Source organism: Brevundimonas sp. 374, from assembly GCF_900102995.1.
Classification (GTDB): domain Bacteria; phylum Pseudomonadota; class Alphaproteobacteria; order Caulobacterales; family Caulobacteraceae; genus Brevundimonas; species Brevundimonas vesicularis_C.
This window is the reverse complement of record NZ_FNKT01000002.1, coordinates 115,344-171,180: the sequence shown is the minus strand read 5'-3', so window position 1 is coordinate 171,180 and position 55,837 is coordinate 115,344. Positions and strand designations below refer to the sequence as shown.

The following is a 55,837-nucleotide window of genomic DNA, read 5'->3' as shown; positions in this document are numbered from 1 at the left end:
GTCTTGCAGGCGATCAGGGTGGGCTTGTCCTGACGCATGGCCCACTTCATCGCGCCCTTGATGGCGCTCATGTCGTGGCCGTCGATGGCCTTGACCGCCCAACCGGCGGCCTTGAAGCGAGCCTTCTGGTCGGTGGTGTCCGACAGGGAGACCTTGCCGTCGATGGTGATCTCGTTGTCGTCCCACAGGACGTGCAGCTTGTTCAGCTTGTAGCGGCCGGCAAGCGCGATCGCTTCCTGCGACACGCCTTCCATCAGGCAACCGTCGCCGGCGATGACCCAGGTGCGGTGATCGACCAGATCATCGCCATACTTCGCCGCCAGATGGCGCTCGGCCATGGCGAAACCGACCGAGGTGGCCAGGCCCTGGCCCAGCGGTCCGGTGGTGACCTCGACGCCCGGCATATGGCCGTATTCGGGGTGGCCTGCGGTCTTGGAGCCCCACTGACGGAAGTTGGACAGTTCTTCCTTCGTCGCGCCCTTGTAGCCGGTCAGGTGCAGCAGGGCGTAGATCAACATCGAGCCGTGGCCGGCCGACAGGATGAAGCGGTCGCGGTCGGCCCAGTCGGGGCGCGAGGCGTCGAACTTCAGGAACCGGGAAAACAGCACCGTGGCGACGTCGGCCATGCCCATGGGCATGCCGGGGTGGCCCGACTTGGCCTTCTCGACGCCGTCCATGGCGAGGACGCGGATGGCGTTCGCCATCTGCTCGGGCGTGGCCTTTGGTGCGGTTTTGGCGTCGGTCACTGTGGAGACCTCTGTTGGGAAGGCGGAAAAAGGGGGCGCGCCCCTTTACCCCGGCGCGTCCTCGGCTTCTATACGGAATCTAAAGGAGCGACCGATGGCAGACGCCACCACGGCCGCACGGGCGCGTATCGACCGCGCCCTGGCCGAACTGGAACGCAAGATCCTGGAGCTGAAGGCGCGGCCCGCCTCGGCGCCCGCGATCGCGGACGACGATCTGTTCGCGCCGCGTGCGGATAGCCAGCGCGTCGCCGAACTGGAGGCCGCCGGGCGCGAGGCGTCCGAGGCGCTGGGCCGCGCCGCCCATGCCGTGCGCGAGGCCCTGGCCGAAAGCGAGGCCGGCTGATGGCGACGGTGACGGTCGAGGTCAACGGACGCCCCTATGCGGTAGGCTGCGCCGACGGGCAGGAAGAGCGGGTCCGCATCCTGGCCAAACAGTTCGACAACCAGGTGCGCCAGGTCGCAGGCGACGTGGGCCATGTCGGCGATCTGCGGCTGTTTCTGATGTCCGCGCTGATCCTGGCCGACGAACTGCATGAGGCGCGGCTGAACGCCGGCAAGGCGGGGCCTTCGTCAGCGACAGCCCCGGCTCCGGCCTCGACGGACGGGGTCGCCGAGGCGCTGAACGCCGTCGCCGCGCGGATCGAAAAGATCGCCCAAAACCTGTAGTCGATTATTCCGCTGCGGATGCTGGCGTCGGGGCCGGCGAAGGCCTATCTTGATCGACGGCGGGTCTTGCTGCGGCTCACGTCGAAGACAACATATCCTTCTGACCTTAATTCACTCATAGGGATCTGTCCCTGTCCGGGCTCGAGGGCTTGGGCATACGGAGCCCACCTGGCTACCCAGGTCGAGAGGATTTAAACGTTCTTCACGGTTCGCGCGGCGCCGCCACCTTCCTCTCTTTGTGAGTGTGCTATCGCTCGCCGCGAGGCGGCTCTTTGCATGAGCACGCGTTCGTAGGGGCGGTTCGATGATCCAGAACAAGCACGAACTTCGATCGGCTGCCCGCGCCTTGCGCAAGCGTCTGGCCGAGACCGATCCGCTGGCCGCCAGCCGGGCGGCGGACCATGCCGATGCCCTTCCTGCCGCTCAGATCGTCGCGCTCTATCGCGCCATGGGGTCGGAGTTGGACACCGACGCCCTGGCCGCGGCGCTGGAGGCGGCGGGCCGCCGGTTGTGCCTGCCGGTCGTGGTCCAGCGCGACGCGCCGATGGAGTTCCGCGCCTGGTCGCCCTGCGAGCCGCTGGAGATGGACGCCGCCGGATGCCCCGCGCCGCTGCCGCTGGCCGAGGTCGTCATGCCGGACCTGATCCTGACGCCGCTGCTGGCCTTTGACGATCAGGGCGGCCGCCTGGGGCAAGGCGGGGGCTATTACGACCGGACGTTCGCCGCCCGACCCGACACCATCCGCATCGGTTTCGCCTATGCCGGCCAAAGGGTCGAACGGCTGGCGCTGGAGCCTCACGACATTCGACTGCATGGCGTTCTGACCGAGACCGGCTATACGGCTTTCAAATGAGACTGGCATTTTTCGGCGACGTCATCGGCAAGTCCGGCCGTGACGGCATCAGCGATCATCTTCCGGGCCTGAAGCGGGACCTGAAGCTCGACTTCGTGGTCGTGAATGCGGAGAACGCCGCGGGCGGCTTCGGCATTACCGAGAACACGGCGCGCGAACTGTTCATGGCGGGCGCCGACTGCCTGACGCTGGGCAACCACAGCTGGGACCAACGCGAGGCCCTGACCTATATCGTGCGCGAGCCGCGCCTGATCCGGCCGGCCAACTATCCGCGCCTGATGGATGCGCCAGGCGCCGGGGCCAATCTGTTCGAGACCCATTCGGGCCGGACGGTCCTGGTCATGAACGTGCTGGGCCGGGTGCATATGGACCCGATGGACGATCCGTTCGGAGCGGTGGAGCGCGAACTGGCGGCGGCGCCGCTGGGCGCGGTGGCGGACGCCGTTATCGTGGACATGCACGCAGAGGTCACGTCCGAGAAGATGGCGATGGGCCATTTCTGCGACGGGCGCGCGTCGCTGGTGGTCGGCACCCACACCCATGTTCCCACCGCCGACTGCCAGATCCTGCCCGGCGGCACGGCCTATCAGACCGACGCCGGGGGCTGCTGCGACTATGACAGCGTGATCGGCAACGAAAAGGAAGAGCCGCTGCGCCGCTTCACCACCCGGATTTCTGGCGGTCGCTACATGCCGGCCTCCGGACCAGCGACGGTATGCGGGGTCTTCGTTGAGACGGACGACCGGACGGGTCTGGCCAAGCGGGTCGAGCCGATCCGGGTCGGCGGACGGTTGTCTCAGGCGATCCCGGTCGTCTGACGCGCCCGGCGACGGTCGATCACCGTCTGGCGGACGGCCATCAGCTCGGCTGCACGACGTTGCGGCGTATGGGTCGCCAGCACATGGGCCTGGGCGGATCGCGCCAGCGCCAATCGTTCCTCGGGTGACGAGATCAGCCGGTCCATCGCCGCCGCCAATGTCTTCGGCGTCACTGCATCGACGTAGAGGGCGTGCGGCCCGCTGGCTTCACGCAGACCGCCGCGCCCGGACGAGATCAGGGCCGCGCCTGCCGCATGGGCCTCGATCGCCGTCAGGCCGAACGGCTCGTCCCAGACGGATGGCGTCAGGGCGATGGCGGCCGTCTGCATCCGCCGCCGCACCTCGCCCAAAGGCGCGGACTTCAGCACCTCGACCCGATCGCCATAGTTTTCCAGCGGCGCGACATGCCGGGTCGCCCAGCGGGCGTGGTCGTCCCAGTCGTTCAGCATCAGCACGGCGCGCCAGTCGGGATGGGCGTTAAACACGGCGGGCAGGGCGGCGCATAGGACATCGACGCCCTTTTCGGGCATGGCGCGCCCGGCGAAGGCGATCACCGGCTGTCGATCCTCGGGCGAGGCCAGCCAGGCGCCGGCGTCGATGGGGTTGGGCACCGCGAACGCACGGTCATGCAGATCAGGGAAGGTGCGCACGAAGGCGTCCCGCTCCGCCACGCTGACGAAGACCAGGCCGTCCAGCCGCTCATAACGCGTCCGATAACGCCATCGGTCGATGGAGTGGCGCGGCGGGCGCAGGGCGTTGTGGCGATAGAGCAGATGCGGCGTCTCGGGCAGGGCCCGCTGCACGGCCAGCGCCTGTTTCACCTGCTGATGATGTTCGATCACATCGGGCTGAAAGTCGCGCAGCCGCTCGATCAGGGTGCGCATGCGGGAACGCCCCGCCGGCAGGGCGTCCACGCTCGTTGAAACGCCGTCGTCCGCGCCCTGACAACAGAAGATGCGCGTCTCGCCACCCCGATCGACGCCCGCCATTGTCCGCACCACCGTCTCCATCGAGTTCGGCTGAGCTTCGGAAAACAGGCAGCCGGGAGGGAGCAGGATGGCGGTGCGCAACGGTCGGCATCCGGTGGAAAGGACGGCGCGACCTATAGAGGGTTCGTGGCGGAACGGCGACGGCGCCGCTCGGTCAGCCCCTGCGCCGCGCCCTCAGCCGCAATCGCATGGGGTCGCGGCTGCGCAGGGTGATCTGGTGGACCGGACGGGGTTCCACCGTGGTCAGGGCCTCGACATCGGCGACGCGCAGGATGGCCGCCAGGGCGATCATCGCCTCCTGCAGGGCGAAGGCGGCGCCGATGCAGACGCGGGGTCCGGCGCTGAAGGGAATGTAGGCGTAGCGGTCGATGGACTTGCGGTTCTCGGGCAGGAAGCGCTCGGGCTTGAAGGCGTCGGGGTCGTCCCACAGCAGCTGGTGGCGCTGGAGAATCCACGGGGAGATGATGACGGTGGCGCCGGCCTTGATCGACTGTCCGCCGATCTCGTCGTCGGCCAGGGCCTTGCGGGCCATGGTCGGGGCGGGCGGAAACAGGCGCATCGTCTCCTCCAGCACGGCGCGGGTCCAGGGCAGGGCCTCGGCCCATTTGGGATCGGAGACGTCGAAGGCGTCGGCCTCGGCCTGGAGCCGGGCCAGATACTCCGGCTGGCGCGACAGCAGATGCAGGGTCCAGCCCAGGGCGCGGGCCGTCGTCTCGTGCCCCGCCAGGATGAAGGTCAGGATGTTGGCTGCGACCTCTTCGTCGGTCAGGCCCGGACCACCGTTCTCATCCTTCGCCAACAGAAGCGCGCTGAGCAGGTCGTCGGGCGGCGCCTCGCCTGTTTCGACCCCACGCTCTATCCGGGCGCGGCGGGCTTCGACCAGCTTCGTGACGCGCTGCTCGAAAAAGCGGGCCGAGCGGAAACTGGCCAGCCGGCCCAAGCGCGGGGCCCAGTCCGGCGCGCCCAGCACGTCCAGCGGATCGATGCGCGCGCCATTGGCCAGAAACTGGTTCAGCGCCCGCTCGAAACCGCGCGCCTCGCCGCCCAGCTCGTCCGAGAACATGGTCGCCGACAGAATGTCGAAGGTCAGGCCAGACATTTCGCTGTCGATATCCAGCACGCGCCCGCGCGCCGACAGCGACCAGGCGGCCACGCGCGCATGAGAGACCTCGGCCATCCGGGCGTTCAGCGTCGCCATCTTGGCGGGGGTGAACAGGGGCGCGAGGATCCGTCGGGCGCGACGCCAGACCTCGCCCTCGGTCAGCAGCAGGCCCTCGGCCAGCATCGGCCCCAGCACACGCCGTTGCAGATCGCCCTTCACATAGTTGGCGGCATTCTCGGTCAGGACGTGCCGCACGCCCTCGGGATGGCTGACCACCAAGATTTCACCAAAGGCCGAAGATCCATGCAGTTGCGGCTCGGTGAAATGCCGCTCGGACCACATCTGGATCGGATCGCGCCAACTGATCCACAGGAACGGCAGCAGCGACAGCGGCTTGCCCGCGCGCCGGGGCGGTATGGCAGGACGGAAGATGGTGTCGGCGGTCGTCGCGTCCATCAGACGCTCCCTGTTCAAGTCGCCGGGTCAGCCAGGCGCATTGCTCCTGAAACGCGCGATCCGGCTCCTGCGTTCATGCGGGATCAATGCAACGTCAACGCGGCGGGCGCGCCCTGTCGATCGCGGCGAGCAACCGCGTCATATCTTCGGCGGCCAGGTCTTTAGCGCGCTGGCTGGACACGACGGGTTTCGACACCGTCGCTGCGGCAGGAGCGGCTTGAGCCGCTCTCTTCTTTTCGCGCCTTTCGAAAAGGAAGCGTTGAAGACCCCAGACGAGGTGAGGCGTCCACGGCTGGCCGCAGGCGGTGCTCTTGCCGGCCTTGTTCAGCAGGCCGGCGACCTCGTTGGGCCGGGTGAAGCCGCTCTTGAAACAGGCGCGGAGCATGGGGTCGAGCTCGTCCAGAAACGCCTCCTTGGAGCGATCACGAAAGGCGAAATGCTTCAGCTCGTCTCTGGTGATCTGCGAAGGCTTGGAAGACAGCCGCCCAGCCGACGCGGCCTTGGTGCGGGTGGGCCCTGCTGGCTTTCCGCCGCCGCGATGGGGTCCGTTGGCCAATCTCAATGCGCCGGAGGGGCGGTCGGCACCCAGGCCTTCATCTCGGCGATCTCGCGCGTCTGCGTGTCGACGACGCTCTGGGCCATGCGGCGGATTTCGGGGTCGCGGCTGTCGCGCAGGGCGACCTTGGCCATGGCGACGGCGCCTTCGTGGTGGGCGATCATCTTGGCGACATAGGCCTGATCGATCGTCTGACCCGAGGCGGCGGCCATCTTGCGGTGCATCTCGGCCTCGGAGGCGGCGAAGGCCCGATCTCCAGACGTGGCTTCGGGGGTAGGGCCGCCCATGGCGTGACCGGCATGACCCGCGGCCTGCATCTGTTCGGTCGTGCGCGCCGCCGCAGCCTGGTTGGCGGCGGAGGTGTCGCGCAGCGCCTGTTGCACCGGATCGCCGCCGCCGTCGCAGGCGCTCAGCAGGCCGAGCAGGGTGAGCGGCGCCAAAACGCGGATCATGCGGCGTCGCCCAGCCAACCCGGCATCCAGCCTTCGTGCCATTCACGCAGGTGGGCGATAGGGATGCTGAACAGTTCGCCTTTGTCGCCCTTGGAGGCGAAGGCGGCGCCGCCCGCATGGCCGACGACCGAAGCGTGCAGACCCGCCTCGCGCGCCTTGGCGATGATGGCGTCGGCGTCCGGCACGGCGACCAGGTAACGGGCCTGGTCCTCGGCGAACAGGAAGATGTGGGCGTGGGTCGCGCTGGAGGCGTCCAGGGTCACGCCGACGTCGGAGGCCAGCACCAGATCGGCGGCGGCGCCGATCAGGCCGCCGTCCGAGAGGTCGTGAACCACGGTCAGTTCGCCGGCCTCGATCCGGTCGCGCACGAAATCGCCGGTCTTCTTTTCGAGCTTCAGATCGACGGGCGGCGGGGCGCCGTCCTCGCGGCCCAGAACCTCGCGCAGATAGATGGAGGCGCCCAGTTCGCCGTGGGTCTGGCCGATCAGGACCAGGGCATCGCCCTCGGCCATGCCGCCGAAGCCGGTGACGACGTCGTAGTTGGGCAGCAGGCCCACGGCGCCCACGGTCGGGGTCGGCGGAATGGCGACGCCGTTGGTCTCGTTATACAGCGACACGTTTCCGCTCACGACCGGGAAGACCAGTTCGCGGCACGCCTCGGCCATGCCGTCGATGGCGCGCACGATCTGGCCCATGATCTCGGGGCGCTGCGGATTGCCGAAGTTCAGGTTGTCGGTGATGGCGATGGGGCGGCTGCCCACGGCGGTCAGGTTGCGCCAGGCCTCGGCCACCGCCTGTTTGCCGCCCTCGTAGGGGTCGTTCTGGACGTAGCGGGGGGTGCAGTCCGATGTGACGGCCAGACCCTTGTCCGTGCCATGCACGCGCACCACGCCGGCGTCGGCGCCGGTCGAGGAGTCCTGAAGCGTGTCGGCCATGACGTGGCGGTCGTACTGTTCCCAGATCCAGCGCTTGGAGGCCATGTCAGGGCAGGCGACGACCTTCATCACCGCATCGGCCCAGTTCTCGGGCGCAGGAATGTCCGAGTGGTTCAGCTTGGGCTGAAGCGCCGGCTGGACCCACGGGCGGTCATACAGGGGCGCGTCGTCGAAAAGCGGCGCCAGCGGTACGTCGCAGACGGTCTCGCCGTGATGCTTCAGCACCAGGTGGCCGGTGTCGGTGGTCACGCCGATGATGGCGAAGTCCAGGCCCCACTTCTGGAAGATGCGATAGCCGACGTCTTCATAGCCGGGCTTCAGCACCGCCAGCATCCGCTCCTGGCTTTCGGACAGCATCATCTCATAGGCCGTCATGCCGGTTTCGCGTTGGGGCACCTTATCGAGGTTCAGTTCGATGCCGACGCCGCCCTTGCCCGCCATTTCGACGGAGGAAGAGGTCAGGCCCGCCGCGCCCATGTCCTGAATGGCGGCGACGGCGCCGGACGCCATCAACTCCAGCGTCGCCTCGATCAGCAGTTTTTCGGCGAAGGGGTCGCCGACCTGAACCGTGGGACGTTTGGCCTCCGACTCGTCGTCGAACTCGGTCGAGGACATGGTGGCGCCGTGGATGCCGTCGCGACCGGTCTTGGACCCGAAATAGACGACGTCATGGCCCGCCTCCGGCGCGGCCGAATAATAGATTTCGTCGGCGCGGGCCAGGCCGACGCACATGGCGTTGACCAGGATGTTGCCGTTGTAACCCTTATGGAAGTTGGTCTCGCCCGCGACCGTGGGCACGCCGACGCAGTTGCCATAGCCGCCGATGCCGGAGACCACGCCCTTGACCAAGCGTTTGGTCTTTTCATGCGACGGATCGCCGAAGCGCAGGGCGTTCAGCAGGGCCACCGGCCGCGCGCCCATGGTGAAGACGTCGCGCATGATGCCGCCCACGCCCGTCGCGGCACCCTGATACGGTTCGATGTAGGACGGGTGGTTGTGGCTCTCCATCTTGAAGATGCAGGCATCGCCGTCGTCGATGTCGATCACGCCGGCATTCTCGCCCGGCCCGCAGATGACGCGCTCGCCGGTCGTCGGGAACTTGCCCAGGTGGATCTTGGACGATTTGTAGGAGCAGTGCTCGGACCACATGACCGAAAAGACGCCCAGCTCGACGTGGTTGGGCTCGCGCCCCAGTCGGTCGAGGACGACCTGATATTCATTGGGGGCCAGGCCGTATTCAGAGGCCAGTTCAGCCATCGACTTCTGGGGGGTCTTTTGCGGAGCGCTCATGGGCGGCGCTTCTAGCCGCAGATGGGCCGAATGTCAGCCCGCGCGGCGCAAGAACGGGGAACATCGTCCATTGCAGGTGGTTGATTTCGTCGACAGCCAAAGGAGCCGCCATGACCGACACGCCCATCGACCCCGCCGCCACCCCCGAAGATGACGACCTGCCCGAGATCGCCGCCGACGACGCCGGCGCCTCCGCCCTGGCCGAACGGGCTCAGAAACAGGCCGATGACGCCGAGGAGGACGAGGCGTGAGCAAGCCCCACACCGACCGCATCGTCCCGGCCTCGGGCCAGCAGATGGATCGTTCCAATGATCCTGAAACCACGGCGGAGATGGACGCCGCGGCGCCGCAAGCGGCTCTGGCCAGCCGTCGTCAGCGGCTGACCGGTTCGGCCGTCGGGGTCGGCAGCGTCGGCTTCGATGAAGCCGGCGCCTTCGACGTGGGCGCCGATGACCAGGCGCCTCAGGACGACGCGGTCACCGACAAACCCTGAGGCTTAGCGAGCGCGTTCGACGCCCGGTCGCAGGCGGAAGGTCAGCAGCAGGCCGCCGATCAGCAGGACAATCGCGCCGGCCAGGGCCGTGAAGGCGACGGTCGGCTTGTCCGCCTGTTCGGCGACGAACGCGCCCAGAAGACCCCAAGCCGTCGGCAGCGGATAGGCGAGGGTGCGCAGCACCGCCGTCACCGCCAAGGCGATGACTGTCACGGCTACGATGGCGACGATGGCCCACAGGTCAGGCGACAGGGCGGCGGGAAGAGCGTTGAACGCTGTCGCCGTCGTGATCAGGTTCAGCGGCGCAGCCACCGTCAGCCAGCCCGCCAGGGCCGCCAGCGGCCAGACCAGCAGGATGCGCTCACGATCGAACATCCTCAACGCGCGGATATGGCTGGATACGGCCAGCATCGGCAGCAACAGCGCGATCAGCGAGGCGAAAATCACGCCCACGCTGGCGGCCTTCAGGTTCAGGGCCGCCACGATGATCCAGAATCCAATGCCGAAGAAGGCGACGGCGGACGGCAGACCCATTCGACCCAGCAGCGGGCTTTCGCCCGTCTGCGGCAGGGCCTGACGGATCGCATAGGCCAGAATGCCGATATAGATCAGGCCCCAGATCGAGAAGGCGTAGCCCGCAACGCGCAGGGTGCTGTTGCCGTCTGCGGCGAACTCGGCCTGGTTCAGGCCCAGGCCGGCCAAGTTCTGCACCAGAGGTACGACGATCGCGAACAGGGCGGCTGCCAGGACGACCAGACGACGGGTGCGTTGGCGGGGCGTGGGACGGATGATGGAGGACATTCGATTTCCAATGCGACGCTTGTTTCCGCCTTTACGCCTCGCCACGCCAGAAGGTTCACCGCGAGCGGCAGAAAAGTGAAGCTTGCATTGGGTGCCGTCGGCGTCATTCTGCCCGACATGACGCTCAAAGCCTCCCTGCCGGCTCTGTTGATCGCATTGGTAATGGTCGCGGGCCAGGCGTCCGCGCAGACGACCGGAGCGCCGCTGCCCATTTCGGTCCAGACTGCCTGGTCACGTGTTCGAGCAGCCCTAACGCCTCAGCAGCAGGCCAATGAGGTGCGGGGCTTCCTGTCGGCGCTCGCTAACGAGAAGGGGCGGCCGACGACGCCGGCGCTGGATGCGCGCGATATCGCCTCAGGCCGCGCCGTGTCGCTGGACGATCCGGCCCTGCTGCAACGCCCTCAAGCGCACGAGGTCACGGTGACGGTGGACGGTCAGTTCCTGGTGTTCCGTCCGCTATCGCGCGCCAGTCTGGAGCCGTTTTTCGGCCGTTAGGAACAATTGGCGCGACCGTGTGGTTGTCAGATGCAATCCACACTTAGGAGCCCATCATGGCCGATATCGACAATACTCAGCCCTCGCTCGAAGACGAGGTCGCCGCCAACCGCGCCATCGAACAAGGCCTCGGCGTGGGCTCGCGCGAACTGGCCGCCCAGCGCGAAGCCGGCGAAAAGGCGTTCGATGATGAAGAAACGGAAGACGATCAGGCTAATGACCTGTCCGGCGGCCGCTCTCAAATCAAGGACGTCTGATCGATTCTAGGGCTCAACCTTGAAGTTGACTGAGAAGCGAACCATCCGGTCAGCCAATGTCAAACCAGCTGCCGACGCTTCATCCGATAGCTTGAGCCGTGCTCGCGGCAACGACCGCTCAACCGCCTTCCACAAATCATATCCTGCTGGCTGCTCGCTTTCAGGCTGACACTCGGTCAACTGGCCCGAGGCGGTGACAACGCAAGAGAGCACAACGTATCCCTCAAGCGGAGATCTGTCCCTGACGGGATTTGGGAAGGTCGGTCGTGGCATTGTTTGCCACTGAACTGTATTCGGCAGTCCGTCTTGACCATTGCCGTCAACTTCGGCTGCGCGGGTTTCGCGCGGATCAACCATCGGCCGGCCACAAGCCGTCAAGGTTTGTTCGATAGCAGTGCTCGATGGATCAAGCTCCATCACATAACGCGTGCGCGGTCCGCCGTTGTTTCCAGGCACAATAACCTGCAGCTTGCCGCCTTTCGCCAGATCGCGGGCGACCACGGCAGGAAGGCGACTGAACGCCATGCTGCGTTGCGTGCCCACAGTCCACACGGATGTATAGGGCTGTTCTTGATCGCCGGCCTGGATCCCGAGTTCCCGCGACGTTGAACCTCTCGTGGCCTCAGGCAATCCGGTGATCAGCACGTCGTACACATTATCAACGCAACGTGCTGCGATCGTCACGCCTGAGGTGAAGTCGATCGTGGCCAGCACCGCCTTGCGTTCAGGGGCAGAAGTGAGAGTCCAGTCTTCACTCTGAGGCGTGATCTCCTGCGCGAAGGCAGGGGTGGTGGTGGTGGCGACCGCCACGAGATAGGCGGAAAGTAAAAGAAGGCTTCGCATACGCTCAATGCGCACCAACTTGCGATTGCCGTCAAGCGGCAGCGTAGATGCTCTGGAAAAGGGTCGCGCCGTCGGCGGAGCCGAGTTCGGCTTCAAAGGCGCGGTCCGGGTGGGGCATCATGCCCAGGACATTGCCGCGCGCGTTCTGGATGCCGGCGATGTCGTTGACCGAGCCGTTGGGGTTGTCGACGTAGCGGAAGACCACCTGCCCCTCGCCCTCGATCCGGGCCAGGGTTTCGGCGTCGGCGAAGAAGTTTCCGTCGCCGTTGCCTTGGGTCATCGTCACTTCGCGCTGGCCCTGATAGCCGGCGGTGAAGCGCGTCTGGCCGTTGGCGACGGTCAATGCGATGGGTTTGCAGACGTATTTCAGACCCTTGTTGCGCAGCAGAGCCCCGGGCAGCATTCCGGCCTCGCACAGGATCTGGAAGCCATTGCAGATGCCGACCACGGCGACGCCGTCGTCCGCGGCCTTCTTGACCGCCTGCATCACCGGCGACTGGGCCGCCATGGCGCCGCAGCGCAGATAGTCGCCGTAGGAGAAGCCGCCAGGAATGACGATCAGGTCCAGGCCCTGCGGCAGTTCGGTCTCGGCGTGCCACACCATCGAGACCGGCTCGCCGGTGGAGCGTTCGACGGCGACCTTGCAGTCGCGATCACAGTTGGAACCGGGGAAGACGATGACGGCTGCGCTCATGGCGCGGGCCTTTAGCAGGGTTCTTTCGCCTTGTCAGGCCGTCGCGCGCGCCCGATCGGTCAGCCAGGCGATGAGGAAGATGACGAAGCCGCCCAGCGACAGGGCCATGCCGACCCAGCCGGTCGAGGCCCAGCCATAGCCGGCCGCGATCGCCATCCCGCCCAGCAGCGGGCCGATTGCGTTGGCCGTGTTGAATGCCGAATGATTGAGCGCCGCCGCCAGGGTCTGGGCGTCGCCGGCGACGTCCATCAGCCGCGTCTGGAGGATCGAACCCAGGCCGCCTCCGCCGCCGATCAGGAAGACCACGACCATCACGGCCCACAGGTGAGGCGCCGCCAGCGGATACAGGGCCAACGCCGCCGCGCTCCATAGCAACAGGCCGCCGGCCGCCTTGAACCCCAGGTGATCCGCCGCCCAGGCGCCGAGGATATTGCCCAGGAACATGCCGACGCCGAACACGGCGAAGACCCAGGGCAGAACAGCGGGGCTGGCGCCCGTCACCGCCTCAAGCGTCGAGGCCAGATAGGCGTAGACCGCGAACATGCCGCCAAAGCCGATGGCGCCGACGCCCAGCGTCAGCCAGACCTGGCTGCGCTTTAAGGCGCCCAGCTCGCGCCACGGGCTGGCGTCGGGATGGGCCGGATCGCGCGGCGCGAACAGGGCGACCAGGGCCATGGTCAGAACCGCCAGCACGCCGACGATGGCGAAGGTCCAGCGCCAGCCGTGGGCATGGCTGATGATGTTGACGACGGGCACGCCCAGAACGGTCCCGACCGTCAGTCCCATCAAAATGGTCGACACCGCGCGGGTGCGGAAATGCAGCGGCACGATCGAGGCCGCGACCAGGGCCGCCACGCCGAAATAGGCCCCGTGCGGCAGGCCGCTGAGGAAGCGGAAGACCAGCATCCAGTGATAGGTCGGGGCCAGGGCGCTGGCCATATTGCCGATGGCGAACAGGGCCATGAAGGCGATCAGCAGCAGCCAGCGGGGGTAGCGCGCGCCTAGCACGGCCAGGATCGGCGCGCCGACCACGACGCCGGCGGCATAGGCGCTGATGACATGGCCGGCGGTCGGCGCATCGACGCCAAGCCCGGCGGCGAAGTCCGGCAGGATGCTCATGGCCGCGAACTCGGTCACGCCGATGGCGAACCCGCCCATGGCCAGGGCGATAAGCACGAGGGCGACCGCCCCGCGCGAGCGGACGGGAAGGGGAGTGTCGAAGGCGGCGTCGGTCATGTTGCGCTGCACACTAATCAGCGTTCATGACGCCACAAGGGCGACGCCGCCCCGCAACGATCACGCTTTGTTTTCGTAGGTCGCCGTGATCGACGCCTTGGCCAGGGTGTGGAAATGCAGGTTGAAGCCGAACACGGCGCCGGAGTTGTCGGCCGTGACGTCCAGGCTTTCGACATCCACCGCAAAGACGGTGAAGATGTAACGGTGCGGGCCATGGCCGGGGGGCGGGGCGGCGCCGCCGAAACCGGGCTGACCATAGTCGGTGCGGCCCTGGATGGCGCTGTGGGGCAGATGCCCGCCCGGCGAACCGGCGCCGGACGGCAACTCGGTCACATCCGCCGGAATATTGGCCACCGTCCAGTGCCAGAAGCCCGAGCCGGTCGGCGCATCGGGATCAAAGCAGGTGATCGCATAGCTCTTGGTCCCCTCCGGCGCGCCGGACCATGACAGTTGGGGCGATTGGTTGCCCTTGGCGTGCACCTGGGCGTCCGGCAGCACGCCGCCGTCTTGGATGTCGGTGGAGGTGAGGGTGAAGGTCATGGGCGCTCCGTCAATCAAGCCGTCTGCTAAACTGGCGTCGATGCCGAAGGATGCAACCGTCTCCTTCCCGCGACATGGGAAATGAGACAGCAGAGTTTACGCCGCCTCGATGCGGTAGCTTTCAATCACCGTATTGGCGAGCAGCTGCTCGCACATTTTCTTGGCTTCGCCTTGCGGGTCTTCGGCGCCGGCGAGGTCGAACTCGATCAGCTTGCCGACGCGGGCGTTAGAGACGCCCGACCAACCCAGACCCTGCAATGCGCCTTCGACGGCCTTGCCCTGAACGTCCAGAACGCCCGGCTTGAGGAAGACGTGAACCTTGACCTTGCTTGAAGCGGTTGGGGTCATCAGTGCAGTCCTCCCTGGATCACCGTCGGCATGCCCTTCATGATGCCAAGGCGACGCGCGACTTCGGTATAGCTTTCAATGACATTGCCCAGGTCGCGGCGGAAACGGTCCTTGTCCAGCTTCTCGCCGGTCGAGGCGTCCCACAGGCGGCAGCTGTCGGGGCTGATCTCGTCGGCCAGCAGGACGCGGCTGAAGTCGTTTTCCCACACCCGGCCGAACTCGATCTTGAAGTCGACCAGGGTGATGCCGACGGCGCTGAACATGCCGGAAAGATAGTCGTTCACCCGCACCGTCATCGCCAGCATGTCGTCCAGCTCCTGGGTCGAGGCCCAGTTGAAGGCGGTGATGTGCTCTTCGGTGACCATCGGGTCGTTGAGCTCATCCTTCTTGTAATAGAACTCGATGATCGAGCGGGGCAGGGGCGTGCCTTCCTCGATGCCCAGGCGCTGGCTCATCGAGCCGGCGACGATGTTGCGGCACACGACTTCCAGCGGAATGATCTCGACTTCGCGGATCAGCTGCTCGCGCAGGTTCAGACGCTTGATGAAATGGTTGGTCACGCCGATGCCGTTCAGGCGCGACATGATGAACTCGCTGATCTGGTTGTTCACCACGCCCTTGCCTTCAAGAACGGCCTTCTTCTGCGCGTTGAAGGCTGTGGCATCGTCCTTGAAGTACTGGATCAGGGTGCCGGGCTCGGGTCCTTCGTACAGGATCTTGGCCTTGCCTTCGTAGATCTTCTTGCGCTTGCTGTTCATGGTCCGGTCCCGGCTTACGGGCGCCCTCCAGAAACAAAAATCGCGCGGCCATATGTGGAGGGGGAAGACCCGGTCCTGGCGGCGCGTTTCGGAATCGTTCGGGCAGTCAATCTCGTTCGGGGTCTCCTTAGCCGAAGGCGGCCCTCGATACAAATGAGGATGGCCGGCGCTGCAATCATTGGGGACAGGACGTCCATGCGACGGAAGTCAGGTTGCGTTCGCGGGCGGGCGGTCTATAGACGGCGCTTGCCCCGACGTTAGCGGGGTGGACGGAGCTTTGCTGAGCGAAATGACGACCTTCGACGATCGGGAAAAGGCCTTCGAAGCCAAATACGCCCTCGATCAGGAGCAGGAGTTCAAGGCCATCGCCCGGCGCAACCGGATGCTGGGCCTTTGGGCTGCGGAAAAGATGGGCCTGTCGAGCGAAAGCGCGGACCAGTACGCCGCCGCCGTGGTGCGCGCCGATTTCGAGCAGCCGGGAGACGAGGACGTGTTCCGCAAGGTCGCCGGCGACTTCAAGGCCTCGGGCCTGTCGGTGTCGGAGGGCGAGATTCGCTCCAAGATCGACGAGCTGGCCTCAATAGCCCGCGAGCAGATCCGCGCCGGCGAGTAATCGCTTCGGTCTTCGGACTGATCTGAGAATTCGAAAGGGCCGCACCCGGGGGAAAGTGCGGCCCTTTCTTCTTGCCGGGGACGTTGGGGGGATGTCTCACCCGGCGTACTGTGCGTCTCGCGCCCCTGAAGAACACCAGGGCCGAGATTTGGTTTCAGGCGTCGCCGCCCGAAACCAAATATTTTTTACGGCATCAGAACCGTGTCGACGACGTGGACGACGCCGTTCGATTGGCCCACGTCGGCCTGCGTGATCGTGGACTTGCCGCCCTTGGCGTCGGTGATGACCCAGGTGTTGTTCGGGCCGGCCGAAACCTTCAGTTCTTCACCCTGAACCGTCTTCAGCGTGGCGGTGCCGCCGTTGGCCTCGGCCTGGGCTGCGATATCGGCGGCCGTCAGACGACCGGCGACCACATGGTAGGTCAAGATCTTGGTCAGATCAGCCTTCATCGCCGGCTGCATCAGGCTGGTGCGCGTCGCCTCGGGGATCTTCTCGAATGCGGCGTTGTCAGGGGCGAAGACCGTGAACGGGCCCGCGCCCTGAAGGGTGTCGACCAAGCCGGCGGCCTTCACGGCGGCGACCAGGGTGGTCAGGTTGGAGGCTTTGGAGGCGTTGGCGACGATCGTCTCGTTCGGGCTCATGGCAGCGCCGCCCACCATCGGGTCGGTCGCGGGGGCCATGGCGGCACCGTCGGCCGGCGCCATGGCGGTCGATTCCGCCGGCGTCGTGGCGGCCGGCTCGTTGTTGCCGCAGGCGCCGAGCGCCATCAGCGCGCCGCCGGAGACGGCGACGAGCATAAGATTGCGAAGTTTGGTCATGTGTTTCGTTCCCTTTGGGCCGCTCTCAAGGCGGTAACGGGAACGTTACGCGCGACACCGCACAATGGATGCATGCCGCGCGACAAGACATCGCAGCTTCACCATTAAGTTTTTGCGCGCATTTCTATGCTGCTTCGCAGCAAGAGAACTATCGTTCGATCAGATCAGTTAACGAATTCCAGATGTTCGCCTTGCCTGCCAGTGGAATCGCATGAGCCGGGCTGGATGAAGGCAGGTCGATAAGGCCAACCCCTGCGACGTCGCCGATAATGCGCCGTCCCAACTTGGCCGCCAGCTTGCCGTTGAAGGCGACCGCTCTCAGCCGCGGCAAGCCGCCGATCAGGCCGCGCAGATCAGCCGCCTCCGGCGAGCGGATCGCGGCATCCAGACTGCCCGACCTTTCCGCCGACGCAATCACATCCCACAGGCCCACGCCGCGCGCCTTCAATCGATCCAGCCGCTGCTCATAGGGTTGTGCCGCCAGGTCTTCACCCAGCACCCCGCTAATCAGCGGCCAGAAGGCGTTGCGCGGATGGGCGTAGTACTGGGCCGCCTTCAACGAGGCGTCGCCAGGCAAACTGCCCAGGATCAACAACCGGGTTTCCGAATCGACGACGGGTGCGAACCCCAGCCGTCGATCACCCGTATGGTCCGTCACTTGACCGGCGGGTCGTCGCGCAGCCAGCCGGTGATCGAGCGGCGCTTGCCGCCGGCGTAGGCGGCGACTGGTGCGACAGAATGCTGGCGGGGCGTCTTGAACACCGTCCAGACATTGAAACCCGGCTTGAAGCCGCGCTCGACATCGCCGTTGGCGTCGTGAAACAGTAGTTGGCCGCCCCAATCCGCCCGCCAATCGCGCGACAGACCCAGCGTATAGGCCGCCCGCCGCTCGCCGACGCCTGTGTCGTCGTGCTGGGTCAGGAAGTCGCCGGGCCGGAACCAGGTGGCTTGCGCGTCGATCTTGGTCACGCTCGCTTCGCCGGTCACGGCCTTGGCGAATGTGGTGAAGGGCGTGTCGTTGAAAAACTGCACCAGGGCGTGCGTGGCATGGCCCTCGTCCTTGCCGGACAGCAAGGTCGTGATGATCGGATAGGCCAGATAAATGAAGGAAAAGCCGTCGCGACCCTCCGCCAGCGCGCGCTGTATCTGGGCCCCGATCGCATCGCGGCCCATGACCTGCATGTCTTGCGGCGACAGCAGCTTGCCGCCCTCCGGCGTCTTCAAGGACAGATGCCAAGACGTGTCGTGTTCGAGCGCAAGCTCCAGCCATTCGGCGCTCGCCTCATCCAGCAGATCGGGTACCTGCACCATGCCGTCGCGCGCATAGGCCGCCGCATAGTCGCGGGGATTGAGCCGGGGATTGAGCCGGATTGTCTTGTTCAACGCGCATTGACCGTGATTGTCACGACCATCGTCCTGCCGATTGAAGATGCGGATGGGGCAGATTGTGTTTGGGCGATACAGCGCAGGGTTTCTAGATCGCGCACGCTCATATGACGGTCGTCAGTTAAGTCGCAGCCGCCCAACTGCCTGCCCGCACTCACCACGCATCGCATGTCTGTCTTGATCGAGCGCGAACCCTTGTGACGCCGCAGGCAGACTTCAGCGCGAGCGTCATCAGACAGCAGAGCGGTAGGTGCATACACCGACCAGCCGATGTAGCTGATCTCAGGCGTGTTGGCCTGAATGAACAGAGCGAGCAGCGCGGCGATCATGCCTCATTGAACACCCGCTTGAACACCACGTCCACGTTCTTGGTGTGGTAGCCGAGGTCGAATAGGGCCTCGAGCTGGTCGGCGGGCAGGGTGACGCGGTCGTCGGCCTTCAGGAAATCCAGGAAGGCGCCTTCGCCGCGCCAGACCCTCATGGCGTTCTCCTGAACGGCGGCATAGGCGTCTTCGCGCGAAACGCCGGCCTGGGTCAGGGCCAGCATCACCCGCTGCGAGTGCACCAGGCCGCCCAGGCGGTCGATGTTCTTCTGCATGTTCTCGGGATAGACGTTCAGCCGCTCGACCACATTGGCCAGACGGTGCAGGGCGAAGTCCAGGTGGATGGTGGCGTCCGGGCCGATGCCGCGCTCGACCGAGGAGTGGCTGATGTCCCGCTCATGCCACAGGGCGACGTTCTCCATCGCGGGCGTCACGGCCGAACGGACCAGACGGGCCAGACCGGTCAGGTTCTCGGTCAGGATCGGGTTGCGCTTGTGCGGCATGGCCGACGAGCCCTTTTGACCCTTGTCGAAGAACTCCTCGGCTTCGAGGACTTCGGTGCGTTGCAGGTGGCGGATCTCGACGGCGAGACGTTCGACCGAACTGGCGACGACGCCCAGGGCGGCGAAGAACGCGGCGTGGCGGTCGCGCGGGATGACCTGGGTCGAGACCGGCTCGACCGTCAGGCCCATCTGGTCGGCGACATACTGTTCGACCGCCGGATCGACGTTGGCGAAGGTGCCGACGGCGCCCGAAATGGCGCAGGTGGCGATCTCTTCCTTGGCGGTGATCAGGCGGCGTTTGGCGCGCTGGAACTCGGCGTGATAGCCGGCCAGCTTCAGGCCGAAGGTGACGGGCTCGGCGTGGATGCCGTGCGAACGGCCCACGGTCGGGGTGTATTTATGCTCCTTGGCGCGTGTCTCCAGCGCGGCCAGAACCCTGTCGACGCCCTCGATCAGCAGGTCCGAAGAGCGCGCCAGCTGAACCGCGAAACAGGTGTCCAGCACGTCCGAAGAGGTCATGCCCTGGTGCAGAAAGCGCGCTTCCTCGCCGACGATCTCGGCGACGTGCGTCAGGAAGGCGATCACGTCGTGTTTGGTGGTGCGTTCGATCTCGTCGATGCGATCGGCGTCGAAGGTCGCATCCTTGCCCTTGGCCCAGATGGCGTCGGCCGATTCCTTGGGGATCACGCCCAACTCGGCCATCTTCGTGGCGGCGTGGGCCTCGATCTCGAACCAGATCTTGTACTTGGTTTCCTGGGACCAGATGGCGGCGGCGACGGGGCGGGAGTAGCGCGTGATCATGGGCGGGTCGTGTCGGTCGTGGGGGGCGTGGAGTCAAGGTTTGCGGGACGGCGCGGTTGACTTTGCCGGCGGTTGTCCCAGATTCAGCGCGCTTTCAGGAGGACGACCTCCCCCACATGGGACCAACGCCGGGACGACCCGACGCCATGCAGGGAGAATGTCATGGCCTGGATATTCCTTGTTTTCGCCGGCCTGCTCGAAGTCGTCTGGGCGTTTATGATGAAGGCGTCCGCCGGCTTCACGCGACCGTGGCCGACCGTGGGCATGATCGTCTTCATGATCGGTTCGTTCGGTCTGCTGTCGCTGGCGATGAAGACCCTGCCGCTGGGCACGGCCTACGCCATCTGGACCGGCATTGGCGCGGTCGGCGCCGTTGTGGTGGGCGCGGTCTTTCTGGGCGAGCCGCTGACGCCGCTCAGGATCGCGGGCGTCGCACTGGTCGCATCGGGCCTGGTTGTGCTGAAGCTGGCGGCGAGCCATTGATGGCGGCGACAGGAGACGCGTGATGGAACTGGTGATCGGCGACAAAGCCTATTCGACGTGGTCGCTGCGGCCGTGGCTGGTGCTGAAACATTGTGGCGCGGTCTTCGACGAAATCCTCGTGCCGCTGAACCAGCCCGACACCGATCAGCGCATCCGCGAGCATTCGCCGTCCGGTCTCGTCCCGGTGTTGAAGGTCGAAGGCGAGGTGATCTGGGATTCGATGGCCATCGCCGTCTGGGCGGCCGAACGCTATCCGCAAGCCCGCCTCTGGCCGTCGGATGCCCATGCGCGCTGGCTGGCGCGTTCGGCGGCGTGCGAGATGCATGGCGGCTTCACCGCCCTGCGCACGGCCTGTTCCACCGGCCCGGATCACTGGATGGTCGGCCCAAGTCGCGCGCCCGCACCGGACGATCCCGGACTCGCCAAGGATCTGCGCCGCATCGTCGACCTGTGGCGGACCCTGCGTGAGCGGTTCGGCGCAGGCGGGCCGTATCTTTTCGGCGACTGGTCCGTGCCGGACGCCTTCTTCACGCCGGTCGCCGCCCGCATCCGCCATTTCCAGCTGGACCTCGCCGCGCACGGAGATGACGGCACGGCCCGGGCCTATGCTGAGACCCTGCTGGCCCATCCCCACTTTCTTGAATGGGAAGCCGACGCGCTGGGCTTAACGCGCGACAACCATCCCGGCTGACGCAGCATTAAGCGGACGCTGTTATCTCGATGGGGATGACGAGCCCGATCCTGCCCAGCCCTCCGACCCAAGCCGCTGCTCGCGGCCTCAATCCGGTCATTGCCTATGGGCTTGCGGCCCTGGTCGGGGCAGCGTTCTGGGCCAGCCTGCTGTTCGCGGTCTTCTAGGAGGTCAGCGCGCGCCGGCGATGGGCGTGGTCTCGGCGATCAGAACCGGCTCGGCCTGCGGAGGCGGGGCGACGTAATCCAGCGCCATCGGCACGGCGCGCGCGCCCGACGCGACGGCGTCCAGCGTCTTCAGCGGGCCGCCGAACAAGCGCTGATAGATCCAGTAGCTGGCCATGACCTTTTCGACGTAGTCGCGCGCCTGGGGCACGTCGATCGTCTCGATCAGCAGCAGGGGATCGGCGTCCGCGCCCAACTTCCTGACCGCCGCCAGCATCGGCCCAGGCCCGGCGTTGTAGGAGGCCACGGCCCGCAGCAGATCGCCCTGGAAGGCCGGCAGGGCCAGCATCTTGTTGATGTAGGCCTGGCCCAGACGCATGTTGACCGCCGGAACCAGCAGCTTGGTCGGGTCCGAGACGAAGGTGCGATCGCCGGTCATCTCGGCCGCCGTCGTCGGCATGACCTGCATCAGCCCATAGGCGCCGACGCTGGAACGGGCGTTCGGATTGAAGTCGGTCTCCTTGCGCGCCAGGGCATAGACCAGCGCCCGCTCGATGACGAAGCCGCCTTCGGGCGTCAGATCCGGCATCGGATAGCGCGTCGCGTCGATGCGCGTGGCGTCGCCGTTGTTGACCGGCAGAATGGCGCGCGCCAGGGCGGTCCACATCTTGGCCGCATCGCCGACGGCGGTGCGCAGGCCGGACCGCAGCTCGGTCTCGGCGTCGGCGTTGCGCCCGACTTCATAGAAGGCGACGGTGCGTTTGGCGCGGGCATCGGCTTGGACGAAGGCTTCCAGGGCGGTCGGTTCGACGGCGGCGCTCTGGGGCACATAGGCCGCGCGGCGCAGGCGTGGCTCGGCCTCGTAGGGGCGGGGGCCCATGTTCTCGATCGTCGGCTCTTCTCCGAGCTGACGCAGGGCGATCTGGCCATAGAAGGTGGCCGGCCACTGGGCCGACAGGCGCAGATAGTCGGTGACGCGATCCTGGCGACCGGACTGGGCGGCGGCGCGCGCGGTCCAGAAGGCGGCGCCGGCGCGGACCCAGGCGTCCTCGGTTGGATCGTTGGCGACGCGTTCGAAGGCGGCGAAGGATTCGTGGAACTGGCCCAGACGCCATTCCGCCAGGCCGACCGTCCACCAGTCGCCGATCTGTCGCCCCAGGACCGACGCCCCGGTCAGGTCGTCGTTGTTGTAGGCGACGCGCGCCGCCTTGGCCGGATCGGTGACGCCGCCGTCGCCGGACACGGCGCTGACCAGACTGTTCCAGGTGCGGCCCAGCACGCCGCCGGGACGCACCGGCTCGGGCGCGCCGTCGGGGCGACGACGCAGCGCCAGCGTATAGACGCGGTCCGCGCACGGCAGATCCGAATAGGTCTCAAGCCAGGCCGTCAGCTCTTCGTAGGTGGCGACATGATCAGGATGGAACAGGCTTTCGAACTCGACCTGACCCAGCAGCACACGGTCCTGCGCCTGACGGGCCGCCGTGCGGGCCGTCTCGATGTCGCCGCGTCGCAGGGCGTCAAAGGCGGTGGTGTAGGAGATTCTGTCGGCCGAACTCAGCGCGATGGGACGTCCGGAACCGGCTCCGGCCTCGGCGGTTGACCCGTAGGGCGTCTCGGCGGTTGCGGCCGTCGTGGCGGCGCAGAACGCAAGGACAAGCGTCGACGCGAGGATCGCGCGGCGGAACAGAAACATAAGCGGCGGCCCCCTCGTTGGCGACGCGCGTAAGATACAGGCGCGTGTATGGCGATCGGTCGTCAGCATGCGAACATGCCGCGATTAGCTTTGTTCTTCAACCGAGTCCGTTTCAAGGCGAACGGCCAGCGAAAGCAGGTCGCTCCACACCTGCCGCTTGGCTTGCGGCTGACGCAGCAAAAAGGCGGGATGCAGGGTCGGCATGACGGGCGCCGACACCGCCCCTTCCAGCAGGCGCCATTCCTTCCAGACGCCGCGCAGCTTCATGATGCCTTCCTCGGCGCCGAGCACCGACTTGGCCGAGGCTGCGCCCAGCAGCAGCACGGCCCTGGGCTTCAGCAGGGCGAAGGCGCGCTCGACGAAGGGCGCGCATACCGCCTGTTCCTGCGGGCTGGGAGTGCGGTTGCCGGGCGGACGCCAGAAGACGGTGTTGGTGATGAAGACCTTGTCGGTCAGGCCTGCCGCCGCCAGCATCCGGTCCAGCAACTGCCCGGCCTTGCCGACGAAGGGCTGGCCCGCCCGATCCTCATCCCCGCCTGGACCTTCGCCGACGATCAGAACGGAGGCGTTGGGGTTGCCGCGTCCGAACACCGATTGCGTCGCGCCCATGCCGCGCAGCGGACAGCCCTCGAACGCCGCGACCGCCGCCGCCAGATCCTGAAGCGTCGCGGCGCCAGCGGCCAGCCGCCGCGCCTCGGCGAGGGCGTCATCGGCGTTGACGCCGGCCAGGGGCATGACGACCGAGGCCGTCGCCCTCTGCACCGCCTTGACGGCCGGCGGCGGGGCGACGTGGGTGTGATCGACGGGTGCATCGCCATAGCAGGCGTCGACCCCCGCATCCCGCCAGAAGGCGAGCAGGCTTTCGACTGCAGCGATGTCATGGGGTTGCGCGTTCATGTCTCGAACCACCGATAAGCCTTGACCGCCCTCGCGTCACCTTCCGATAAGCGGCATAACCACACAGATAACCGGGATTCAGGGGAAACCATGGCCGAAGACGCCATCGAAGGCGGCGCGGAAAACGCCCGTCAGGACGCCATCATCGACAATCTGCCGCCGCTGGAGGCGCTAAACGGCGTCGAGCGCGAGATCATGGAATATGATGTCGTGATCGTCGGCGGCGGTCCGGCCGGCCTGTCGGCGGCCATCCGCCTGAAGCAGCGCGCGGAAAAAGATGGCAAGGAGATCACCGTCGCCGTTCTGGAAAAGGCGGCCGAGGTCGGCGGTCATATCCTGTCGGGCGCGGTCATCGATCCCAAGGCGCTGAACGAACTGTTCCCCGACTGGAAGGAACGCGGCGCGCCGCTGGAGACGCCGGTCACCAAGGACAAGTTCCTGCTGCTGGGCCCGCAGGGGTCGGCGTCGCTGCCCATGCCGCTGATGCCGCCCTTCATGCACAATCACGGTTGCTACATCGCTTCGCTGGGCAACGTCACGCGCTGGCTGGGCGAGCAGGCCGAGGCCCTAGGCGTCGAGGTCTATCCCGGCATGGCCGCCAGCCACGTCGTCTGGGAAGAAGAGACGGGTCAGGTGAAGGGCGTCGTCGCCGGCGTCTTCGGCATCGACCGCGAGGGCAAGCCGACCGGCGACTTCCAGCCCGGCATCGAACTGCACGGCAAATATGTCTTCATCGCCGAGGGCGTGCGCGGCTCCCTGGCCAAGACCATCATCGCCAAGCACAAGCTTCAGGACGGCAAGTCGCCCCAGAAATACGGCATCGGCCTGAAAGAATTGTGGCAGGTGCCGGCCGACAAGCATCAGCCCGGCCTGGCCCAGCACACGACCGGCTGGCCGCTGGACGAACACACCGGCGGCGGCAGCTTCCTGTATCACTTCGGCGATCGCTACGTGGCCGTCGGCTATGTGGTTCACCTGAACTACAAGAACCCGTTCCTGTCGCCGTTCGACGAGTTCCAGCGCTTCAAGCACCACCCCGAGATCGCCCAGCACCTGGAGGGCGGAACACGCATCTCCTACGGCGCGCGCGCCATCACCGAGGGCGGCCTGCAGTCGATCCCGAAGCTGAGCTTCCCCGGCGGCGTGCTGATCGGTTGTTCGGCCGGCTTCGTGAACGTGCCCCGCATCAAGGGCAGCCACAACGCCATGAAGACCGGCATGCTGGCCGCCGACGCAGCGTATGAGGCGGTTCAGGCCGGGCGCGCGGGCGACGAACTGGTCGAATACCAGACCGCCTTCGAAAAGAGCTGGGTCTATAAGGAGCTGTCGGTCGTCCGTAACGCCAAACCCCTGCTGTCCAAGTTCGGCACGACGCTGGGCGGGGCGCTGGGCATGTTCGACATGTGGTGCCGCACCCTCTTGGGCGGCCTGTCGCCGATCCCGACGCTGAAGCACGAAAAGACCGACGCCGCCTCGACCGGCCTGGCCGCCGACCACAAGGCGATCGCCTATCCGAAGCCGGACGGCAAGCTGTCGTTCGACAAGCTGTCGTCGGTGTTCATCTCCAACACCAACCACGCCGAGGACCAGCCGGCCCACCTGAAGCTGCTGGATCCGTCGATCCCGATCCGGGTCAACCTGCCCAAATACGGCGAGCCGGCGCGGCTTTACTGCCCGGCCGGCGTGTACGAGGTGGTCTATGGCGACGAGGCGGCCAAGGCCGATCCGCGATTCGTCATCAACGCCCAGAACTGCGTCCACTGCAAAACCTGCGACATCAAGGATCCGTCGCAGAACATCGTCTGGACCACGCCCGAGGGCGGCGGCGGTCCCAACTATCCGAACATGTGACGGAACGGGGCAGGGGCGGCGTTCCGCCCTTGCCCGCCGCTGCAAAAGCGTGAAGGGTCCGGGCATGATCGCCTCCCGTTCTCGCCTGTTCGCCGCCTCCCTGACCGTCCTCGCCGTGGCGCTTGCCGGCCATGCCTCGGCTCAGGAAACGACCCCGCCCGCCCCGACGCCGGACACCCATCCGCCGGCCGTCATCCTGGAGCCGGGCCAGACGGCGCCGGGCCAGGCCACACCAAGTCAGGCGCCGACCGAGGCCGCGCCCGATCCTCACATCATCATCACCGACACGCCGGCCACGCCGGCGATCCCGGCCATCTGGGCGCCGATTCCGACAAACGCCGAGGGCCGCAGCGCCTATGGCCTGTATCTGGCGGGCAAGCTGGCCCTGATGCAGGGCGAGGGGGCGACCGGCTCGGACTATCTGGCCCAGGCGGAACGACTGACGCCGGAACAGCCGCGCGTGCGCGAACAGGCCTTCACCTCCGCCCTGCTGACCGGCGATCTGGATGTGGCGGCCGCCCTGGCCCCGACCGATGCGACGGCGTCTCCCGCGTTTGTCGAGGGCGGACGGCTGGTGCGTCTGGTGCAGGACTTCGTGCGCGGCGACGCCAGGGCGCCGAACGCCGAACTGGCCCGTCAGCCCATCGGCGCCCCGCACGCGCGCGCCGGTCTGCTGGTCGCGCCGTGGATCGCGGCGGCGGCGGACGACTGGACCCGGGCGCTTCAGCCGGTGCCGACCGCCGGCGATTCCCTGACCCTGGCCTTCGCCCGGATCAATCGCGCCGCCCTGTTGGAGAAGCGCCGCGACTATGCTGAGGCCGAGGTCGAGCTGAAGACCGCGTCCGAAGTCGCCGGCGTCGGCGCCCTGTTCAAACGCCCCTATGGCGAGTTTCTGGAACGGCGCGGACGCCGCGACGACGCTGTCGCCCTGTATGAAGCCGCCATGGCGGTCCAGCCCGTGGATCCGGGCGTGGCCCGCGCGCTGCAACGGCTAAAGGACGGCGCCCGCCCGCCCGCCTTGCCCGACTTCCGCGAAGGCGCCGCGCAGGGCCTAATCACCGCCGCCGCCCAGGCTTCGGCCGAGCGCGGCAACGAGTTCGCCGCCGTCTATCTGCGCCTCGCCCAGAACCTGCACGACGATGACGAAACGGAATATCAGCTGGCCCAGGTGCTCTCCCGCGCCGGTCTGAAATCCGCCGCCCGCAACGCCCTGTCGCGAGTCGGGACCGCCGATCCGCAGCTCTATGCCGCCGCCCGCGCTCAGCTGGCTGTGGCGCTGGAAGAGGACGGCCAGTCGCAGGACGCGCTCACCGAGCTGCGCCGCGCCGCCGCCGCCAGCCCCGATGATCGGCAGATCGCCTTGGTCCTGGCGGGTCAGCTGATGCAGCTGAAACAGCATGACGAGGCGCTTGCGTTGCTGGACGGGCCGCTTCTGAACACTGCCGATCAGGGCGCCAGCGTTCACTTCCTGCGCGGCGCCGCCTATGAGGCGCTGGGTCGTGTTCCCGAGGCCGAGGCCGAACTGTGGGCCGCGCTTCAGACCGCGCCGAACGACGCCGACATGCTGAACTACCTCGGCTATCTCTGGGTCGATAAGGGGCTGCGGGTTCAGGAAGGCGCCGAGATGATCGCTCGCGCCCACGCGCTGGAGCCCGACAACGGCAACATCCAGGATTCGCTGGGCTGGGCGCAGTTCAAACAGGGCCAGTACGAAACCGCCGTCAACACGCTGGAAGAGGCTGTCGACAAGGAACCGTCCAACGCCGAGATCAATGATCACCTCGGTGACGCCTACTGGAAGGTCGGCCGTCAACGCGAAGCCGTCTGGCTGTGGAACCGCGTCTTGGTTTTGGAGCCCGAACCCGAACGTCGGGCCGAGGTCGAACGCAAGATCGCCAATGGGCTGGACAGCGCGCCGAGCGCTAAGGGCGTCGCGCAATAGGTCATGCCTGCCCTGACCGCCCTGGCGCCGGCCAAGATCAATCTGTTCCTACACGTCGGCGCGGTGGATGCTGACGGCTATCATCCGCTGTCCAGCCTGGTCGCCTTCGCCGATGTCGGGGATCGCGTGTCGGTCGAGCCGGCGGATCGCCTGTCGCTGATTGTCGACGGGCCTTTCGGCGGCGGGCTGGGCCCGACGGACGACAATCTGATCCTGCGCGCGCTGCGCCGACTGGGCGAGGCCTGCGGCATCGGAGCGCCGAAACTGAAGGTCACGCTGGACAAGCGCCTGCCCATCGCGGCGGGGCTGGGCGGCGGATCGTCCGATGCGGGCGCGGTGCTGAAGCTGGCGCGCGACGTCCTGGCGCTCAATCTCGACGACCACGCGCTTGAGACGGTCGCGGGCGTCGTCGGCGCGGACGGACCGATGTGTCTGCGGATGCGCACGGCCTGGGTCGAGGGGAGGGGAGATGTGCTGACTGACGAACCCCGCCTGCCGCCGCTGCCGGCCGTGCTGTTCAACCCCGGCGTCCCCTCACCGACCGGCGCTGTCTACCGGGCCTACGACGCAGGGCCGGTGCGAGCGGCCGACAGACCCGCACCGCCCGAGGACTGGTCCATCGGCGCCGTGATCGACTGGCTGTCGGCGCAGCGCAACGATCTGGAAGCGCCCGCGCTGGCCCTGACGCCGGCGATCGACGCGGCCCTGTCGGCGGTGGCGGCGACCGACCAGATCGCGCTGACGCGAATGTCCGGTTCAGGCGCGACGGTGTTTGGCTTGTATCCGAGCAACGACGCGGCCCAATCTGCTGCGCGCGCATTGGCCGCCGCACATCCCAGGGCCTGGGTCAAAGCAACGCAACTGTCCGTACAGCAACGCTAAAGCTTTGTGGCCGAATACCGGCGGTCAGGCTGCGAAACCGGCGATTTCGCCCAGGTCTCGCCCAGATCATCACAAACGTTACGCATTGTTTCGCAATCTCGGAACCAGATCACGGCGTTCTGATTTGAGTCGGCAGTTCCGATGTCTGGAACGGGTCGCCTTCTCCCTCGTGGCGATCCTCAAACAGGAAAAAGGAAATCGCCATGCTTCGTGCAAAATTGCTTGCCGCCACGGCCGTCGTCAGCCTGATGGCTGCCCCTGCTTTCGCCCAGGACATGACCGCCCCGGCGACCACGACGACGCCCGCCCCGGCGACCATGCCGCAAACCGATCCGGCCATGCCAGCCACGCCGCAGACGCCGGCTCCGACGGCTGAGGCCGCCGCGACCACGACCACGACTGCGGAGGCGACCACGCCTGTCGCCGGCGAAACCGTTGTCGACAAGCTGAAGGCCAGCGGTCAGTTCACCACACTGCTGGCCGCGCTGGACGCCGCCCAGCTGACCGACACCCTGGCCAGCCGTCCGGCCATCTCGATCTTCGCCCCGACCGACGCCGCCTTCGCCGCCGTGCCCGAGGCCGAGCGTACCCGTCTGATGGACCCGGCAAACGCCGCCGAACTACGCCAGCTGCTGCTGTATCACGTCATCGTCGCCGACGTGACGCCCGACCAGATCATTGGCAAGAAGGGCGGCGTAGAGACGGCCGCCGAGAGCCAGGTTTTGCTGGACGGCACCGGTTCGGCCATCAAGGCTGACGGCGCGACCGTGGTCAGCGCCGAGTTGGACGCCTCGAACGGCGCCATCTTCCCGATCGACAAGGTCCTGAACCCGGCGAATTCCATGGCCGCCATGGGCGATGAAGAGGCCGCCGCGCCCGCCGAAGCCGCCGCTCCGGCCGCTGAGGCGACGCCGGATGCTGAAGCGACGCCGGCCCCGACCGCGCCGAACGGCCAGCCCGCCGCGATGACGACCACCACGTCCTCGTCGCCGGTCGTCAATCCGACTGACGGTCAGGTCGACACCCCGGCCACGCCGCCGGTTGATGCGGCTGATCCCGCCGCCGACGGCGCAGCCGAAGCCAAGCCGACCCCGAACTGATCAGGGTCATCCACGCGCTCGCTCGGTAGCGTGTTGAAGCGGAAGGCGGCGGGCCCTATGGTCCGCCGTCTTTTTTGCAGCCCCTCCCCAAGAGCCCGATTTGACCACCTCGACCGAGCCGCTCGCGTTTCAGGACCTGATCCTGACGCTCCACCGCTATTGGGGCGAGCAGGGCTGCGCCATTCTGCAACCCTATGACATCGAGGTCGGGGCCGGCACGCTGCATCCCGCCACCGTCCTGCGCGCGCTCGGCTCCAAGCCGTGGAAGGCCGCCTATGTCCAGCCCAGCCGCCGTCCCGGCGACGGCCGCTATGGCGAAAACCCCAATCGCCTCCAACACTATTACCAATACCAGGTCATCCTGAAGCCGAACCCGGACAACCTTCAAGAGCTGTATCTGGGGTCGCTGGCGGCCATCGGCATCGATCCGAAACTGCACGACATTCGCTTCGTCGAGGACGACTGGGAAAACCCCACCGTCGGCGCCTGGGGTCTGGGCTGGGAGGTCTGGTGCGACGGGATGGAGGTGACGCAGTTCACCTATTTCCAGGGCGTCGGCGGCATCGAGGTCGATGTGGTGTCGGGCGAGCTGACCTACGGGCTGGAGCGTCTGGCCATGTATGTCCAGGGCGTGGACAACGTCTATGATCTGAAGTTCACCAAGGAGGGCCTGACCTATGGCGAGGTCTTCCTGGAGAACGAGCGCCAACAGTCGGAAGCCAACTTCCACGGCTATGACGTCGACGGTCTGAAGCGGCGGTTCGAGGACATGGTGGGCGAGGTTTCGCGCCTGCTGGACATGCGCGGGCCGCAGGATCAGCCGCTGGTCCTGCCCGCCTATGATCAGGTGCTGAAAGCCAGCCACCTGTTCAACCTGATGGACGCCCGCGGCGCCATCGCCGTCGCCGAACGCCAAAGCTACATCGGCCGCATCCGCGAACTCTGCAAAGCCTGCGCTCTCGCCTACGTCGAACAAGAGCGGAAAACGGCGTGAGCGTTGATCATTCTTCTGAGCTCGTGAGCGGCAGTATGGCGTTTTCGAACCGCCTGCTGCGTCTGACAGCTGGACTCGGTCAGCGTGGGCCAGTGTGGCAGATGAATCCGCAGCCTGTGACCTTGAATGGTCGAGCGCCTAGCATCATCCACGCCAGCTTCGAGTCCCTTGTCCAATCGCATAACGGCACGCTCGGTAGCCTTTGGGAGAACGAGCATGGTCTGAACGGCGAGTTCTGCTTTGAACCTGCCTATTTTGATTTGCTGCAGCAGGCCGCGCTTTCGGCGGCAGACCTTGAACTCACCGTGATCTTCGGCGCACGCGACCAACAGGTCGAGACGCTGATGTTAACGCTCCAACACAAGACCGCCTGATGCCCCAGCTGCTTCTCGAAATCTTCTCCGAAGAAATCCCCGCCCGGATGCAGCAGGGCGCGGCGCGCGACCTGGAGCGGATGGTCTCCGACCGTCTGAAGGCCGCCGGCCTGACGTGGGAGGCGCTGACGACCTATGCCGGTCCGCGCCGCCTGACCCTGGTCATCGACGGCCTGCCCACGGCCACGCCGGACCGCGAGGAAGAGATCAAGGGCCCTCGCGCCTCCGCCCCAGAACAGGCGCTGGAAGGCTTCCTGCGCAAGACCGGCCTGACGCGCGATCAATTGACCGAGCGCGACGGCGTCCTGTTCGCCGTCCTGTCGTCCAAGGGCCGCGCCACGACCGATCTGGTTGCCGAGACGGTCGATCAGGTCATCCGCACCTTCCCCTGGCCCAAGTCGATGCGCTGGGGTTCCGGAACCCTGCGCTGGGTGCGTCCGATCAAGCGCATCCTGTGCCTGTTCGACGGCAAGGTGGTGCCGTTCGAGATCGACGGGATTCAATCCGACGCCATCACCGAGGGCCACCGTTTCCTCGGCTCGGGCCAACTTCTGAAGGTCAGCGACTTCGTGGACTACCGCACCCAGCTGGAGCGGGAGTTCGTCCTGCTGGACGTGGCCGACCGCAAGCTGCGGATCCTGGAACAGGCCAAGGCCGCCTGCGCCGCGCGCGGCCTGGTGCTGGTCGACGACGACGGCCTGCTGGACGAGGTGGCGGGCTTGGCCGAATGGCCGACCCCGATCCTGGGCGACATGGACCCGCAGTTCCTGGCCCTTCCGCCCGAGGTCGTTCGCCTGTCGATGAAGGTGCACCAGAAATATTTTGCCGTCCGCGATCCGTCGAAGGAGGGCCTGGCCCCCAACTTCCTGGTCGTCGCCAATGTCGAGGCCACCGACGGCGGCAAGGCCCTGGCCGCCGGCAACAGCCGCGTCCTGTCCGCCCGCCTGAACGACGCCCGCTTTTTCTGGGACGAGGATCAGAAGGTCGGCTTCGACGCCTGGAACGAAAAGCTGAAGGGCGTCACCTTCCACGCCAAACTGGGCACGCTTGCCGAGCGCGTCGAGCGCATCGCGGCGCTCGCCCGCGAGATCGCCCCCCTGGTCGGCGCCGATGCGGATCAGGCCGAAACCGCCGCCCGCCTGTGCAAGGCCGATCTGGCCAGCGGCATGGTCGGCGAGTTCCCGGAACTGCAGGGGATCATGGGCGGCTATTACGCGCGTCTCGCCGGCTATCCCGACGCCGTCGCCGACGCCGTCCGCGACCACTACAAGCCGCAAGGCCCCGCCGACACGGTCCCGACCGCGCCGGTCACGGTCGCCGTCGCCCTGGCCGACAAGCTGGACACCCTGGTCGGCTTCTTCGCCATCGACGAAAAGCCCACGGGGTCGAAGGATCCGTTCGCGCTGCGGCGCGCGGCGTTGGGGGTGATCCGGCTGGTGCTGGAGAATGGGGCGCGCTTCGAGCTCTCTAAGCTAGTCGCTCCACATGCTGCGCGTACGTATCTGAGCATTGGAGATGCGCTTGACCGTACCCAGTTCACCGGCATTGCGGCGGAACTATTTGACGAGAAAATCTCAAAAAGTCTCGACCATCTCAAGGAAGCCAAAGCTGCTTTTGCGGAGCTACAGTCTGTAATTCGGAAGGCACTGGAAGCGCCAGATCCTCAGTGGCGTTCAGATGTAAATGGTCTAATCGCCTTCTTCGCCGACCGCCTGACCGTCCTCCTCCGCGACCAGGGCCAGCGCCACGACCTCGTCGCCGCCGTCTTCGCTCTGGGCGACGACGACCTCGTCCGCATCGTGCGCCCGGTCGAGGCCCTGGCCGCCTTCCTCGCCACCGACGACGGGGCCAATCTGCTGGCCGGCTACAAACGCGCCTCCAACATCCTCCGCGCCGAGGAGAAGAAGGGCCCGCTGCCCACCGGCATGGTCCAGACCGGCCTGCCCAATCAGCCCGAGGCCGAGACCACCCTGGCCTTCGCCGTCGGCGCCGCCCGCACCGCCGTCGAGTCCGCGCTGGAGGCCGAGGACTTCGCCGCCGCCATGACGGCCTTGGCGCGCCTGCGCGCGCCCGTGGACCGCTTCTTCGACGACGTTCTGGTTAACTCCGACGTCCCCGCTGAACGCGAGAACCGCCTGAAGCTGCTGGGCCAGGTTCGAGACGTCATGGGCCAGGTCGCCGACTTCGGCCAGATCGCGGGGTAGGGCAGAATCCCTCCGTCTCTCCGCTGCGCTCCGAGCCACCTCCCCATGGAATGGGGAGGAGACGGAACTTCGCCGCATCGTCTCCTCCCCACGCGTGGGGAGGGGGACCGCGTAGCGGTGGAGGGGCTCTTAGCCTCGGATTCGGTCTCTCGCCCTGTCGGCGATGAAATCGAGCACGTCGCCTAAGTCCACCCGCACCTGTTCGGCCGAGACGCGGATGACCGCAATGCCCTGGGTCGCAAGCCAGCGTGTGCGCCGGGCGTCGTGTTCGCCTCGGCCTTCATGGCTTTCGCCGTCCACCTCGACGGCCAGCATCGCCTCGGCGCAATAGAAGTCGAGCACATAGATGCCCGCCGGATGCTGACGGCGAAATTTCAGCCCGTCCAGCGCGCGGCGGCGCAGGTGGACCCACAGTCGGGCTTCGGGCGGGGTCAGGGCGCGGCGCAGGATGCGGGCGCGCGAGACGGAGCCTTGGTGCGTCAAGAACCCCCTCCACCGCTTCGCGGTCCCCCTCCCCATTTCAAGGGAGGGGACGATGACGTCAAGGTTGTGCGCGCACGTCGCTAGGAAACCGCAAACCCCCTCACGCATTGTTACATCCGCAATGGTCAAGGCCGCTCTCACGCGCTAGATCATGCTGCATGTGCGAGCGGGGCCAACCCGCCGGACGATCCGAAAAGCTCAGGGACTGCATGATGACTCAGTGGGTGTACGGCTTCGGCGGAGGCTCCGCCGACGGCGACGCGTCGATGAAGAACCTTCTCGGCGGCAAGGGCGCCAATCTGGCGGAAATGTCGTCGCTGGGTCTGCCGGTTCCCCCGGGTTTCACCGTCACCACCGAGGTCTGCACCCACTATTACGCCAACAACGAGACCTATCCGGCCGATCTGGACGCCCAGGTCCAGGCCGCCCTGGCCAAGGTCGAGGGCGTGGTCGGCAAGACGTTCGGCGATGTCGACAACCCGCTGCTGGTCTCGGTGCGGTCCGGCGCGCGCGCGTCCATGCCGGGCATGATGGACACGGTGCTGAACCTGGGCCTGAACGACCAGACGGTCGAGGGCTTGGCCAAGCTGTCGGGCGACCGTCGCTTCGCCTTCGACAGCTATCGCCGCTTCATCACCATGTATTCCAACGTCGTGCTGGGCCTCAGCCACGACGACTTCGAAGAGGTGCTGGATCAGCACAAGGATCGCCTGGGCGTCACGGTCGACACCGACCTGACCGCCGCCGATTGGGAGAAGGTGGTCGCCGATTACAAGGCCGTGGTCGAGCGCGAGCTGGGTCACGCCTTCCCGCAGGATCCCAAGGACCAGCTGTGGGGCGCCGTGGGCGCCGTGTTCGAAAGCTGGATGAACGACCGGGCGAAATTCTATCGCCGCATGCACGACATTCCCGAAAGCTGGGGCACGGCCGTCAATGTCCAGTCGATGGTGTTCGGCAATATGGGCGAGACGTCGGCGACCGGCGTGGCCTTTACCCGCAACCCCTCGACCGGCGAGGCGCGCCTGTACGGCGAGTTCCTGATCAACGCCCAGGGCGAAGACGTGGTCGCGGGCATCCGCACGCCGCAGTCCCTGACCAAGATCGGGCGCGAGGAGATGGGCGAGACCGCCCCCTCGATGGAAGAGGCCATGCCCGAGGTGTTCGCCCAGTTCGTCGACGTCGTCGGCAAGCTGGAAAGCCACTACCGCGACATGCAGGACATCGAGTTCACGGTCGAACAGGGCCGTCTGTGGATGCTGCAGACCCGCAACGGCAAGCGCACCGCCAAGTCGGCGCTGAAGGTCGCCGTCGATCTGGCCGCCGAGGGCGTGATCTCTCAGGAAGAGGCCATCAGCCGGGTCGAGCCGTCGGCGTTGGACCAGCTGCTGCACCCGACGCTGGACCCCAATGCGGCGCGCACCGTGGTCGCCGCCGGCCTGCCGGCGTCGCCCGGCGCCGCGACCGGCAAGATCGTCTTCGACGCCGACGAGGCCGAGCGCATGTCGGGTCTGGGCGAAGCGGTCATCCTGGTGCGCGAAGAGACCAGTCCCGAAGATATTCACGGCATGCATGCGGCGCGCGGCATCGTCACCGCCCGCGGCGGCATGACCAGCCACGCCGCCGTCGTGGCGCGCGGCATGGGCCGGGCCTGCGTCTCGGGCGCTGGCGAGATCCATATCGACGAGGCCAAGGGCACCTTCACCGCGCGCGGCCGCACCTTCAAGGCCGGCGAGGTCATCACCATCGACGGCTCCAAGGGCGAGGTGCTGGACGGCGCCGTGCCGATGATCGAGCCGGAACTGACCGGCGACTTCCAGACCCTGATGGGCTGGGCCGACAAGGTGCGCCGCCTGAAGGTCCGCGCCAACGCCGAGACCCCGCTGGACGCCAAGACCGCGCGCGGCTTCGGCGCCGAGGGCATCGGCCTGTGCCGCACCGAGCATATGTTCTTCGACGACACCCGGATCGCCGCCGTGCGCGAGATGATCCTGGCCGACGACGAGAAGGGCCGTCGCGCTGCGCTCGCCAAGATCGCGCCGTTCCAGAAGTCGGACTTCGTCGAACTGTTCGAGATCATGGCCGGCCTGCCGGTGACGGTGCGCCTGCTGGACCCGCCGCTGCACGAGTTCATCCCGCACACCGAGGAAGACATCGACGCCCTGGCCGCCTCGTCCGGCATCGACGCCGAGAAGCTGAAGCGTCGCGCCAAGGAGCTGCACGAGACCAACCCCATGCTGGGCCATCGCGGCTGCCGCCTGGGCGTCGCCTATCCCGAAATCTACGAGATGCAGGTCCGCGCCATCATCGAGGCGGCGCTGGAGGTCAAGCAGAAGTCCGGCGCCGCGCCCCTGCCGGAGATCATGCACCCGCTGGTCGCCCTGGGCCTGGAGATGAAATATCTGCGCGAGCTGACCGACCGCACGGCCAAGGCCGTGTTCGAGGAGACGCGCCAGAGCATCGACTATCTGGTCGGCACGATGATCGAACTGCCGCGTGCCGCCATCCGCGCCGGGGACCTGGCCGAATACGCCCAGTTCTTCAGCTTCGGCACCAATGACCTGACCCAGACGACGTTCGGCATTTCGCGTGACGATTCCGGCCGGTTCCTGCAGGCCTATCTGGACAAGGGCATCTTCGAAACCGATCCCTTCGTGCGGCTGGACCAGGACGGCGTCGGCGGCCTGATCGAGATCGCCGCCGAACGCGGGCGCAAGGTCCGGCCCGAGGTCAAGCTGGGCATCTGCGGCGAACATGGCGGCGACCCCTCGTCGATCGCTTTCTGCGAACAGGCAGGGCTGGATTACGTCTCCTGCTCGCCCTACCGCGTGCCGATCGCCCGTCTGGCGGCGGCCCAAGCCGCGCTGAACGTGGAGCGCGAGAAGGACCGCTAGGCCTTCTTAGCAAGACGAACCGAAGAAGAGCGGTCTCTGTCGAGGCCGCCCTTTTTGCTGCGGCGCCACAAAGTCGCCGATCTTGACGGAACGTTGTATGTGTCCCGGCGTCCACAGGCATTCGTCGTGTTTTCGCGCCTCTGGAACAGATGACGCCGTGACCTATTTAAGCACTCGCTGGATGGGGCTGATGATCGGTCTGTTCATCACATCTAGGAGTTAATAAGAAACAATGCGTAACATTCTTCTCGCTGCTGTCGCCGTTTCCGCAATCGCCGCTCCGGCCTTTGCTCAAACCAATCCCGAGCCGCGCGGTTACGGCTCGCTGGGCTACACTCATCTTGAAGGCGACAATGCAACGACGGGCGCTGTCACCGGTCGTCTTGGCGTCAACCTCAACCGTTACATCGCTGTGGAAACCGAAGCCTCGGTCGGCGTGAAGCATGACGACTTCACCGTCGCGGGCGTCGATGGCGAGATCAAACATGAGTGGGACGCCGCCGGTTACGTGGTCGGCAAGGTGCCGGTCTCTGACAAGCTGGAACTGTTCGCACGCGGCGGCTACGGCCACACCGAGCTGAAGCAGAAGTTCCCGGGCGCCAACACCGACGTGGGCGGCGACAGCTGGAACTACGGCGCGGGCGCCAACTACTACCTGGACGGCGTCAACGGCGTCCGCGCCGACTGGACCCGTCGCGACTACCGCGACAACGGTGGTGAAGCCGACGCCTATTCGGTCAGCTACATCCGTCGCTTCTGATCTGATCGATCAGTCCTAACGACGAAGGCGCGCTCCGCAGGGAGCGCGCCTTTTTCGTTCAGGACATTCAAATCAGCCGAAGTCGCCGGCCAGGGCCCAACGCTGCGAGCCTTCGCCGAACGGGCGAACGAACCAGTCGCGATAGTATTCAAAGGTCTCGATGATCTTTTGTCGAAGATCGGGCGGGTTGACCGCCTCGCCGCGCTGGCGCTTCATCGCCGCCACGCAATCGACCACCATGTTCTGATGCGCCGAGCCACCCATGCTCTTCAACACGGTGGCGATATCATGAGCCAAGCTTTCCAGGACCTGCTTGGGCGTCTTGTGAGCCATCTGGGACATCCCCTGTTCTCGACAGGAGAATGCGTGACAAAAAGTCGTGAAAGATTCAAGCGTGGCCGGGCGAGAATCATCATGGATGCGAATTAACCTGACATAACGCGGGTCGCGCGGTTTGGTTCTCTCAAGGGAGAAAACCATGACGAATTTCGATCCGGCGGCCGCGACGGCCCAATGGCTGGCGACCTTGTCGCCCCAGGAAACGGCCCGCGCGATCGCCTATACCCACGGCTCGCATTGGCTGATCCTGTGGAGCTTCCTGGTCTCGGCCCTGGTCGCCTGGATCATCGTGCGCACCGGCCTGCTGGTCGCGATCCGCAGCCGGATCGAACGTCGCCGTCGTCGGCCGATCCTGGCCAGTTTCGTCGTCGCCCTGGTCTATTCGGCCATGAGTTGGGCGCTGACCCTGCCGTGGGCGATCTATCAGGGCTGGTGGCGAGAGAAACAGTATGGACTGATCAGCCAGTCCCTGGGCGGCTGGCTGGGCGAGGCCGTGATCGGCGCAGCGATTTCGGTCGTGGCGACCTCGCTGCTGCTCGTGGCGATCTATGCCCTGATCCGGCGCGCGCGTCGGTTCTGGTGGGCCTGGGCGGCCGGCGTGACGGCGGCCTTCATCGTCATCGGCCTAGTGCTCGCGCCCCTGGTGATCGAGCCGATCTTCAACACCTATACGCCCGCGCCGAACGGGCCGGTGCGCGACGCCGTCGTGACCCTGGCCAAACAGACGGGCACGCCGTCGGACAAGATTTTCATCTACGACGGCTCCAAACAGTCCGACCGCTACACCGCCAATGTCTCGGGCCTGTTCGGTACGGCGCGGGTGGCGATGAGCGACACCATGTTCAAACAGGGCGCGGATCTGGCCGAGGTGCGCGGCGTGGTGGGCCATGAGATGGGCCACTACGTCCGAGCACACATTCTCTGGACCGTCGGCATTCTGGTCCTCCTGTCGGTGCTGGCCTTCTGGCTGACCGACCGGCTATATCCCGTGGCGCATCGTTTGCTGAGGGCGGATCGCGTGGGCGACATCTCCGACCCTGCGGGCCTACCGGTCCTGGCTTTGGTGCTGGCCTTCCTGGGCGTGCTGGGCACGCCGGTCTTCGCCACGATGACCCGCACGATGGAGGAGGACGCCGACCACTTTTCGCTGGTTCACGCCAATGAACCGGACGGTCTGTCCAAGGCCCTGATCAAGACCGCCGAATACCGCGCGCCATCGCCGTCTGCGATCGAGGAGTTCCTGTTCTACGATCACCCCAGCGTCGAGAACCGCATTCGCCGCGCCATGGAATGGAAGGCGACGCATCCCGCCCAAGCCTCGGCAGGGCAACCGACGCGTCGCTAGGGCATTGAAGGCTTCGCCATTCCAAGCGGAGCCTTCGCCCCATGATCGACCTCTATCGCGGCCTCGGCCTGGGCGTTCCGGCCCTGATGGACATCGCGCCCCTGATCGCGCGGGTCGTGGTCGGGGGAATGTTCTTCCTGTCCGGCTTCTACAAGCTGTTCACCCCGGCCCAGGCCGAGAAGATGAGCAAGACGATGGTCGAGGCCGGCATCGCCGCGCCGCGCCAGACCGCCAAGTTCGTCTCGGTGTGCGAGTTCGCCTTTGGCGCCCTGCTCATCATGGGCCTGTTCACCAGCCTGGCGGCCCTGGTGCTGCTGATCATCAGCCTGGTCGCCCTGGTGACCGTGGCGTCAAAGTCGGTGGAGGGGACCAGCCTCGGCTATCGCCTCTCCAGCTATTTCGATCTGCCCGAGACCTTGCTGATGGTCATTCTGATCTGGCTGATCGCCAATGGACCGGGGCTGTGGAGCCTGGACTTCGTCCTGTTCCTGCCCCGGCTTTAAGGCTTCAGGCCGCGCGCTTCCTGACGAAGACCGTCCCGGCGGAATAGCCGGCGCCGAAGCTGCAGATCAGCCCCATCTCGCCCGCCTCGAACCCGTCGTTGTGCAGGTGGAAGGCGATGATCGAGCCGGCCGAGGAGGTGTTGGCGTATTCGTCCAGGATGATGACGTTCTCGTCCGCCGAGGGTTCGCGACCCAGCACCTTCTTGCCGATCATCGTGTTCATGTTGATGTTGGCCTGGTGCAGCCACAGGCGCTTTAGCGCGTGCGGATCCAGGCCCAGTTCGCCGGCGTGATCCACGATCATGTCCGACACCATCGGCACCACGTCGCGGAAGACCTTGCGGCCCTGCTGGATGAACAGCTTGTCGTTCTGGACGCTGTCGTCGGCTTCGGGGCTGTCCAGATGTGCGGTGTCGCGCGCGTTGCGGTTCAAGAAGCCGAAGTTGTTGCGGATGTTGTTGGAGAAGGTCGTCTTCAGCCGCGTGCCCAGCACGTCCCAGCCGCCCGGTCCCGCCGTATCCGACGACTCCACGATGACTGCGGTGGCCACGTCACCGAAGATGAAATGGCTGTCGCGGTCGGTGAAGTTCAGGTGGGCCGAACAGACCTCCGGATTGACCATCAGCACCGCCTTGACCGAGCCGCCGGCGATGAAGTCCGCCGCCGTCTTGATGCCGAAGGTCGCCGAGCTGCACGCCACATTCATGTCGAAGGCGAAGCCCTCGATGCCCAGGGCCTGCTGAACCTCGATGGCCATGGCCGGATAGGCGCGCTGCATGTTCGACGCGGCGCACAGGACGGCTCCGATCTCGCTGACCGGCTTGCCCCACGCCTCGATCGCCTGACGCGCCGCCTTGACCGCCATTTCGGCCAGGATCGAGATTTCGTCGTTGGAGCGTTCGGCCAGGTTCGGCGCCATCCGCTCGGGATCGATGATCCCGGCCTTGTCCAGCACGAACCGGCTCTTGATGCCCGACGCCTTCTCGATGAACTCGGGCGAGGAGTGCGACTTGGCCTCCAGTTCGCCGGCCTCGATCTGGGCGGCGTGGCGCGCGTTCCAGCCGTCGGCCCAGGTGTTGTAGCTGTCGACCAGTTCGGCGTTGGAGACCGATTGTTCGGGGGTGAAGAGGCCGGTTGAGGCGATGACGGCGTGGGTCACTTTGGTTTTTGTTCCTATCGCTCGGCCCTTGGGGCCTCGCTGCTTGAGGACAGTCCGTTTCCTATCAGAACGCGTCAATAGGACGGCGGCGGCCTGCGGTCGAGACTGGCGATGATCCCGGCGGCCCAGCGCTGCACCTGACCGCGCGGCGCCTTGGGCGTCGGCTGATCGCGCGCGGCGATCAGCCGGTCCACCAGATCCTCGGCCTCACAGGGCCAGCCCTCGGGCGTGACATACAGGGGATAGGCGATCAGGGCGGCGTGGACCAGGTGATCGACGCCGGCGCGGCGGCTGCGGCGCTCGAAGGTCAGCCGATCGTTGGTCAGTCCCCATCCGGCATAGAAGGGCCGGCCATAGACCGACACCGCTTTGCCCCGCATCAGGGCCTCGAACCCCGTCAGCGAGGTCAGGGTCGCCACCCGGCGACAGGCGTTCAGACAGTCCACGATATCCAGCCCGTCGCCCACGGCATCGACTGAGGCCATGGCCCCGGCGTCCAGCCGCCCCGGCCGGTTGCCCGCCAGCACGTCGGGGTGGTTGCGATAGACCAGAAAGGCGTCAGGATGATCGCGCCGCGCCGCCTCGACCAGGGCTGAGTTGGTGTTCAAATCCGGCGCACAGCCCAGCAAGATCGACTTGTCGTTCTCGACTTGGCCGACGACCAGCAGGATGTCGCGATCAACGGGCCAATCCGTCGGCGCCTGGCCCCTCAGATTGTATTTCGACAGGCCGGCATCGACCACGCGCGTTCGCAGGGCGGCGGCCCGCGCAAGCTGAACCGGCGACAGGTCCGAGGTCTCGATCAGGGTCTCCAGCCGCGAGGGCCGTGACGGATCATAATAGACTCCCTGATCGTCCAGGGCGACCGACAGGGCCCCGACGAAATCGGACCCCAGGCCCCGCGAACGGATGAAGCCGTCCTCCATCCGCACCGTCGGGCCGCTGAACGCAGCCGCCGCCTGACGCGTCGCCTCGCTCTCCTTGCCCGCCCACCAGATCAGCCGCCCATCGGTCGCCTTGGCGTGGGCGGCGGCGCGCGAGGGCGACATGAAATAGCGCATCGACGCCTTGGGCGAGTTCAGCAGGCGGCGCACCGGCGGGCGTTTGGCCGGCGCGAACCCCACCGCCGACCACGAGCCCGCCAGACGGTCGGCGCGGTCGCGCAGGGCGATCAGCCGCTCCAGCGCGTGTTCGGCTTCGCACCTGTCGCCCGTCACCGGATCGACATAGCGGCTGTAGGCGATCAGGGCGGCGGCGGCGACCTGTTCGATCGACCGCGCGACGCCGCGCCGTTCCGTCTGGACCGCATCAGTCGTCAGGCCCCAGCCGGAATAGAAGGGCGCCCCGAAACACCGCACCGGCAGCCCTCGCAACAGGGCCTCGAACCCCAGGGCCGAGGTGACGCAATAGACCGCATCCACCGCCGCCAGCAGGTCGGCAGGCCGTACATCCGTATCGACCAGGATGACGCCGGCCAGGTCCGCCACGCAGCCGCGCTTTCGCCCCGCCGCCACCGCCGGGTGGCGTTTGACGATCAGCTGGGCGTCCGGTTCGTCGCGCCGGGCGGCGGCGATCATCTCGTCGAAGCTCTGGGCCGTCGCGAGGCCACAGGCGATCGACGCGTCGCCGAACGTCTGGTCCACGATCAGCACGCGCCGACCAGGCTTCAGCACACCCGGATCCAGCGGCCCGCCCATATTGGTCTTGGACACGCCCGACGCCACGATCCGGTCGATCAGCCCGCGCGCCCGCGCGCTCATGGCCGCGTCGCACCAGTCGTCCGCCGTCTGGATCAGATGCTCCAGCCGACTGGCCCGCGTCGCATCATAATAGACGCCCAGGTCATCGACGATCAGGCTGAGGCTCGTCGCACCCGCCTCGCCGATGCCGACCGAACGCAAGAACCCGTCCTCCAGCGCGACATAGGGCCGCCCGTTCCTCTCGGCCCACCGTCGCCCCGCCGCCGCCGTCGGCTTCATCCCCCAGCCCAGCACAGACTGCACGTCCTCGCCCGGCAGGCGACGCAGGTCGTAGTCGGCCAGAAACACGTCGAGGAAAGGCACCTTCAGCACGCCGGGCGCACAGACCCAGGCCGGGATTTTTGAAGGCGTGTCGGAAGGTAGGGGCAAGGCGGGTCCGCTGAGGTTCGACGCGAGCTTTACGGCGGTTGCGTCAGACCCGCCAGTCACCTCCCCATTTCATGGGGAGGTGGCTCGAAGCGCAGCGAGAGACGGAGGGGCTCTTCAAATCATCACAGGCGTCTGTAGGACTTCCAGAGCCCCTCCACCGCTTCGCGGTCCCCCTCCCCACAAGTGGGGAGGATACAGGCTAGTCCGCCCGCGCCAGCAAGGCCTTGGCCTGCTCCAGATGCAGCCGTTCGACCATCGCCCCGTTCACGCGGATCGCGCCTCGCCCCTCGGCGTCTGGCGCGTCGAAGGCGGCGACGATCGCTCGCGCATCGGCGATCTCGGCTTCGGACGGCGAGAAGGCGGCGTTGGCGGCCGCGATCTGCGACGGGTGGATCAGGCTCTTGCCGTCGAACCCATACAGTCGCCCCTGCAATGCCTCGGCCGCCAGGCCTTCGGCGTCCTCGATCCGGTTGAACACCCCGTCGATGCCCAGCAAGCCATTGGCGCGCGCGGCGGCGACCAGCATGGCCAGCCACGGCTTGAACGGCTCGCGATCCGGCGACGCCCCGGTCCCCAGCGCCTTGGCCAGGTCGTTGACCCCCAGCATCAGCCCGTCCAGCGCCCCGTCCGCCGTCGCGATGTCGGCCAAGGCCATCAGCGCGCGCGGTGTCTCGATCATGGCCCACAGGGCGCAGCCCTTGGCCAGGCCGGCGGACAGGGCGTGCACGGCCTCGGGCGTCTCCACCTTCGGCGCGACGACCAATGTGGCTCCTGCCGCCTTCATCGCCGCCAGATCGTCCAGGCCCCAGTCGGTGTCCAGACCGTTGATCCGAACGCCCAGGCGTGGCCAGAACCCGCCGTCCCGAACCGCCGCGACGGCGGCGTCACGCGCGTCAGCCTTGGCCTCGGGCGCCACGGCGTCTTCCAGGTCCAGCACGGCGACATCGCAATCCAGCGTCCGCGCCTTCTCGATCGCCCGCGCATTGGAGGCCGGCAGATAAAGCACGCTGCGGACCCGGTCGCTGCGCATCAGACGCGGCCTGTCACCGGCACCAGGGCGCCGGTCATGGCCCGGCTCTCGGGCGAGGCCAGGAAAAGGATCACCGCCGCCAGATCGGCCGGCGCGACCCAGGTCGCGGGGTCGGCGTCGGGCATGTCCTTGCGGTTCGTCGGCGTGTCGATGATCGACGGCAGGACGGCGTTGACCGTCACCTTTGTGGTCTTCAACTCCTCGGCCAGCGCCTGGGTGAGGGCGTGGACCCCGGCCTTTGCCGCCCCATAGGCCCCCATGCCGGCCCCGGCCTTCAACGCGGCGGCCGAGCCGACATTGACGATCCGACCGTCGGGCGAGGCCTTCAGCGCATCAAGCGCCGCGCGACTGGCGTTCACGGCGGTCGCGACGTTCAGCGCATACATCCGGTCCCACGCCGGTTCCGCATCGTCGGTCGTCTGCCAGACGAAGCCGCCGGCGATGTTCAGCAGGGCGTCCAGCCGTCCGAACCGCGCGATCACGGCGTCGACGGCCTTCTGCGCCTGGCCGGCGTCCGTCAGATCGACCCCGCCGACCTCCAGCACGCCTTCAGGGACGGCATGGCCAGAGGCATGGTCGATCACCGCGACCTGCCAACCGGCTTTCAGCGCCGCCTCCAGCACCGCCCGGCCCAGGACGCCGTGTCCGCCCGTGATTGCCACTGTCCGCTGCATCATCCGATCCTCCATGTCGCCGGGGACCATAGAGCCGGCTGCGGCCGGATCAACCGGCCCCGATCAAGCGTCGGCGAACACCTTCGCCATCAACCGCTCCAGCGCCTTCTGATCGTCCGTATCGAAGGCGGCCGGCGTCGTCGCATCCACGTCGAACACCGCGATCAGGACGCCCGAAGCGTCGCGCACCGGCACCACGATCTCGCTGGCCGAACGGCTGTCGCAGGCGATGTGGCCAGGGAAGGCGTGCACGTCCTCGACCAACTGCGTTTGACCCGTCGCCGCCGCCGCGCCGCACACTCCGCGCCCGAACGCGATGCGCAGGCACCCCAGCGTCCCCTGATACGGCCCGACCACCAGTTCATCCGCCTTTTCCGGCGCCACGACGTAGAAGCCGGTCCAGAAATAGTGCTCGAACGCATCCGCCAGCATCGACGCCACCGTCGCCATTCGCGCCGTCACATTCGGCTCGCCGTCTAGCACGGCCAGGACTTCCGCCTCGACCTCCAGATAGCGCGCCGCCTTGTCGGCGGGACGATCGTTGCGGGCGACATAGGCCATGGAAAAACTCCGGAGCAGAACAGGCTGGCGATATAGGCGAGCGGCCGGCCGAAGGGGAGGGGCGCCGTCAATCGCCGCCGCCTGGCCGGGAACGCTTCCATGCGCCCCCGTGTTGGCGCTGGGAGACAACGACGGAGGCTCGCGTGACATCCACCCCTTCACGATCGCTCAGCCTGATCGCCGCCCTGATGCTGTCGGCCGCCGCGGCCGCCTGCGGTCAGGACGCCGGCGCGCCTGGGCCAGTTGACGCGACGCAGCCCCCCGCGCCGTCCGCGCCAGAGCCGACAGCGCCGCCTCCGGAACAGGCGAAAATCAACACGAACCCCGCCACCTCGTCGTCGGCATCCGCGACCCCCACGGCCTCGCGCAAGTCCTGCTATCTCTCGGTCGACGGTAAGGTTCTGCTCGACGGCCCCTGCCTGGTCTATCCGTTTGGCGACGGCGGCTACACGATGAACGCCTGGTCCGAGGGCAAGCCGAAGAACTCCCATTTCGCTGTCGTCGTCCTCATGGCCGACGGCACAGCCGACGCCACCTGGAACGCCGATCCCGATGACGATAAGGCCGGCGATCACTTGGGGACCGTGCGCCTCAGCGACGGCTGCTGGATCAACGACCGCGTGCGCATCTGCGCGGGATAACCGTGTTCAGGAGGGCGAGGCAGGATCCAATCCGTGCCTCAAGCTTGAGCGCAAGCGCATGATTTACCCCAAACAAAACCACTGGGACGAAACGTCTCAAGGCGAAAATGTGGTTGACGACAACGCAAAACACCTTCGATTTGTGCGCCTGAGTTGCGTCGCGGGGGCGCAGTAGAGTCGTCGGCCGCAGGCCGCAGGGGGTAAATCTTGGGTTTCAGTTTCAAGGGCGGGCTTCTGGCCGCAGCGGCTGGCGTCGCGATCATGGTGGGCACAACGGCTGTGGCGCAGACGGCTCCCGCTCCCACGGCACCGACCGGCGGCTTCTACATGGCCAACGGCACGCGCACGACGAACTATCAGACGGCCATCGCGTCCTGGCGCGCGGACAGCCAGTTCTCCGTCGATTACTCCAAGGGCTTCCTGGGGCTGGAACACGCCTACGCCATGGGCCTGAGCGGACGCGGACAGACCGTCGGGGTCAATGACGCCGGCGTCTACATGGCCCACCCGCTGTTCGGATCGGCCGGCAAGGTGACGGGCCTGCGCAGCCAGGCGGTCGCCGGCTATGGCAACGACGGCATGATCAATCCGCGTCGCCAGTGGGAAGGTCACGGGACGCACGTGTCCGGCACCATCGCCGGCGATCGCGTGACGGGCCAGCCGATGTTCGGCAACGCTTTCAACGCCAAGCTTTACGTCGCCACCGCCAACTTCTCGGCTGGCGACTTCCTTTGGTACAAGGACGCGATCATCGACGGAAAGATCGTCGCCACCCAGAACCAGAACATCGTCGATCTGGCCAATACCGGCCAGGTGCGCATCATCAACAACAGCTGGGGCAGCGGCAACTCCCTGCCGTTTAACGCCTCGCTGCCCACCGTGCTGGCGTCGTTCAACCGCAACTATGGCGACTTCTACAAGCCGGTGCTCGACAAGGACGTCCTGGTCGTCTTCTCGGCCGGCAACGGCTTTGGCGTGCACGCCGGGATCGACGCCGCTGCGCCGCTGAACGATCCGCGTTTGCGCTCCAACTGGCTGTCGGTCGCCAACTATTCCAGCTTCACCGCGGCCGACCCCTCGACCAGCTTCTGCGGTCAGACGGCGACCTGGTGCGTCGCCGGACCGGGTTCGGCCGTCGTTTCGTCGGTGCCCGCTTATACAATGGACCGGGCGGGCATCCTGGCCCTCTATCCGCGCGCCAATTACGCCGGTCTGTATTCGGCGACCACGGTCACCGCTCTGCAAACCGCGTCGGTGAACCAGTTCATCGGCGTTCTAAACGCCTATTTGGCCGCTCGCGCCGCTGGTGGCCCGGCCTACAATGAAGACGCATGGCGCCGCGAAGTCGGACGTCAGGCGGCCGCCATCACCTTGGTTTCGGGGGCGCGGCTGGGTGATCCGGACAGCTTCACCTCCGTTCTGGCAGGGCTCCTGACCTCGACCAACAACATGGCGCTGTTGACCCCGGCCTTCTCGGGCGCGGTTTTGCAGTACGCCAATGACGAGCTTCAGCGCGTACTGACCCAGTATATCAAATACACGGGCGGCGGTTATGCGGCCTACACCGGCACGTCGATGGCTGCGCCGAACATCTCGGGCTTTGCGGCCCTGCTGATGGAAAACTTCCCCGAATATTCGACCGCCCTGATCTCGGACATTCTGGTTTCCAGCTCCAAGGATCTGGATACGCCGGGCGTCGATCTGCGCTCGGGCTGGGGCGCGCCGCAGATGGACGTGGCCCTGCGCGGACCGACGGCGCTGCGCGACACCCGCGACGTCACCGTCGCCGTGGGCACGGTCGATATCTGGAGCAACAACATCGGCGACGCGCGCGACCGCTATTCGGCCGAGGTCAAGGCCAACTTCGGCAATGACATCGGCGGTCTGGTCAAGAAGGGCGGCGGTCAGCTGATCCTGACGGGCGCCAACGACTACAGCGGCCCGACCCGGGTCGAGGGCGGCCTTCTGACCGTCAACGGCAGCCTGCTGCGATCCAGCGCCACCGTCGGCGGCGTCGGCATGATCGGCGGCACGGGCACTTTGGCGAACCTGACGGCGGAAAGCGGCGGCGTGGTGTCGCCCGGCGACGGCGTCAATCCGTTCGGAACCCTGACGGTCGCCGGCAACCTGAACTTCAAGCCCGGCTCCTTCCTGTGGATTCGCTCCAGCGTGAACGGCGCGGCCTATTCTCGCCTGAACGTGGGCGGCACGACCAAGATCGACGGCGGCCAGGTCATCCTGAAGGCCGACAATGGTGAATGGAATCTGCGCACGCGGATGAACATCATCAACTCGACCGGCGCGGTGACGGGCACGTTCAGCGGCGCCCAAAGCGACCTGGCCTTCCTGGCCCCGGTGCTGACCTATTCGACCAACGGTGTCGTCCTGACGGTGCGGCGTAACGACGTGACCGTGGCCTCCCTGGGTCGGACGGACAATCAGCAGTCGGTCGGCGGTGCGCTGGACGTCATGATCAACAACACCGCGACCGGGACCAACCGCGATCTGTCGCTGGAAAACGCCCTGCTGGACGCCAGCGTGCCTGCGGTTCAGGGCGCGCTCAGCGGCCTGACCGGCGAGGTCCACGCCACCCTGGGCGGCCTGGCCGTTTCGGACACCCGCGTCATCCGCGACGCCATGTCCGAGCGCGGACGCAGTCAGGGCGGCGCGGCCACCTACGTCGGCAACGGCGTGTCGGTTTGGGGCAGCGGCGTCTTCGGCAACGGCCAGGGCTCGGCGCATGACGGCCTCGCGGGCTTCCGCAACGAAGCCTCCGGCTATCTGGTCGGGGCCGAAAAGGCGCTGGCGAACGACGTCCATGTCGGCGTGGCGCTGGGCGAAACCCGCTCGGAACTGCGCTCGCCGCGTCTGCGCTCCACGGGCCGGGTCACTAGTGAACAGATCGGCGTCTATGGCGGCGCCGGCGTCGGCGACTTCCAGATCCGCGTCGGCGGATCCTGGGCCAGCGCCGATGTCCGTACGGATCGTACGGCCCAGCTGAACGCCTTCACCAACGCCCTGGTCGGCGACTATGACGGCGACGTCTGGCAGGCCTATGGCGAGGTGGCGTGGAGCCGCGCCGTCGGCGGCACGATGTTCGAGCCCTACGCCGCCTACAGCCACGTCGAATACGACGCCGATGTCGCTGAGACGGGCGGCGACGCCGCTCTGTCGGGCAATGTGAAGCAAAAGGCCGATCTGCTGACCGCCGGCTTCCGCACCCGCACCGTGCTGGCGGGCGGCGAGGGGCGTGCGCGTCTGTCGGCCGTGACCCACCTGGCCTACACCCACGACCTGAACGGGGACGGGCCGGTCTTCGACGCCGCCTTCGCCGACGGTCCGCGCTTCCTGATCGATGGAGCCAATCCTGGCGACGACGTGATCTCGGGCGGCCTGGGCTTCAACATACAGGCGACCGAACGCACCGCGATCGAGCTGGGCTACACCGGCCTCTACAAGGACGAGTATCGCGATAACCGCATCTATGGTCGGTTCAGCGTCAAGTTCTGATCTGACGGTAGGATAAGACGGCGGCGGCCCCGATCGACGATCGGGGCCGTTGTTGTTTGCGCCTAGTTCGTCTGGGCGGACAGGGCGTCGTTGTCCTGGGTGAACGGTCGATCCCGCTCGGCCGTTCGGTTTTCGATCCAGACGCCCCTGCGCCCCGTCACCCGCTCGACCGCCTCCACCGCAGCGCGAATGAAGACGGCCGGGCTTTCCACTTCATTGGAGCGTCGAACGGGTATCGTCGGATCGCCCTCCAGCAGGGTCGAGGCATAGACGTTCAACTGATGTCCCCGACGTCTCCCATCGCGATAGGGGAACAGGCACAGGGTGTATTGCTGCTCGATCCGCGCCTCCAGACGCTGAACCGCCTCGGCGCGCCAGCTCGCGCCCGTGCACACCACCGTTCGCGGCGCGCTCAGCCACCCGGCCGGCGCGCGTGTCGCCGGCGCTTGCAGACCAAAGGCGCTCTGCGCTGTCGGATCGACGAGAGTGAAGCGACCGGGTGAGCGCGGCGCATCGGCCACCCTCAACTGACGATAGTTCACTTGCATCGGCAGGCGATCGAGATGGCGCTGCAGGGCTCGTGCGATGTCACGACCGCTGCGCGACGTCTGGAAATCCACGATCGCATAGGCTTGATCGATGCTGTGCCGATCGGCCCGCGCGGACTGAGCCGAAGCGCCGGACGCCTGACCCAGCGCAACCAGCGTCACAAGCGCTACAGACCGTCGAGAGATCGCCATAGGCCATGACGTTCACGACCGACCGATCTGTCAAGGTCGCGCATGACATGGGTTTGTCGGGACCACTTAGGACTGGCTCAAACGCTGCCTGAAAAAGCGTGTGATTTTTACAGCCACCACCTAGCTGACCACTTAACGGTGCCTCAGTCGCCTACTGCACATTTGCACGAGGGTAGGGCGCATTAGCGCCATCAGCGGACATGTCTAACGCTGCCACAAGCAGACATTCCTTACATAAGTTTAGGCGGGCTAAGCGAATGCGACCCCCTAAGCGCTAATCCCCCTCGTCACCCACGGGTTGGTGGGTGAAGCCCTTTGCTCCGCTCAAAGACTTGGCGTCACGGCTGATTTCGACATCGCTTTCGGCATAGGCGATCAGCAGGCGCGACAGGTCTTCCAGCGCGCTTTCGTGGATGCGTTCATAGCCGTGGCTGGCGTCGATGCCGAAGGTGACCAAGGCCGTCCGGATGTCGGCGCCGGCTTCCAGGGCCGAGGCCGAGTCCGAGCGATAGTATCGGAAGACGTCCTTCTGGTGCGGGATGTCGTGGTCGCGGGCCAGTTGAACCAGTTTGCGTGACAGGTGCCAGTCGAAGGGTCCTGTCTGGTCGGCCATGGCGATGGTGACGCCGAACTCCGAAGAGTTCTGACCCGGTGCGGTCGTGCCATTGTCGACCGTCACCATGGCGGCGACATCCGGAATCAGCACCGACGAGGCTCCCAGCCCGACCTCCTCGGCGATCGTGAACAGCCACCAGGTATCGACCGTCGGCGTGCGATCTTCGCGGATCATGCATTCCAGCGCGGCCAAAAGGGTGGCGACGCCCGCCTTGTCGTCCAGATGGCGCGAGACGACGAAGCCGGTATCGATGAACTCGGGCTGCGGATCGATGGCGACGATGTCGCCGACATCCACGCCCAGGGCCAGGGTGTCTTCGCGGCCGTGGGTCACGGCGTCGATGCGCAGTTCGACCTGGGCCCAGTTCACCGGCTGGGTGTCGACCTCTTCGTTGAAAGTATGGCCCGACGCCTTCAACGGCAGGATGGTGCCGCGATAGGCACCGCCCTCGGAGAAGATCGTCGCCCGCGCGCCCTCGGCAAAACGCGACGACCAGTGACCGATCGCGACCAACTCCAGCCGGCCGTTCGCCTTCACCTGTTTGACCTGCGCGCCCAGGGTGTCGACGTGGGCGACGATGGCGCGCGCCGGTTTTGGCGTCCGGCCCGGCAAGCGTGCGCGAAGGGCGCCGCGGCGGGTCATCTCATAGTCGAGGCCCAGCCGCTCCAGTTCGCGGCACAAGAGCCAGACCGCCTCGTCCGTATAGCCGGTCGGGCTGGGCGTGTTCAGCAGGTCGGCCAAACGGGCCTTCAGGTAGTCGAGGTCTATCGCGGGGCGGGCCAAGGGGCCTCCTTCAGGCTTCGGGTCGCGAAAATGTCCGCGCAGCGGCCGGTGCGGACAGTGGAAAGAGCAGATCCACGAAACGCTCGGCAGTCGGTTGGGGTTCGTGGTTGGCCAGGCCGGGGCGCTCATTGGCTTCGATGAAGGCGTAGTCGGGTTCGCGCGGCGACTTCACCATCAGGTCGATGCCGGTGACCGGGATATCGATGGCGCGGGCGGCGGCGACGGCGGCGCGGATCAGGGCGGGATGCACCTCATCCGTCACATCATGGATGGTGCCGCCTAGGTGCAGGTTGGCGGCCTTGCGCACCAAGATCTCGGCCCCTTCCGCCGCCACGTCGTCGAGACGATAGCCGGCCTCGGCCAGGGTGCGTTCCGTCTCGGCGTCGATCGGGATGGTGGATTCCCCGCCGGTGGCGGCGGCGCGACGACGACTTTGGTGTTCGACAAGGGCGCGCAAGGTCGAGCGCCCGTCACCAACGACGCGCGGCGGACGACGCAGGGCGCAGGCGACGACCTTGTAGTCGATCACTACCAGCCGGAGGTCCTCGCCCTGGACCTGTTCCTCGACCAGAACCTCGGAACAGATGCGGCGCGCCCGGACCAGAGCCGTCTGGACCTCGCTCATCGTCGTCAGGCCCACCGCGACGCCTTGCCCCTGCTCGCCACGCGCCGGTTTGACGACCAAGGCGCCGAACTTGGTCAGCGCCGCATCGATGGCCGACGGGTTTTCGGGATCGATTCTCTCGGGAACGCGCACGCCGGCCGCCTCGACGATGCGTCGCGTCATCCGCTTGTCGTCACAGATGCTGAGCGCGACGGCCGAGGTCAATTCCGACAGACTTTCGCGACATCGGACCGACCGGCCGCCCCAGTTCAGGCGAAACAGCCCGCCCTCACCGTCGATGATCTCGGTATGGATGCCGCGCCGACGCGCCTCGTCCACGATGATGCGGGCATAGGGATTAAGGTCATGATCGTCGGTCGGGCCGACGAACAGGGTCTCGTTGATCGGGTTCTTGCGTTTGACCCCAAAGAAGGAGACGCGACGGAAACCCAGCTTTTCGTACAGGGCGATGGCTTGATCATTGTCGTGCATGACCGACAGGTCCATGTGCGCCAGGCCTTGGGTCTTGAAATGTTCCGCCAGACGCCGAACCAGGGCCTCGCCAATGCCCGGCTGGGTCGCCTGGGGATCGACCGCCAGGCACCATAGCGAAGAGCCGCATTCCGGATCCTGAAAAGCGCGGGCGTGGTTGACGCCCGTCACGGTGCCGATCACAGCCCCCGTCACCGTATCCTCGGCGACGAAATAGGTCAGGGTCCGGTCGTCCCGATGCGACCAGAAGAAGTCAGGCGGAACCGGCACCATCTTGCGCTTGGCGTAGATGTCGTTGACCGCCTGCGCATCCGTTTCCGACGTCAGACGGCGCACGGTGAAGCCTCGGGGCTGGCGTCGGCTATTGCGATAGGTCGCCAGTTCCAGCCGATAGGTGTGCGACGGATCCAGGAACAACTCCTGCGGCGCCGAGGCCAGCAGGACGTGCGGATTGCGAACATAGAAGGCGATGTCGCGCCGGTCCGGCCCTTCGGCGCGCAGAGCCTCGACCAACGGCTCGGCCGTCTCGAAGGTCTGGGCGAACAACAGTCGGCCCCAGCCACAATCCAGCACGGCGTCCGGGGTCGGTCCGTCGCCCGACTGCACCGGGGGCTTCAGGCCCTCGTGCCGCAGACGTTTCAGCCGATGCGCCTTTGATCGCTCGGAGCGGATATCAGACGCCATGTTGCTGCATCCACATTTCCAGCACTGCGACCTGCCAGAGTTCGGAGCCGCGAAGGGGTGTGATGTGCTCGGTGGGATTGGCGAACAGGGTGTCCAGATAGCCCCGGTCGAACAGGCCGCGATCGCGCGCCGCCTGATTGGTCAGGGCCTCGCGCACCATCTCCAGATACGGACCCTGGATGTATTTCAGCGCGGGCACGGGGAAATAGCCCTTCTTGCGATCAATGACCTCGGAGGGGATCACCAGACGCGCCGCTTGTTTCAGCACGCCCTTGCCGCCTTGCGCCAGCTTGTGCTCGGGCGGGATGCGGCCCGCCAGTTCGACCAGTTCGTGATCCAGGAAGGGCACGCGCGCCTCCAGACCCCAGGCCATGGTCATGTTGTCGACCCTCTTCACCGGGTCGTCGACCAGCATCACCTGGCTGTCCAGACGCAGGGCTTGGTCGACCGGCGTCGCTGCGCGGCCTTGCGCGAAATGAGCCTCGACCAGGGCGCGGCTGACGTCGGTGTCGGCCATATAGGCGCCGTTCAGCTGGGTCTTCAGCGTGGCATGGCTGCGGTCGAAGAAGGCCTTGATGTAGGTTTCGACCGGATCGGTCGCGCCCAGCATCGGCGGATACCAGTGATAACCGGCGAACACCTCGTCGGCGCCCTGGCCGGACTGCACCACCTTGATATGTTTCGAGACTTCCTGGCTCAGCAGGTAGAAGCCGACGTTGTCGTAAGAGACCATCGGCTCTGACATGGCGCCGATGGTGCCCGGCAGGGCTTCCATCAGCCGCTTGTGCGGCACGAAGATCTGGTGATGCTTGGTCCCGTAATGTTTGGCGATCAGGTCGGAATAGACGAACTCGTCGCCCTTCTCGCCATTGGCCTCTTCGAAACCGACGGAGAAGGTCATCAGGTCCTTCTGCCCCAGTTCGGCCAGCAGACCGACGATCAGGCTGGAATCCACTCCCCCCGACAACAACACGCCTACCGGCACGTCGGCGACCATGCGGCGCTTTACCGCTGCGCGCAGACTGTCCAGGACCCGATCGCGCCAATCCTCGGCCGTCAGGGCCGCGTCCTCAGCATGGCGGGTCATATTGGGCTGCCAGTAGAGGCGGTCCTTGGCCTTCCCGTCCGCCTCGATCACACGGATGGTGGCCGGCGGGAACTTCTTGACGCCCTTCAGGATCGTGTGTGGCGGCGGCACGACCGCATGGAAGGTCATGTAGTGGTGCAGGCCGACGGGATCGATGGTCTTGTCCATGTCGCCCGCCGCCAGCAGGGCCGGCAGGGTCGAGGCGAATCGCAGACGCTTGCCCTGTTCGGCCAGATACAGCGGCTTGATGCCGAAACGATCCCGGGCGATCACGGTGCGGCCGGTGTCGCGCTCATGCAGCACAAAGGCGAACATGCCCTTGAATCGCTCGACGCAGGCTTCGCCCCACGCCTTCCAGGCCTTGATGATGACCTCGGTGTCGCCGTGCGAGAAGAAGCGGAAACCCATCCCCTGCAGCTCTTCGCGCAATTCGGGATAGTTGTAGATGCAGCCGTTGAACGCCAGGGTCACGCCCAGGTCAGGGTCCACCATCGGCTGCTGAGCTTTCTCACTCAGGTCGATGATCTTCAAACGGCGGTGACCCAGCCCCACCGAGCCGCGCATAACAATGCCGGAGCCATCCGGTCCACGGGGCGAGAGCGCATCGGTCATGCGTTGAACGGCGCCGACATCGGCCGGTCGTCCGTCGAAATTGATCTCGCCGCTAAGACCGCACATGGGTCCTCCTTGAATTGTGGAAGCAGCGGGTACAAATGGTTAGGGCACGAAAGAGTTCAACCCGAATGGCCGATATTTCCCCTGAGCCAAGCCCTGACGCGGCGGTTGACGCCACCGCATCCCTTGTCCGGTCAGTCCGACGCATCGCCCAGGCGGTCGATGTTCGGTCTCGAGAAATTTCACGTCTGACCGGGCTGACGCTGCCGCAGCTCCTCGTGCTGCAATCCATCCGCGCATTGGGTGAAGTCAGCACCAGCGCGATATCGCGGGACGTTTCCATGTCGGCGCCGACCGTCGTCGCCGTGCTGGACAAGCTCGAAGCCAAGGGCATGGCCGCCCGCTATCGCTCCACCGTGGATCGCCGCGTCGTCCATGTGCGTTTGACCGACGCGGGGCGGCAGGCATTGCAGACGTCCCCGGGCCTGCTCGGCGACGGCTTTCTCGCCGCCTTGGCTGAACTTCCACACAGCGAACGACTGGCGATGGCTGAAGCTGTCGAACGCCTCGCAGTTTTGATGCAGCCTCGCGACTCTCAGGCCTCTTTGAAGCCGCATTATCAGGCTGTCAGGCCCTCATAAGCGGCTCGGGATGTCGAGCCGGTGAACAGCCGGAAACGGTGATCCTGACCTGTCTGTTCCAACGCTATCTTCTGACCTCGAGCCAATCAAAGAGGCCAAAACAGCAAGATGAGCGAGGGCCCCGTGACCAGAACGAGCGCGCTCAAAGGCGCGCCCAGTCTGGGATAATCAGAAAACTTATAGCCGCCAGGTCCCATAACCAGCGTGTTGCACTGGTGACCGATGGGCGTCAGGAAGTCGCACGCGGCGCCCACCGCGACCGCCATCAGGAACGGGTCTGGATTGTAGCCAAGCTGCTTGGCCAGCGTCGCTCCGATCGGGGCGACGATCAGAACGGTCGCCGCATTGTTCAGGAAGGGCGTAACCGCCATTGAGGCGAGCATGACGCCGGTAATCGCGACAACGCCCGGCAAGCCTGTGAACACGTGGCGAAGCAGTCCTGCGATCAGGTCGGACCCTCCCGTGGATTGGATCGCGTCTGAGACGGGAATGAGGGCCGCGAT

Annotated in this window: 58 protein-coding genes and 1 other RNA gene (2 of these 59 only partly in view); 27 read left to right on the top strand and 32 right to left on the bottom strand. The window is 66.4% G+C overall.

The features are described 5' to 3' along the window. A protein-coding gene (tkt, locus tag BLR19_RS08240) for a transketolase (protein ID WP_091749550.1) crosses the window boundary here: on the bottom strand, positions 1–746 show its start. Its footprint begins 1,246 nt before the window's first position; the window shows 746 of its 1,992 coding nt (coding positions 1–746); it begins with the start codon at positions 744–746; the stop codon falls past the left edge of the window. A gap of 94 nt (positions 747–840) precedes the next feature. Here tkt and BLR19_RS08235 point away from each other — a divergent pair, with 94 nt between their 5' ends. The 5 genes from BLR19_RS08235 to BLR19_RS08215 all read left to right on the top strand — a co-directional run bounded on the left by BLR19_RS08235 (position 841) and on the right by BLR19_RS08215 (position 3,083). After that, positions 841–1,089: a hypothetical protein gene (locus BLR19_RS08235; protein ID WP_091749547.1), complete on the top strand. Its 249-nt coding sequence runs from the start codon at positions 841–843 to the stop codon at positions 1,087–1,089. Next, on the top strand, positions 1,089–1,412 hold the full coding sequence (locus BLR19_RS08230; protein WP_055752950.1) for a cell division protein ZapA: 324 nt from the start codon (positions 1,089–1,091) through the stop codon (positions 1,410–1,412). The genes BLR19_RS08235 and BLR19_RS08230 overlap by 1 nt, the downstream gene beginning before the upstream one ends. Positions 1,413–1,475: 63 nt before the next feature. After that, positions 1,476–1,636: non-coding RNA, 6S RNA (gene ssrS, locus BLR19_RS08225), on the top strand. 80 nt (positions 1,637–1,716) lie between these two features. Next, positions 1,717–2,265 (top strand): 5-formyltetrahydrofolate cyclo-ligase, encoded by a 549-nt coding sequence (locus BLR19_RS08220; RefSeq protein WP_091749544.1) that lies wholly within the window; start codon positions 1,717–1,719, stop codon positions 2,263–2,265. Continuing rightward, on the top strand, positions 2,262–3,083 hold the full coding sequence (locus BLR19_RS08215; RefSeq protein ID WP_055752952.1) for a TIGR00282 family metallophosphoesterase: 822 nt from the start codon (positions 2,262–2,264) through the stop codon (positions 3,081–3,083). The genes BLR19_RS08220 and BLR19_RS08215 overlap by 4 nt, the downstream gene beginning before the upstream one ends. Here BLR19_RS08215 and BLR19_RS08210 read toward each other — a convergent pair. The 5 genes from BLR19_RS08210 to purL form a co-directional block, all read right to left on the bottom strand. Further along, complete coding sequence (locus BLR19_RS08210; RefSeq protein WP_255366542.1) at positions 3,062–4,153, bottom strand: glycosyltransferase family 4 protein; 1,092 nt, start codon at positions 4,151–4,153, stop codon at positions 3,062–3,064. The genes BLR19_RS08215 and BLR19_RS08210 overlap by 22 nt on opposite strands. 73 nt (positions 4,154–4,226) lie before the next feature. After that, positions 4,227–5,630, bottom strand: coding sequence for a cytochrome P450 (locus BLR19_RS08205; RefSeq protein ID WP_091750404.1), 1,404 nt, complete (start codon positions 5,628–5,630; stop codon positions 4,227–4,229). A gap of 94 nt (positions 5,631–5,724) precedes the next feature. Further along, on the bottom strand, positions 5,725–6,186 hold the full coding sequence (locus BLR19_RS08200; RefSeq protein ID WP_091749541.1) for a hypothetical protein: 462 nt from the start codon (positions 6,184–6,186) through the stop codon (positions 5,725–5,727). A 2-nt stretch (positions 6,187–6,188) separates the two neighbouring features. Then, positions 6,189–6,638 carry a DUF305 domain-containing protein gene (locus BLR19_RS08195; protein WP_176758308.1) on the bottom strand — a complete coding sequence of 150 codons (450 nt, stop codon included), beginning with the start codon at positions 6,636–6,638 and terminating at the stop codon, positions 6,189–6,191. Beyond that, on the bottom strand, positions 6,635–8,863 hold the full coding sequence (gene purL, locus BLR19_RS08190; RefSeq protein WP_091749535.1) for a phosphoribosylformylglycinamidine synthase subunit PurL: 2,229 nt from the start codon (positions 8,861–8,863) through the stop codon (positions 6,635–6,637). Before purL ends, BLR19_RS08195 begins: the two co-directional genes overlap by 4 nt. A 110-nt stretch (positions 8,864–8,973) precedes the next feature. On the opposite strand from purL, the gene BLR19_RS14825 reads away from it, so the two are divergent. Continuing rightward, positions 8,974–9,114 (top strand): hypothetical protein, encoded by a 141-nt coding sequence (locus tag BLR19_RS14825; protein ID WP_153922446.1) that lies wholly within the window; start codon positions 8,974–8,976, stop codon positions 9,112–9,114. After that, positions 9,111–9,356, top strand: a complete 246-nt coding sequence (locus tag BLR19_RS08185) for a Tat pathway signal protein (protein WP_091749532.1) — start codon at positions 9,111–9,113, stop codon at positions 9,354–9,356. Before BLR19_RS14825 ends, BLR19_RS08185 begins: the two co-directional genes overlap by 4 nt. Before the next feature lie 3 nt (positions 9,357–9,359). Here the strand turns inward: BLR19_RS08185 and BLR19_RS08180 are convergent, their stop codons facing one another. Then, on the bottom strand, positions 9,360–10,157 hold the full coding sequence (locus tag BLR19_RS08180; RefSeq protein ID WP_091749530.1) for a hypothetical protein: 798 nt from the start codon (positions 10,155–10,157) through the stop codon (positions 9,360–9,362). A 75-nt stretch (positions 10,158–10,232) separates the two neighbouring features. On the opposite strand from BLR19_RS08180, the gene BLR19_RS08175 reads away from it, so the two are divergent. Together BLR19_RS08175 and BLR19_RS08170 are read left to right on the top strand one after the other, a co-directional pair. Further along, entirely contained in the window at positions 10,233–10,652 is a 420-nt protein-coding gene (locus BLR19_RS08175) for a hypothetical protein (protein WP_255366541.1), read from the top strand. A gap of 56 nt (positions 10,653–10,708) precedes the next feature. Next, positions 10,709–10,909 (top strand): hypothetical protein, encoded by a 201-nt coding sequence (locus tag BLR19_RS08170; RefSeq protein WP_091749522.1) that lies wholly within the window; start codon positions 10,709–10,711, stop codon positions 10,907–10,909. A gap of 6 nt (positions 10,910–10,915) precedes the next feature. Here the strand turns inward: BLR19_RS08170 and BLR19_RS08165 are convergent, their stop codons facing one another. From BLR19_RS08165 to purC, 6 genes are all read right to left on the bottom strand, one after another. Then, positions 10,916–11,752 carry a hypothetical protein gene (locus BLR19_RS08165; protein ID WP_255366540.1) on the bottom strand — a complete coding sequence of 279 codons (837 nt, stop codon included), beginning with the start codon at positions 11,750–11,752 and terminating at the stop codon, positions 10,916–10,918. A gap of 31 nt (positions 11,753–11,783) precedes the next feature. Then, a complete protein-coding gene (gene purQ / locus BLR19_RS08160) occupies positions 11,784–12,446 on the bottom strand; it encodes a phosphoribosylformylglycinamidine synthase subunit PurQ (protein WP_017504766.1) in 663 nt (220 codons plus the stop codon). Between the two features lie 33 nt (positions 12,447–12,479). After that, positions 12,480–13,682: an MFS transporter gene (locus tag BLR19_RS08155; protein WP_091749519.1), complete on the bottom strand. Its 1,203-nt coding sequence runs from the start codon at positions 13,680–13,682 to the stop codon at positions 12,480–12,482. 60 nt (positions 13,683–13,742) lie between these two features. Then, positions 13,743–14,222 (bottom strand): YbhB/YbcL family Raf kinase inhibitor-like protein, encoded by a 480-nt coding sequence (locus BLR19_RS08150; protein ID WP_055752963.1) that lies wholly within the window; start codon positions 14,220–14,222, stop codon positions 13,743–13,745. Positions 14,223–14,318: 96 nt separating this feature from the next. After that, positions 14,319–14,570, bottom strand: coding sequence for a phosphoribosylformylglycinamidine synthase subunit PurS (gene purS / locus BLR19_RS08145; RefSeq protein ID WP_091749516.1), 252 nt, complete (start codon positions 14,568–14,570; stop codon positions 14,319–14,321). After that, positions 14,570–15,328: a phosphoribosylaminoimidazolesuccinocarboxamide synthase gene (gene purC, locus BLR19_RS08140; RefSeq protein ID WP_055752965.1), complete on the bottom strand. Its 759-nt coding sequence runs from the start codon at positions 15,326–15,328 to the stop codon at positions 14,570–14,572. Before purC ends, purS begins: the two co-directional genes overlap by 1 nt. A gap of 289 nt (positions 15,329–15,617) precedes the next feature. Here purC and BLR19_RS08135 point away from each other — a divergent pair, with 289 nt between their 5' ends. Then, on the top strand, positions 15,618–15,941 hold the full coding sequence (locus BLR19_RS08135) for a DUF1476 domain-containing protein (protein ID WP_039244540.1): 324 nt from the start codon (positions 15,618–15,620) through the stop codon (positions 15,939–15,941). Positions 15,942–16,126: 185 nt separating this feature from the next. Here the strand turns inward: BLR19_RS08135 and BLR19_RS08130 are convergent, their stop codons facing one another. From BLR19_RS08130 to purB, 5 genes are all read right to left on the bottom strand, one after another. Then, positions 16,127–16,759, bottom strand: coding sequence for a fasciclin domain-containing protein (locus BLR19_RS08130; RefSeq protein WP_055752966.1), 633 nt, complete (start codon positions 16,757–16,759; stop codon positions 16,127–16,129). 148 nt (positions 16,760–16,907) lie between these two features. Then, on the bottom strand, positions 16,908–17,417 hold the full coding sequence (locus tag BLR19_RS08125; RefSeq protein WP_176758307.1) for a DNA-deoxyinosine glycosylase: 510 nt from the start codon (positions 17,415–17,417) through the stop codon (positions 16,908–16,910). Next, positions 17,414–18,142 (bottom strand): 2OG-Fe(II) oxygenase, encoded by a 729-nt coding sequence (locus BLR19_RS08120; RefSeq protein WP_255366538.1) that lies wholly within the window; start codon positions 18,140–18,142, stop codon positions 17,414–17,416. The genes BLR19_RS08125 and BLR19_RS08120 overlap by 4 nt, the downstream gene beginning before the upstream one ends. Further along, the gene (locus BLR19_RS08115; protein WP_091749513.1) at positions 18,139–18,474 is read right to left on the bottom strand and encodes a hypothetical protein; all 336 of its coding nucleotides are present in this window, start codon (positions 18,472–18,474) and stop codon (positions 18,139–18,141) included. The genes BLR19_RS08120 and BLR19_RS08115 overlap by 4 nt, the downstream gene beginning before the upstream one ends. Then, positions 18,471–19,772, bottom strand: coding sequence for an adenylosuccinate lyase (gene purB / locus BLR19_RS08110; RefSeq protein ID WP_091749510.1), 1,302 nt, complete (start codon positions 19,770–19,772; stop codon positions 18,471–18,473). The genes BLR19_RS08115 and purB overlap by 4 nt, the downstream gene beginning before the upstream one ends. 162 nt (positions 19,773–19,934) lie before the next feature. Between purB and BLR19_RS08105 the strand changes: the two genes are divergently transcribed. Genes BLR19_RS08105 through BLR19_RS14980 form a run of 3 tightly spaced genes read left to right on the top strand, consistent with a single transcriptional unit; the run spans position 19,935 to position 21,113 of the window. After that, the gene (locus BLR19_RS08105; RefSeq protein WP_091749507.1) at positions 19,935–20,255 is read left to right on the top strand and encodes a DMT family transporter; all 321 of its coding nucleotides are present in this window, start codon (positions 19,935–19,937) and stop codon (positions 20,253–20,255) included. A 22-nt stretch (positions 20,256–20,277) separates the two neighbouring features. Further along, positions 20,278–20,946, top strand: a complete 669-nt coding sequence (locus BLR19_RS08100) for a glutathione S-transferase family protein (protein WP_091749504.1) — start codon at positions 20,278–20,280, stop codon at positions 20,944–20,946. Positions 20,947–20,981: 35 nt separating this feature from the next. Next, positions 20,982–21,113 (top strand): hypothetical protein, encoded by a 132-nt coding sequence (locus BLR19_RS14980; protein WP_255366535.1) that lies wholly within the window; start codon positions 20,982–20,984, stop codon positions 21,111–21,113. 4 nt (positions 21,114–21,117) lie between these two features. Here BLR19_RS14980 and BLR19_RS08095 read toward each other — a convergent pair whose 3' ends face one another. Beyond that, complete coding sequence (locus BLR19_RS08095) at positions 21,118–22,803, bottom strand: lytic transglycosylase domain-containing protein (protein ID WP_091749501.1); 1,686 nt, start codon at positions 22,801–22,803, stop codon at positions 21,118–21,120. Positions 22,804–22,887: 84 nt separating this feature from the next. Continuing rightward, positions 22,888–23,700 carry a uracil-DNA glycosylase gene (locus tag BLR19_RS08090; RefSeq protein WP_091749498.1) on the bottom strand — a complete coding sequence of 271 codons (813 nt, stop codon included), beginning with the start codon at positions 23,698–23,700 and terminating at the stop codon, positions 22,888–22,890. Positions 23,701–23,895: 195 nt separating this feature from the next. Between BLR19_RS08090 and BLR19_RS08085 the strand changes: the two genes are divergently transcribed. From BLR19_RS08085 to glyS, 7 genes are all read left to right on the top strand, one after another. Next, positions 23,896–25,551 (top strand): electron transfer flavoprotein-ubiquinone oxidoreductase, encoded by a 1,656-nt coding sequence (locus BLR19_RS08085; RefSeq protein ID WP_091750392.1) that lies wholly within the window; start codon positions 23,896–23,898, stop codon positions 25,549–25,551. Positions 25,552–25,615: 64 nt separating this feature from the next. Next, positions 25,616–27,493: a tetratricopeptide repeat protein gene (locus BLR19_RS08080; protein WP_091750389.1), complete on the top strand. Its 1,878-nt coding sequence runs from the start codon at positions 25,616–25,618 to the stop codon at positions 27,491–27,493. A 3-nt stretch (positions 27,494–27,496) separates the two neighbouring features. Next, on the top strand, positions 27,497–28,375 hold the full coding sequence (locus BLR19_RS08075; protein WP_091749495.1) for a 4-(cytidine 5'-diphospho)-2-C-methyl-D-erythritol kinase: 879 nt from the start codon (positions 27,497–27,499) through the stop codon (positions 28,373–28,375). Between the two features lie 203 nt (positions 28,376–28,578). Beyond that, a complete protein-coding gene (locus BLR19_RS08070; RefSeq protein WP_091749492.1) occupies positions 28,579–29,475 on the top strand; it encodes a fasciclin domain-containing protein in 897 nt (298 codons plus the stop codon). A gap of 100 nt (positions 29,476–29,575) precedes the next feature. After that, positions 29,576–30,469, top strand: a complete 894-nt coding sequence (locus tag BLR19_RS08065; RefSeq protein ID WP_091749489.1) for a glycine--tRNA ligase subunit alpha — start codon at positions 29,576–29,578, stop codon at positions 30,467–30,469. A 35-nt stretch (positions 30,470–30,504) separates the two neighbouring features. Then, positions 30,505–30,843 (top strand): hypothetical protein, encoded by a 339-nt coding sequence (locus tag BLR19_RS08060; RefSeq protein ID WP_091749486.1) that lies wholly within the window; start codon positions 30,505–30,507, stop codon positions 30,841–30,843. Continuing rightward, the gene (gene glyS / locus BLR19_RS08055) at positions 30,843–33,047 is read left to right on the top strand and encodes a glycine--tRNA ligase subunit beta (RefSeq protein WP_091749481.1); all 2,205 of its coding nucleotides are present in this window, start codon (positions 30,843–30,845) and stop codon (positions 33,045–33,047) included. Before BLR19_RS08060 ends, glyS begins: the two co-directional genes overlap by 1 nt. A gap of 129 nt (positions 33,048–33,176) precedes the next feature. On the opposite strand, the gene BLR19_RS08050 is transcribed toward glyS, so the two are convergent. Then, a complete protein-coding gene (locus BLR19_RS08050; protein ID WP_255366534.1) occupies positions 33,177–33,530 on the bottom strand; it encodes an endonuclease domain-containing protein in 354 nt (117 codons plus the stop codon). 209 nt (positions 33,531–33,739) lie between these two features. On the opposite strand from BLR19_RS08050, the gene ppdK reads away from it, so the two are divergent. Further along, entirely contained in the window at positions 33,740–36,421 is a 2,682-nt protein-coding gene (gene ppdK, locus BLR19_RS08045; protein ID WP_091749478.1) for a pyruvate, phosphate dikinase, read from the top strand. Positions 36,422–36,653: 232 nt separating this feature from the next. After that, positions 36,654–37,181, top strand: a complete 528-nt coding sequence (locus BLR19_RS08040) for a porin family protein (RefSeq protein WP_039244441.1) — start codon at positions 36,654–36,656, stop codon at positions 37,179–37,181. A 72-nt stretch (positions 37,182–37,253) separates the two neighbouring features. Here BLR19_RS08040 and BLR19_RS08035 read toward each other — a convergent pair whose 3' ends face one another. Beyond that, complete coding sequence (locus tag BLR19_RS08035) at positions 37,254–37,514, bottom strand: hypothetical protein (RefSeq protein ID WP_105625219.1); 261 nt, start codon at positions 37,512–37,514, stop codon at positions 37,254–37,256. Positions 37,515–37,659: 145 nt separating this feature from the next. On the opposite strand from BLR19_RS08035, the gene BLR19_RS08030 reads away from it, so the two are divergent. Beyond that, positions 37,660–38,865 (top strand): M48 family metallopeptidase, encoded by a 1,206-nt coding sequence (locus BLR19_RS08030; RefSeq protein ID WP_091749475.1) that lies wholly within the window; start codon positions 37,660–37,662, stop codon positions 38,863–38,865. A 41-nt stretch (positions 38,866–38,906) separates the two neighbouring features. Beyond that, complete coding sequence (locus tag BLR19_RS08025; RefSeq protein ID WP_055805915.1) at positions 38,907–39,368, top strand: DoxX family protein; 462 nt, start codon at positions 38,907–38,909, stop codon at positions 39,366–39,368. 4 nt (positions 39,369–39,372) lie between these two features. Here the strand turns inward: BLR19_RS08025 and BLR19_RS08020 are convergent, their stop codons facing one another. The 5 genes from BLR19_RS08020 to BLR19_RS08000 form a co-directional block, all read right to left on the bottom strand. Further along, positions 39,373–40,527, bottom strand: coding sequence for a beta-ketoacyl-ACP synthase III (locus tag BLR19_RS08020; RefSeq protein ID WP_091749472.1), 1,155 nt, complete (start codon positions 40,525–40,527; stop codon positions 39,373–39,375). A gap of 74 nt (positions 40,528–40,601) precedes the next feature. Continuing rightward, positions 40,602–42,656: a capsular polysaccharide biosynthesis protein gene (locus BLR19_RS08015; RefSeq protein WP_255366530.1), complete on the bottom strand. Its 2,055-nt coding sequence runs from the start codon at positions 42,654–42,656 to the stop codon at positions 40,602–40,604. 199 nt (positions 42,657–42,855) lie between these two features. Next, entirely contained in the window at positions 42,856–43,686 is an 831-nt protein-coding gene (locus tag BLR19_RS08010) for an HpcH/HpaI aldolase/citrate lyase family protein (protein ID WP_091749466.1), read from the bottom strand. Next, on the bottom strand, positions 43,686–44,363 hold the full coding sequence (locus BLR19_RS08005; protein ID WP_091750383.1) for an SDR family NAD(P)-dependent oxidoreductase: 678 nt from the start codon (positions 44,361–44,363) through the stop codon (positions 43,686–43,688). Before BLR19_RS08005 ends, BLR19_RS08010 begins: the two co-directional genes overlap by 1 nt. Positions 44,364–44,423: 60 nt before the next feature. Next, a complete protein-coding gene (locus BLR19_RS08000) occupies positions 44,424–44,921 on the bottom strand; it encodes a GAF domain-containing protein (RefSeq protein WP_091749463.1) in 498 nt (165 codons plus the stop codon). Between the two features lie 143 nt (positions 44,922–45,064). Between BLR19_RS08000 and BLR19_RS07995 the strand changes: the two genes are divergently transcribed. Together BLR19_RS07995 and BLR19_RS07990 are read left to right on the top strand one after the other, a co-directional pair. Beyond that, the gene (locus BLR19_RS07995; protein WP_143007349.1) at positions 45,065–45,562 is read left to right on the top strand and encodes a hypothetical protein; all 498 of its coding nucleotides are present in this window, start codon (positions 45,065–45,067) and stop codon (positions 45,560–45,562) included. Positions 45,563–45,769: 207 nt separating this feature from the next. After that, positions 45,770–49,072, top strand: a complete 3,303-nt coding sequence (locus BLR19_RS07990; protein WP_091749457.1) for a S8 family serine peptidase — start codon at positions 45,770–45,772, stop codon at positions 49,070–49,072. A gap of 62 nt (positions 49,073–49,134) precedes the next feature. On the opposite strand, the gene BLR19_RS07985 is transcribed toward BLR19_RS07990, so the two are convergent. The 4 genes from BLR19_RS07985 to BLR19_RS07970 form a co-directional block, all read right to left on the bottom strand. Further along, complete coding sequence (locus BLR19_RS07985) at positions 49,135–49,782, bottom strand: hypothetical protein (RefSeq protein WP_091749454.1); 648 nt, start codon at positions 49,780–49,782, stop codon at positions 49,135–49,137. A 304-nt stretch (positions 49,783–50,086) separates the two neighbouring features. After that, positions 50,087–51,211 (bottom strand): osmoprotectant NAGGN system M42 family peptidase, encoded by a 1,125-nt coding sequence (locus tag BLR19_RS07980; protein ID WP_091749452.1) that lies wholly within the window; start codon positions 51,209–51,211, stop codon positions 50,087–50,089. 10 nt (positions 51,212–51,221) lie between these two features. Continuing rightward, positions 51,222–52,991 carry an N-acetylglutaminylglutamine synthetase gene (gene ngg / locus BLR19_RS07975; protein ID WP_091749449.1) on the bottom strand — a complete coding sequence of 590 codons (1,770 nt, stop codon included), beginning with the start codon at positions 52,989–52,991 and terminating at the stop codon, positions 51,222–51,224. Beyond that, on the bottom strand, positions 52,981–54,756 hold the full coding sequence (locus BLR19_RS07970) for an N-acetylglutaminylglutamine amidotransferase (protein ID WP_091749446.1): 1,776 nt from the start codon (positions 54,754–54,756) through the stop codon (positions 52,981–52,983). Before BLR19_RS07970 ends, ngg begins: the two co-directional genes overlap by 11 nt. Before the next feature lie 65 nt (positions 54,757–54,821). Between BLR19_RS07970 and BLR19_RS07965 the strand changes: the two genes are divergently transcribed. Beyond that, positions 54,822–55,334: a MarR family winged helix-turn-helix transcriptional regulator gene (locus BLR19_RS07965; RefSeq protein WP_091749443.1), complete on the top strand. Its 513-nt coding sequence runs from the start codon at positions 54,822–54,824 to the stop codon at positions 55,332–55,334. A gap of 86 nt (positions 55,335–55,420) precedes the next feature. Here the strand turns inward: BLR19_RS07965 and BLR19_RS07960 are convergent, their stop codons facing one another. Further along, on the bottom strand, positions 55,421–55,837 hold the 3' portion of the coding sequence (locus BLR19_RS07960; protein WP_091749441.1) for an SLC13 family permease. The gene runs 1,359 nt beyond the window's last position; 417 of the gene's 1,776 nt are visible here — the last part of the coding sequence; its start codon lies off the right edge, out of view — the gene reads right to left on this strand; the stop codon is at positions 55,421–55,423.

Bases quoted from the DNA above. Each gene is read 5' to 3' on its own strand.
- BLR19_RS08235 (WP_091749547.1), top strand. From the start codon at position 841: ATGGCAGACGCCACCACGGCCGCACGGGCGCGTATCGACCGCGCCCTG.
- BLR19_RS08230 (WP_055752950.1), top strand. From the start codon at position 1,089: ATGGCGACGGTGACGGTCGAGGTCAACGGACGCCCCTATGCGGTAGGC.
- BLR19_RS08220 (WP_091749544.1), top strand. From the start codon at position 1,717: ATGATCCAGAACAAGCACGAACTTCGATCGGCTGCCCGCGCCTTGCGC.
- BLR19_RS08215 (WP_055752952.1), top strand. From the start codon at position 2,262: ATGAGACTGGCATTTTTCGGCGACGTCATCGGCAAGTCCGGCCGTGAC.
- BLR19_RS08205 (WP_091750404.1), bottom strand. From the start codon at position 5,630: ATGGACGCGACGACCGCCGACACCATCTTCCGTCCTGCCATACCGCCC.
- BLR19_RS08195 (WP_176758308.1), bottom strand. From the start codon at position 6,638: ATGATCCGCGTTTTGGCGCCGCTCACCCTGCTCGGCCTGCTGAGCGCC.
- purL (WP_091749535.1), bottom strand. From the start codon at position 8,863: ATGAGCGCTCCGCAAAAGACCCCCCAGAAGTCGATGGCTGAACTGGCC.
- BLR19_RS14825 (WP_153922446.1), top strand. From the start codon at position 8,974: ATGACCGACACGCCCATCGACCCCGCCGCCACCCCCGAAGATGACGAC.
- BLR19_RS08180 (WP_091749530.1), bottom strand. From the start codon at position 10,157: ATGTCCTCCATCATCCGTCCCACGCCCCGCCAACGCACCCGTCGTCTG.
- BLR19_RS08170 (WP_091749522.1), top strand. From the start codon at position 10,709: ATGGCCGATATCGACAATACTCAGCCCTCGCTCGAAGACGAGGTCGCC.
- BLR19_RS08165 (WP_255366540.1), bottom strand. From the start codon at position 11,752: ATGCGAAGCCTTCTTTTACTTTCCGCCTATCTCGTGGCGGTCGCCACC.
- purQ (WP_017504766.1), bottom strand. From the start codon at position 12,446: ATGAGCGCAGCCGTCATCGTCTTCCCCGGTTCCAACTGTGATCGCGAC.
- BLR19_RS08155 (WP_091749519.1), bottom strand. From the start codon at position 13,682: ATGACCGACGCCGCCTTCGACACTCCCCTTCCCGTCCGCTCGCGCGGG.
- BLR19_RS08150 (WP_055752963.1), bottom strand. From the start codon at position 14,222: ATGACCTTCACCCTCACCTCCACCGACATCCAAGACGGCGGCGTGCTG.
- purS (WP_091749516.1), bottom strand. From the start codon at position 14,570: ATGACCCCAACCGCTTCAAGCAAGGTCAAGGTTCACGTCTTCCTCAAG.
- purC (WP_055752965.1), bottom strand. From the start codon at position 15,328: ATGAACAGCAAGCGCAAGAAGATCTACGAAGGCAAGGCCAAGATCCTG.
- BLR19_RS08135 (WP_039244540.1), top strand. From the start codon at position 15,618: ATGACGACCTTCGACGATCGGGAAAAGGCCTTCGAAGCCAAATACGCC.
- BLR19_RS08130 (WP_055752966.1), bottom strand. From the start codon at position 16,759: ATGACCAAACTTCGCAATCTTATGCTCGTCGCCGTCTCCGGCGGCGCG.
- BLR19_RS08115 (WP_091749513.1), bottom strand. From the start codon at position 18,474: ATGATCGCCGCGCTGCTCGCTCTGTTCATTCAGGCCAACACGCCTGAG.
- purB (WP_091749510.1), bottom strand. From the start codon at position 19,772: ATGATCACGCGCTACTCCCGCCCCGTCGCCGCCGCCATCTGGTCCCAG.
- BLR19_RS08105 (WP_091749507.1), top strand. From the start codon at position 19,935: ATGGCCTGGATATTCCTTGTTTTCGCCGGCCTGCTCGAAGTCGTCTGG.
- BLR19_RS08100 (WP_091749504.1), top strand. From the start codon at position 20,278: ATGGAACTGGTGATCGGCGACAAAGCCTATTCGACGTGGTCGCTGCGG.
- BLR19_RS14980 (WP_255366535.1), top strand. From the start codon at position 20,982: ATGACGAGCCCGATCCTGCCCAGCCCTCCGACCCAAGCCGCTGCTCGC.
- BLR19_RS08095 (WP_091749501.1), bottom strand. From the start codon at position 22,803: ATGTTTCTGTTCCGCCGCGCGATCCTCGCGTCGACGCTTGTCCTTGCG.
- BLR19_RS08090 (WP_091749498.1), bottom strand. From the start codon at position 23,700: ATGAACGCGCAACCCCATGACATCGCTGCAGTCGAAAGCCTGCTCGCC.
- BLR19_RS08085 (WP_091750392.1), top strand. From the start codon at position 23,896: ATGGAATATGATGTCGTGATCGTCGGCGGCGGTCCGGCCGGCCTGTCG.
- BLR19_RS08080 (WP_091750389.1), top strand. From the start codon at position 25,616: ATGATCGCCTCCCGTTCTCGCCTGTTCGCCGCCTCCCTGACCGTCCTC.
- BLR19_RS08075 (WP_091749495.1), top strand. From the start codon at position 27,497: ATGCCTGCCCTGACCGCCCTGGCGCCGGCCAAGATCAATCTGTTCCTA.
- BLR19_RS08070 (WP_091749492.1), top strand. From the start codon at position 28,579: ATGCTTCGTGCAAAATTGCTTGCCGCCACGGCCGTCGTCAGCCTGATG.
- BLR19_RS08060 (WP_091749486.1), top strand. From the start codon at position 30,505: ATGGCGTTTTCGAACCGCCTGCTGCGTCTGACAGCTGGACTCGGTCAG.
- glyS (WP_091749481.1), top strand. From the start codon at position 30,843: ATGCCCCAGCTGCTTCTCGAAATCTTCTCCGAAGAAATCCCCGCCCGG.
- ppdK (WP_091749478.1), top strand. From the start codon at position 33,740: ATGATGACTCAGTGGGTGTACGGCTTCGGCGGAGGCTCCGCCGACGGC.
- BLR19_RS08040 (WP_039244441.1), top strand. From the start codon at position 36,654: ATGCGTAACATTCTTCTCGCTGCTGTCGCCGTTTCCGCAATCGCCGCT.
- BLR19_RS08035 (WP_105625219.1), bottom strand. From the start codon at position 37,514: ATGGCTCACAAGACGCCCAAGCAGGTCCTGGAAAGCTTGGCTCATGAT.
- BLR19_RS08030 (WP_091749475.1), top strand. From the start codon at position 37,660: ATGACGAATTTCGATCCGGCGGCCGCGACGGCCCAATGGCTGGCGACC.
- BLR19_RS08025 (WP_055805915.1), top strand. From the start codon at position 38,907: ATGATCGACCTCTATCGCGGCCTCGGCCTGGGCGTTCCGGCCCTGATG.
- BLR19_RS08010 (WP_091749466.1), bottom strand. From the start codon at position 43,686: ATGCGCAGCGACCGGGTCCGCAGCGTGCTTTATCTGCCGGCCTCCAAT.
- BLR19_RS08005 (WP_091750383.1), bottom strand. From the start codon at position 44,363: ATGATGCAGCGGACAGTGGCAATCACGGGCGGACACGGCGTCCTGGGC.
- BLR19_RS08000 (WP_091749463.1), bottom strand. From the start codon at position 44,921: ATGGCCTATGTCGCCCGCAACGATCGTCCCGCCGACAAGGCGGCGCGC.
- ngg (WP_091749449.1), bottom strand. From the start codon at position 52,991: ATGGCGTCTGATATCCGCTCCGAGCGATCAAAGGCGCATCGGCTGAAA.
- BLR19_RS07970 (WP_091749446.1), bottom strand. From the start codon at position 54,756: ATGTGCGGTCTTAGCGGCGAGATCAATTTCGACGGACGACCGGCCGAT.
- BLR19_RS07965 (WP_091749443.1), top strand. From the start codon at position 54,822: ATGGCCGATATTTCCCCTGAGCCAAGCCCTGACGCGGCGGTTGACGCC.